The sequence below is a fragment of the Kribbella sancticallisti genome (genome assembly GCF_039530625.1).
Lineage (GTDB): Bacteria > Actinomycetota > Actinomycetes > Propionibacteriales > Kribbellaceae > Kribbella > Kribbella sancticallisti.
Window position 1 is genome coordinate 1 of the sequence record NZ_BAAAOS010000014.1, and the last position, 47,274, is coordinate 47,274.

Consider the following 47,274-nt stretch of genomic DNA (forward strand, 5'->3'; position numbering starts at 1 on the left):
CCAACCCACCCCGTCCAACCCACCGCCCAACCCACCCCGTCCAACCCACCGCCCCCACCCCGACGCACCGACGCACCGACGCACCGACGCACCGCTACCCCCACCACACCTGCGAGCTTGCTCGCGTCCTCAGCCGCACACCCACGGACCACCCGCCCACAACCTCCCGGCGAAGAAACAACAAAGCGCGCGCCCCGCTCTGCGGGACGCGCGCTAGTGGTGAACGACTCCGGGGATCAGCCCTTCTTCGCGATTCCCGCCATCAGGATCCGCTGGTACGGCTGCAGTTCGTCGACGTCCGGAACATCTGCTTCCGGGTCCTCCGGGAACCACCGCGCCAGGAAGTCCAGCCCCGGCGGAATCAGCGGCAGACCGAGGAAGTGCTGCTCGATCCGCTCCGGGGTCCGGATCCAGCCGTTGCCCAGACTCTCCAGGCCGGCCTGCTCCATCCCCTTCTGCAGCGGCTCGCCGGTGTCGACGAAGTCGGTGATGAAGAGATAGCTGCCCGGGGCGAGCCTGTCCATGATGGTGCGGACCCACTCGTCCGGCTTCTCGTCGTCGTGGAAGTGCATGTGGATGCCGACGATCATCAGCGCGATCGGCCGGCTGAAGTCCAGGTGCGCCTGGATCTCCTTGTTCTCCAGGATGCCCTGCGGCTCGCGCAGATCCGCCGTGACCACGATGGTGCTGTTGTTCGTCGCCAGCAACGCGCGGCCGTGCGCGAGCACGATCGGGTCGTTGTCGACGTAGGCCACCTTGGCTTCAGGGTTGATCTCCTGCGCCGCCTGGTGGGTGTTCTTCTGGGTCGGCAGGCCGCTGCCGATGTCGAGGAACTGGTCGATCCCCGCAGCCCGGACCAGATACTGCACGCCCTTGACCAGGGCCTCCCGGTTCTCGATCGCGCAGCGACCGGCGTCCGGAACGTACTTCAGGTAGAGCGCCGCGCCCTCGCGGTCGGCGGCGAAATTGTCCTTGCCACCGAGCAGCGCGTCATAGACGCGGGCGATGGTCGGTTGGGAGGTGTCGAACTCCGGAGGAGCATCCGGGCCGTCGGGAGTCGCCATCGGCGCAGCCTTTGTGTTGTAGGGAATCGTTGCCGCCATCGTAGTGCATCTACATACCACTGGCAGCCTGGTTCGGCGCTTACGGGAGTGTCCGCGAACCGATTTAACAAAGGCCGCACGCTGCCTGATCTCTCAACTACGCAAGGCCTGTCCGGGTTACGCCCGTACGTCCTGACATAGCGGGTGGATTCCGGGTTGATCTTCCCCTCCTTGTCTTTACCTAACCCCTCAACAGACCGGCCCGAAGCGCCGCCTTCCAGGCACCTTGCGCATCCCGGCCAGGCGGTCGGCACGGGCAGTCGGGGCGGGCCCTCGCGCCGAGCGGTGCGGCCGCCGGCGCACCTGCGGCGTGCGGGCAGCGGACGCGGCCGATCGGCGCCGCGATCGGTCACCGGGAGCTACTCGCAGGCGGAAGAAAACGGGCGTTTGACGACGCTCCGTAATGAACCGGACACACGGGCTGCAAACGTGTACGATGCAAATGCAAGCCCAAATGCACGTGCATATGCCAAAGACGTACGGAAGGTGCAGCTGATGACTGCTGTCTACAACGGCATGCCCGGCGACGCGATGAGCGAGCTGACCTGGCGGAAGAGTCAGCGGAGTGGCCCGAACGGCAACTGCGTAGAGGTAGCGAAGCTTCCTGGCGGCGGCGTGGCGATGCGGAACTCGCGTCACACGGATGGACCGGCGCTGGTCTTCACCAAGGCCGAGATCGAGGCGTTCCTCGGGGGCGTCCACGACGGCGAGTTCGACGACCTCGCCTAGAGCAATCCGGAAGCAAGAGGCCCCTTCACCAGGCGAGTGGTGAAGGGGCCTCTTAACGTCCCGGCGCCCGCCGCCGCGGACGGCGAGGCACGCGGCGCACGCGGCACACGCGACTGAGGCACGCGGACACCACACGCGTGCGGGTACGACAAAGGCCGACCTTCGGGCATGAAGGCCGGCCTCGGTGGTGCTCGGCAGCTACTGCTCTTACCGGCGCAGCAGACCGCTCTATTACTACTGGACGGTGAGCGGCCAGAGTTGTTCGCTGGGAAGCTCTGAGGCTCCCGCGGTCGCCGTTCCGTCCACGGTGATTCGCAGACCGGTGAACTTGGGCGTCATCACCCGCTGGTAGCGCGAGGCCCGGTCAGGCTCCGCGACGTACTCTGCGATCAGGTGGTCGCCCAACCAGATCCGCACCATTTTTCGGCCTCCTGCTCGGTCGGTGGTCATCCCAGGCTCACGATCGGATCGCCGTCCAACAGGCGTTCGCCGCGAAGCCAGCCCTCGAAGGCCCAGCGCTGCTGCTCGGGGCAGCGCGCCACCAGTTCCTGGATCTCCCGCTCGGTCAACTCGTCGGGCGCGCGCTCCCCGGAGGGGCGGGCGGCGAACTCGAAGGACTCGGTGTCGTCGTTACTCATCGACTCGGGTTCCCCAACCAGTCGTGCCGGCGAAACCGCGCCGACGGGGGCCAGTGGACCGGCTGACTGAATCACGCGATGTCACTTTTTGCGAGATTCAGCTCACCTTCTGTGCATGAAGCAATCATGGCGGTCGCACGATACGAATGCAAGCGCCCGATGCACGTGCATCCGCACGTTTTTGAGTTGTGACCATCTGAAGGCTGTCTGAGCGGGTCCGAACCGCTCATCTGAGCACCAGAAGGCCGAATTCGGTTGACCGGGAAGCGATTTCCATCGAGTCGGTCGCCTTGGGCGGCCGGGATCGTCACCGGCAGCCCACTACACAGAGTAAGTTTTCCGGGAATCGATGCCAGTCCCGGGCCGGACCGGGACCACACCACGAAACATATGTAAGAACTTCGACAGATCACGCTTCGGGCGTGCGATGATTTGTCGGGGTGGGCAGACCCGCCATCGGGTTCGGACAGGCGTCGGAGGTGAGTGTGACGGAGTCGGGCGCTCAGGGCGGGCCGACAGCGCTGCGGATCATTCTCGGCGCGCACCTGCGGCGGATGCGTGAGGCGGCCGGGATCACCCGGTCGGACGCGGGCTGGGAGATCCGCTCGTCGGAGTCCAAGGTCAGCCGGATGGAGTTGGGCCGGGTCGGCTTCAAGGAACGCGACGTCCGCGACCTGCTGACCCTCTACGGTCTCGACGACGGTGAAGAGCGCGAGCGGCTGATGGCTCTCGCGCGCGACGCGAACAACCCCGGCTGGTGGCACCGCTTCGGCGACGTGCTGCCCAGCTGGTTCCACTCCTACCTCGGCCTCGAAGCCGCCGCGCAGCTGATCCGTACCTATGAGCTGCAGTTCGTCCCCGGCCTGCTGCAGACGCAGGAGTACGTCCGGGCCGTCGTCCAGCTGGGCCGCGGCCTGATCCCGGCCGAGGAGGTCGAGCGCCGGGTCTCCCTGCGGGTCAACCGCCAGGAGATCCTGAGCCGGCCGACGAACCCGGTCCGGTTGTGGGCGGTCGTCGACGAGTCCGTACTGCGCCGCCCGATCGGCGGGGTGAAGGCGATGCGGTTGCAGCTCGAGGCGTTGATCGAGGCGACCCACATGCCAAACGTCACGCTGCAGGTGATGCCGTTCAAGTCGGGTGGTCACGCGGCCACCGGCGGCGCGTACAGCATCCTGCGGTTCCCCGAGCAGGATCTGCCGGACATCGTCTACATCGAGCACCTGACCAGCGCGCTCTACCTGGACAAGCTCGAGGACCTCGACCAGTACACGGCCACGATGGAAGCGCTGTGCGTCGCGGCTCCCCCGCCGAGCAAGACGCGGGACATCCTCACCGACATCCTGCACGACTTCAACTGACCACCCGCACCACCCGCACCACCCCCACTACCTGTACTGCGCAAGTACAGGTGGTCAGGCGTTCGCGGTGACCCAGTCCAGGAACGGCACGCAGGCCCGCCAGTCCCGGCGGACCTGATCGACCAGGTCGGCCGAGTGGATGATCGGCTCGAACCCGTACGACTTCCCCAGCGTCATCGACTTGTGCCGGAGCAACTCGATCCGCGGATGGCCGACGTCGTACCCGCGCGGTGTCGTCTTGAGCTTGTCGCCGCCCAGCGTCCACCCGTCGGCGACGAGTTTGCCGAGCAACTTCTCCAACTGCCGCCCTCGCCGATCCTCGTCGATCGCGGTCCGGACCCGAGCGAGCCGGTCGGCCGCCGCCTCGTAGAAGCCCGCCCCGACCCGGACCCCGGGAGCCGAGATCTGGACATACCACCCGGTCGAGGGCCCGCAGGGAATGAAGGCGCCTTGATGCGTCTTGTACGGCGTCTTGTCCTTGGCGAATCGCACATCGCGGTACGGCCGGAAGATCTTGGCCGGCCCGAACTCCTCTTCCAGTTCGGCCAGCAACGCCGTCATCGGCGCCTTCACCGACTCTTCGTAGACGTGTTTGTTCGCCGTCCAGAAGGTCTTGGTGTTGTCCATCTCGAGATCGTCGTAGAAATCCAGCGCGGCCGTCGGGAACCCGGTGAAACCCATGCCCTTAGTGTGAAGGACATGCGCACAGTCGTTATCGGCGGTACCGGACATATCGGCAGCTACCTGGTCCCGGCCCTCGTGCTGGCCGGCCATGAGGTGGTCGTTCTCAGCCGCGGCAAGCGAGAGCCCTATCGGGCCAGCCGGGCATGGGGGCAGGTCGAAGTACAGTCGGTGGACCGGGATGCGGAGGACGCGGCCGGCACCTTCGGGCAGCGGGTCCGGGAACTCCGGGCGGACGTGGTGATCGACCTGATCTGCTTCACCGAGGACAGCGCGCGCCAGTTGGGTGAGGCGCTGCGCGGTGAGGTCCGGCACCTGCTGCACTGCGGCACGATCTGGGTGCACGGTCCGAGTGCGACCGTCCCGACCCGGGAGGACGCACCGCGCACACCGTTCGGGGAGTACGGCATCGCCAAGGCCGCGATCGAGCGCTACCTGCTGAACCGGGATGGGCTGCCGGCGACGATCGTCCATCCGGGGCACATCACCGGACCGGGCTGGGTACCGGTCAATCCGGCCGGGCACCTGAACCCCGGCACCTTCGAAGCTCTTGCTCGGGGCAACGAACTCGCGCTGCCGAACCTCGGCCTGGAAACGGTCCAGCACGTGCACGCCGCCGACGTCGCCGGTGTCTTCCTGGCCGCGATGGCGAACCGGTCCGTCGCGGTCGGCGAGAGTTTCCACGCCGTCGCCGATGGAGCGATGACGCTGCGCGGGTACGCCGAGGGCGTGGCCCGGTGGTTCGGCCGGGAGCCCAGGCTGAGCTTCCTCCCCTGGGACCAGTGGCGGGAGACCGTCTCCGAGACCGAGGCGGCGGTGACCTGGGACCACATCGCGCACAGCCCGCACTGCTCGATGGAGAAGGCGGCCAGGTTGCTCGGCTTCCGTCCTGGGTACTCCGCTCTCGAGGCGACCCTGGAAGCGGTCGCCTGGCTGGTGGACAACGGAAGAATCGAGGTCGAGGAGACGCGGCATGGTTGATCTCCTCGTACCGGAACTGGCGCAGTTGCAGCGGCGGCGGAGCGAGAAGTGGTCGGGGTACGAGCCGGGCGTGATCGGTGCGACGGTCGCCGAGATGGACTTCGTGCTGGCCGAACCGATAGCGAAGGTGCTGCACGACGCGATCAGCAGAAGCGATCTCGGCTATGCCCACGAGGTGCCGGCGCGGCTCAAGCAGGCGTTTACCGGCTTCGCCGAGAGACGGCTCGGGTGGCGGGTGGATCCGGAGCAACTGACGCTCATCCCGGAGGTGCTGATCGGCCTGATCGAGCTGTGCCGGGTGCTGGCACCGGGTGGTTCCGTCGCCTTCGCCACCGCGGGCTACCCGCCGTACCTGAAACAACTCCCGCCCGCCGGGTTCACGACCGTCCTGATTCCCCTGCGCGAGGACGGCTGGTTCGACCTCGATCGCCTGGCCGGCGAGCTGAGGGCAGGGCTGAAGGTGCTCGTGCTCGCCAATCCGCACAACCCGACCGGCCGGGTGCTGCCGCGGGAAGAGCTCGAGCAGATCGCGGACCTGTGCGCGGAGTACGGCGCCTGGGTGCTCGCCGACGAGATCCACGCACCGCTGGTGCTCCCCGGAGCCAAGCACGTGCCCTGGTTCGAGGTCTCCGACGCCGCTCGGGAGTGCGGGATCTCGTTGACCTCGGCGTCGAAGGCGTTCAACCTGGCCGGGCTGAAGGCCGCGCTGATGGTGACGGCCTCCGACCGCGCCCAGGACGTCGTCCGCCGCCTGCCCTTCACCGCCGAGCAAGTGGGGCTACTCGGCGTGATCGCCGCCGAAGCGGCGTTCGCGGAGGGTGACGCCTGGCTCGATGCGCTGATCCGGCAACTGGACGCGAACCGCTCGCTGCTGATCGACCTGCTCGCCACCGAACTTCCCCAGGTCGGGTGGAAACCGCCGCAGGCGACGTACCTCGCGTGGCTCGATCTGAGTCGGCTCGGCCTCGGCGACGAGCCCGAGAAAGCCCTTCTACACAAGGCGAAAGTGGCCCTGGGGTCCGGCCGCGACTACGATCCGGACAGCACCGGCTTCGTCCGTCTCAACTTCGGCACCAGCGCCGGACTCGTCACCGAGCTGGTCACCAGGATCGCCGGTGCCGCCGGCAACCTTAATGATTGCTGACAGCAACCGTGCCCGGAGCCCGTTCGCGGCCGGCGAGGGGCCGGTACCTACGCATCGGTCAACCACTGCGTTTTTCACGGTCGAGACATGACGTCACCCACTACGCCGCGGCACCCCTCGAAGACCACGATGTGGCCGGTAACGGTCCCGACGAATCGCAAGGAGATGGTCACGATGGCACTGCTCGACCTGCAGGGGCTCGAAATTCCGACCGGCGGCGGCGGACACAACGGCGGCGGCAGCACGCTGACCGTGCTCGGCTGCGGCTCGGCCCGTCCAAGCAACATCAGCCTGCTGCTCTGCCACTGAGGTACTCAGACCTCAGTGATTGGCCGGATCTGGCGGCGGCTGCGGCTGCCGTCAGATCCAGCCGGCCTCCTCCGCCTTGCGGATCGCCTCGATCCGGCTCCGCGACTCGGTCTTGGCCAGGATGTGCGACAGGTAGTTGCGCACCGTCCCCGCGCTCAGACACAACTTGTGCGCGATCTCCTGCGCTGTGGCGCCGGTGGCGACCAACCGCAGCACCTCCCGCTCCCGATCGGTGAGCGGATTCTGCTCGGCCCGCAGCGCGGCCATCGCCAACTCCAGGTCGAGCACCGGCCGGCCGTGCGCGATCTCCCGGACCGCCACCACCAACTCGTCCGGGGACGCGTCGGTCGCGATCAACCCGACCCGCGGCGCCAGCCGGACCAGCGCGACACTGGTGGCGACCGACTCCTGCCGGTCCACCAGGACCAGCACCCCCGGTCGTTGCCGGCAGACCTGTTCGACCCCGACCTCAGCCGGCATCCTCGACTCGAGCACGAGCACGTCCGGGCGCTCGAGGGCGACCGCGGTCAGCAGTTGGTCCGCGTCGTCGACCTCGGCCACCACGCGGAGATCACTCTCTTTGGACAACACCGCGGCCAAGGCGCCCCTCAGCATTTTGCCGCGGTGTCCAAGCAATACCCGGATCACCACCGAACTCCCCCCTACGACACCTTCCGGCGGCTCGCCGGGGATCGGAAGTCCCGCGGCGACCCTGAAAGCCGTCATCGCCAGTCTGGGCACGATCTGCCGAATTGTCACGACCTCAAGGGGTTGCAGTTACCCGGCGAATACGCTTGGCAGGCAGGGGATGCGGGAAGACCCTGTGATCCGCGCCGCTCAGCCGGGCAGCTGACCGAAGAATGCTCGAATATCGGCGACGAGCAGTTCCGGTAATTCCATCGCGGCGAAATGCCCGCCGCGCGGATAGTGCGTCCAGCGCACGATGTTGTTCGTCCGTTCGGCGATATGCCGCAGCGGGATGAAGTTCTCCGCGGCGAAATCCGCGAGGGCGGTCGGGGTGCCGGACGGCTCGATCGGATCGCCCCAGTAGTCGGCGTGCGCGCGCTCGTAGTAGATCCGCGCGGCCGACCCCGCGGTACCGGTGAGCCAGTACAGCATCACGTTCGTCAGCAGTTGGTCGCGGTCGACGGGCGCGTCCGACCACTCCTCGAACTTCTCCGCGATCCAGGCCAGTTGCCCGACCGGGGAGTCCGTGAGCGCGTAGGCGAGGTCTGCGGCCGGGTGGACTGCAGGTCGGCATACCCCTGCCTATCCTTCGCCCACGCCTGGAACCGGTGCCACGAGGCCAGCGTGCGCTCGCGTTCGTCAGGCGCCAACTCCGCCAATTCGTCCTCGGTCGGCTCCGTCGTCGCTCCCGCGCCCGGGATCAGGTTCAGGTGTACTCCGACCACGCGGTCCGGGTGGATCCGCCCGAGCTCCCGCGAGATGTACGCACCCCAGTCACCACCCTGTACGCCGTACCGGTCGTAGCCAAGGCGCTCCATCAGTACGCCGAAGGCCCGGGCGACTCGTTTGCCATCCCAGCCGGTCTCCCTCGTCGGCCCGGACAGCCCGAACCCGGGAATGCTCGGGATCACGAGATCGAAGGCGTCGGCCGGATCGCCACCGTGCGCCCGGGGAGCGGTCAACGGGCCCGCCACCTGCTGGAACTCCACGATCGAGCCCGGCCAGCCGTGCGTGATGAGCAGCGGAGTCGCGTCGGGCTCCGGCGACCGCAGGTGCGCGAAGTGCACGGTCGCACCGTCGATGATGGTGGTGTACTGCGCCCACTCGTTGAGCCGGGCCTCGGCCTTCCGCCAGTCGTACCCGTCGCGCCAGTACCGGACCAGCTCCCGCAGGTAGTCCAGCGGAACCCCGTAGGCCCACCCGACGCCCGGCAGCTCGTCCGGCCACCGCACCCGGTCGAGCCGTGCGTGCAGGTCGTCCAGGTCTGCCTGGCGGACGTCGAGGTGGAACGGTTGGATGCTCGTGGCGACACCGTCCCAGCTGGACCGGTTCAGGCGTGGACCCGGTCGTGGACGACCTTCACCGCGACCGCGGCGGCCAGGCACAGCGCACCGGCCACCATCACGAGGATGACCAGGGTGCTGGAGTTGCTCAGCCGGCCATCGCAGGCCATCGGCGTGATGCCGCCGGCCGGCTGGAAGACCGAACCACAATCCATCCCCGCGGCCGCCACCGACCGGAAGCCGAGAAGGACACCGCCGAGCAGCAGAGCCACCCCGGCGATGCTCAGAATCTTGTTCGCCGCCGTCATCGTGGCACCGACGCCGGCTTCCGCGGGCATGCCGACGGCACGACCCGACTGCCCCGTTGCACTTCGCTCACTCCTGACTTCGACTGACACCTCTCCGAAGGTACGGTTCCCGGCCCGTCGGGCCACATCCGCAGAGCCGTCAGCAGCGAATCTTCACACAGTCCTTACTCAGGACATACTCGCACGTGACGATCGTCTCAGAGCGCGCGACAGCCGGTGACACTGGCATCACCGTGCCAGGAACTGGACGACTGTCCAGAACCCGGAACGCGCTCTCCGGATACCGGAGAGCGCGTCGTCCAAGGAGGTCAGAAGGTCCCTGTCGTCGTCCCTCCAGACCCGGTCGAGGGGGTGGTGAACTGGACGTTCGGATTCGGTCCCCACTGATCGGCCGTCGCCGGGTAGTTCGCCTCTTGCCGCTTGACGCACTTCCACTCAACGGCTGTGCTCGGCGGCAGGTTACTGATCGTCCCGGTCCAGGTCGGGTAGCTGGTCGGCGAGAGCTTCACCGCGCTCGCCACGGACCACCCGCCCAGCTGCGGCGCGCTGCCCACGACGTACACGGACTGGCCGGCCGTGGTGGTGCCGTTGGTGCAGCTGAACGTCTTCGACACGACCGCCTGGCCGAGGGTGAAGACGAACGACTTGGCCGTGGATGTCGCGAGCGCGGCCGACTTGGCAACGACCAGGTTGCCGCCCGCGTTGTACCAGCCGCTCGCCGCCGCGTCGAAGGCCGCCTTGTTCGCGTACTGCGTGAGTGCGGTCCCGTTGAGCGTGACGGCCGAGGCCTGGGTGTCCGCCACCAGCTCGACCACGTTCTGGCGGCTCGACGGCGCACCGGTGTAGGTCCCCGACGAGGCCGCGATGCCGACCGTGGCGGTGCTGCCGGATCGGGACTGGGTCAGGTTCGTGGTCCGCTTGGCGCCGGTCTGGTACCCGACGGTCGACCCGTCGTCCTCGGCCAGCGTGAACGACGACGCGGTGGTGTCCGAGTAGACCCGGGCCACCAACTCGTTGCGCGACGTACCGTCGGCTCGTTTGCCGACCACGTTCATCGTCTGGTCGTCGACGAACATCTTCGGGATGATCGCGCCGCCGCGGGCGTAGGCGGGCAGCTGGAACTTGCCGTTGCGCCACAGCGGCACGTCGGTCAGGGTCTGGCCGGTGCTGACCGTCTTGGTGTTCGTGTAGTAGTCGTACCAGGTCCCGGCCGGCAGGTAGACGTCCCGCTTGCGCTGGTTCGCCCCGGCCGCGACGCCGACCAGCAGGTCCTTGCCGATCAGCTTCTCGTGGCCGACCTCCCGAACGTTCGGGTCGTTCTGGTACTGGTAGACCAGCGGCGGGATCAGCGGTTCGCCGGTGGTGTGGGCGCGGTGCGCGAGCGAGTAGTAGTACGGCGTGAGCTCGTACCGCTGCCGCAGGTTCGCCAGGTTGCTCGGCACGTCGCCGATCGAGTCCGGCGAGGTCTCCGCGCAGTTGCAGAGGTTCTCGGTGTGCGGGCGGATCGGTACGTCGAACCAGGACGAGTTCGCGAACCACTGGGTGTAGAGCTCGTTCAGGTCGGTGTTGAGCATCTCCCGCCGGAAGCCGCCGATGTCGGAGCCGAAGTAGTCGATGCCGGACATCGACATGTGCAGCTGGACGTTCTGCTGCGACGCGAGCGCCGTGAGCTTCGACCCGATGTCGCCGGACCACATCGCCGTACCGGTGCGCTGGATGCCACCGGCGGCCGACCGGGCGAGCATGAACGGTCGTTGCTGCACCGCGTTGTCCGTGTAGCCCTTGGCGATCCCGCGGGCCCACTCGAGGTTGTAGAGGTTGTGGTAGTCGGAGTGCGCGTGCTTGCCGGGGAGGAGCCCCGCGGTCCAGTCGTTGGCGTCGTACATCTCGGGCTCGCCGAGGTCGAGCCAGTGACCCATCACTCCGTCGTTGACCAGGGGCTGGCGCTGGCCGTTGTGCCACTGCGCGCTCGCGGCCGGCTGGGTCCAGTCGATCATGCCGCCGCGACCCCACCAGTCGTTCCCCGTCAGGTACGCCGGGCTGCAGCTCGAGCAGCCGGCCCGGATCAGGTAGCCACTCGCCGCCATGCTCGAGTGCTCGGGCAGGTTCTTCCCGATGTACGACTCCTCGATCGTCATCACCCCGACGCCGTTGGTGTTCTTGTACGCCGCCAGCTTGGTCGCCGGACTCGGGAAGTTGACCGGGTCCCACTCCAGCGTGCCCATCCGGGTGTTGTCCGAGCCCGCGGTGACGCCGCCGAACCAGTTCACGTCGAGCATCACGCCGTCGGTCGGGAACTTGTTCGCCCGCAGCCCGTTCAGCGTGCTGTCGATCTCGGACCAGTTGTCGTAGCCGTACTCCGACATCCACAGGCCGAACGCCTTCTTCGGCGGCACCGGCGGCCGGCCGGTCAGCTCCAGGTAGTCCTTGCGCAGATCGGGCAGGTCCGGTCCCGACATCACGTACCAGCGCAACTGGTCGCCGAAGGTGTCCATCGTCCAGGGATCGCCGGTCAGGTTCCACTGCTGCTTGTAGACCTGGTCGACGAACATCCCGTAGTTCGTGGTGTTCGCGCCGACCGCGAACAGCACCGGGATCTGCGCGTTGCCGACCGGGCCGTTGTCCGTGTCGTAGAGCATCGCGTTGCCGTAGCTGCCACCCGTGCGCTGCCGTCCCACCCAGTCGCCGTCGGCGCTGCCGCCCATGAAGAACTGTTCGCCGAGTCCGTAGGCGTTCTGCATGGAGGACTTGGTGAAGCTGAGGCCCTTCCAGGCCTGGCTGAGGTTGCGCGGGCAGGTCGTGTTGAGCAGCAACTGCGGGACGCGGGTGGTGTCGTAGATCGTGGCGCAGAGGTTGGACGTGTTGACGTCCACCTTGAGGCCGGGGGTCGTCAGTACGCCGCCGCTCTGGTTGAGGCTGGTCGGGCCCGGGTAGTTGGTCTTGGCGATCTGGGTGGTGGTGAAGATCGGCGAGCCCGTGCCCGGCCCGGCCCCCGCTCCCATTTCGAAGTGGACCAGGTCGTCGTCCAGGAACTCAACCACCAGATAGTTGCCTCCGGCAGTGAACTGAACTCGTTGCACCACCGCTTGAGCCGTCTGCGCAGGCAGGGCCACCAGCAACGGCAGCACCATCACCAGCGCCATCAGCCGCACGAGGGCCGCCCTACTCCTCCCAACCCCCGAGCGAAGCGAGGTGGTGTTCATACCCCTCCCAACCCCCGAGCGAAGCGAGGGGATGTTCTTTCCCTTGTTCATGGGCGGGCCACCGTGATGTTGTCGAGGTTGATCCCGCCGGTGCCGTAGACCACTTTCACCACACGTTTACCGGCGGTGAGGTTGGTCGTGAGAGTCGCGGTCCCCCAGGTGTCCCAGTTGCCCGTGCTCGGCAGATTGACCGAGCCGACGTTCACCCCGTCCACTTGGATGGTCCTGGTCGCGGCAGTCGCCGCGCCGTTGGAGTAGCGGAGCTTGATGACGTGGCTGCCGGTGACACCGGCGTTCGTGTCGACCTGGACGGAGTCCCCTGCCGTCTCGAACCCGTCGACGAAGCCGGTGCCGGTGTACCCCGGGTGGTTGGTGTTGGTCGTCGTACCGGTGTTGCTGCCGAACTCGGCCTCATAAGCGGCCTTGTCGACACCATTCAGTACTACGCTCCGCGCCGTCGCGCTGGACGCGGTCTTGACCAGCGTGAGCTGCTGGACCGGATCCCAGTACCATCCCTCGGCGGCTGCCTGCAGAGCGGCGAGCGTGGCGTGCGCCGTCATGGCCGAGCCGCTCTTCGTCACCGAGGTCGGCTTGCTCGACGCCACCTGGAGCGTGCTCTTGGTGGCCAGCGGCGGAACGCTGACGGTCACCTGGTGGGCGGCGAAGTTCTCGGTGGACGTGACCGTCCGGGTCTGGTTCGCCGAGTCCTCGAAATACCCGTAGCTCGTCGTCCCGGATGGGTAGATGCGGAACGCCAGGTTCGTGTAGGTGTCGACGCTGTTGCCGATGTTTCCGCCCAGCTCGTAGTTCGCGTTGAGGTTGAGCGGGACGATCGCGCCGGCCTTGGCGTAGACGGGGATGGTGCTGGTGTCGGCGTTGTAGACCTTCGTACCGGCGCCCTGCGCACGACCGCCGTTCCAGAAGTCGTACCACTCGCCCGCGGGCAGGTAGACGTTCTTGCTGGTCGCACCCTGCGTGGTGATCGGTGCCACCAGCAACTGCCGGCCGAACATGTACTGCTGGTCCTGAGCCGCCGCTGTCGCGTCACCCGGGTAGGCGACGCTCATCGCCTGCATCATCGGAAGACCCGTGGTGGAGGCGTTCTTGGCCTCCGTGTAGAGGTACGGGATCAGGTTCATCCGGGTGTTGGCGAACTTACGGAACTTCGGAATCACCGTGGCGTCACCGCTGCGAGCCTGGACGTTCCACGGGGTCCGCGCCTCGGAGACGCCGGGGTTCGACTTCTCCGAGTGGTACTGCATGATCGGCGAGAAGGTGGCCTGCGCCGCCGAGCGGAGGTAGAGCTCGCTGCTCGGGAAGGTGCCGGTGAACCCGGCCATGTCCCAGGACCAGAACGGGATGCCTGACTGGCCGGCGCTCTGACCTGCGCGAACCGCCTGCTGGAAGGCGTCGAAGGTGGACGCCTGGTCGCCGGCCCAGAAGATCGAGTTGGCCTGGGCGCCCGCGGTACCGCCGCGGCTGAACAGCACGCCCTGGGTGCCGGTCTTCGTCTCGACGAAGTCCTTGTAGGCCCGGGTGTACTCGTTCGGGTAGGCGTTGTGCAGTTCGTCGCCCTTGCGGCCGCTGCCGCTGGTCACGTTGCGGCCGAAGACCGCCTCGCTGCCGTCGGTCTTGAAGCCGTCGATGCCGACGTCGTCGAACAGGTAGGAACGCTTGCTCATCCACCAGTTGGTGGCCGCCGTCTTGGTGAAGTCGGGCACGGTGCTGTTGCCGAACCACTGGCCGGACGGGATCCGGTAGGGGCCGCCGGCACCATCGCCGAGGACATAGCCCTGGGCAACGGCATAGTCGCGGTCGTTGACGTGCTGCTGCGGAGCTGTCGGTGGATTGGAGTCGAAGTCCTGTTTCAGCACCGGGATCTGCCAGAGGATCATCTTGATGTTCTGGTTGTGCGCCGCGGTGACCATCGCCTTCGGATTGCTCCAGGCCGTGCCCGCGGGGAAGGTCAGGTCGCTGTACGCGAGCGCCTGGCTGCCCGGCTTCGGCGTGTACGTCGCGCCGTGCCACAGGTAGAAGGTCGCCTCGTCCGCCCACTGCTCGAGCACCATCGCGCTGTGCGGGATGTTGTTCGACGTCACGTTGGCCAGTTCGGCGTTCACCTCGGTCTGGGTGTTCCACTCGTTCGCGGACATCCACAGCCCGAAGGACCACTTCGGCGGCAGCTTCGGCCTGGCGGTGATCGCCGTGTACTGGTCGAGGATCTCGGCCCTGGTCCCGGTGAAGAAGTGGTAGTCGACCGTCGAGTTGAGCGCGCCGCTGGTGTCCACGGTGAACCCGGCCATGTCACTGAGGTGCGTGCCGAAGTTGAACACGGAGTACCGGGTGCTGGGGACGTAGATGCCGTAGCCGGCGGAGTTCGTGAAGAACGGGACGCTGAGGTAGGTCCGAGCCGTCGGGCCCTGATCCTGGTACTGGTTGTAGACGTAGTTGTGGACGTCCTTGCCGCGCTGGTTCAACGCGTCGTACCGCTCGCCGAGTCCTTCGAAGCGCTCGGCCGCCGGTGAGAGCCAGTGGTCCTCGACCTTGGTGACCGTCGTACTGCCGTCGCTGGCCCAGCCGGTGTTGCGGAAGGTGGCAGGGTCGTACTGGCGCGCGATCAGGGTGGTGCCGTCGCCCTTGTAAACGGCGACGCGGTACGGGGTCTTCTGGATCTTCACGACCACCTTCGGGGTGGCGAGCTGCAGAGTGGTCGGGCTGTCGGTCACCGTGTACGCCGAGGAGCCACTGATGTTGAGGCCGCTGCCGGTGGGAGCGACCTGGACGTGGAACCGGTCGGTCGCGGGGAAGGCGAACCGCACCTTCGGGGTGAAGCTGCCCGCGGTGTCCCCGGTGGTGACATCGACGCTGGTGCCGTTGTTGACGAAGCCGGAGACGTTGCCCGTACCGGAGAAGCTGGTGACCGCGAAGGAGAACGGGCCGGTCGTCTTCTGGTTGGCGCCGTCGACGTCCGCGTTGACCGTGTACGTGATCTTGTCACCGCGCGCGAAGGTGCCGAGGGCAACCTTCCAGTAGGTGTTGTTGCCGCTGTTGTAGTCGAAAGCGGCACCGACCGGTGTCTGGTTCACGCCGTTCTTGGTCCAGGTGATCCAGACCGTCTGACCGGGTGAGATCGGCCAGGTGGTCGCCTTGACCTGGACGGCCTGACCGGCCATCGGATCGCGGGGTGCCCGCTCGGTCGGGGCGGTGTTGTAGAGCTCGTCGGCGCCGTACGGGGCGTGGAAGACGCCGGTCAGCGTGCCGGCGTAGGCGGGCGTGGGGGTGAACTGGAAGAGGACCGCTGCGAACACCAGGATCGCGGCGATCAGCCTCCTTCGCGGCATCAGGGCGTGTTGCATCGACAGCCTCACTTCTCCGGCTGAACGCCGGCACGGGAAGAAACGACAGAGCTGGGTGGTCAGACGGAGCGGGTGTTCAGGCGGCGGGTGGTCAGGCGGCGGGTGGTCAGGCGGAGCGGACTGATCAGGCGGAGCGGGTGGTGAGTGACGGGCGGTTGGCTTCGTCCGGGCGGAGATTGGGCTGGAACAGCTCGGCCAGGAACAGGCCTGCGGCGCCTTGCGCCCAGGCTTCGTCGTCCCAGTCGTCCACGACGACCTCCAGATCCTGCTGGAGTCCGTCGAACACGGCCCGGCGGAGGGCGTCGTCGAAGCCGGGCAGCAGCAGTTCGCCCGCCCGCGTCCCCTCCCCGGCGAGAACGATCAGCTTCGGGTTCAACAGGTTGACCAGATTGCCGACGGCCGTCCCCAGCGTCCGGCCGACTTGATCGAAGACGGCCCGGGCGGCCTCGTCGCCGCCGCGGGCCAGGTCCATCGCTTGCTCGATGGAGGACGTGCTCGTGTTCTCCAGGATGGCGGGTTCGCCGATGAACGTTTCCAGGCAGCCCCGACCGCCACACGCACACGGCGGGCCGTCGGCGGCGACCTTGGTGTGGCCGAACTCGCCCGCGCCACCACCGGCACCGCGGTACAGGCGGCCGTCGAGCACCATGCCGAGTCCGACACCGCGCCCGATGCTGACCACCGCGACGTCGGACACCCCGCGGCCCGCGCCGAACCACTGCTCGTTGGCCACCAGTGTGTTGACGTCGTTGTCCACCACGACCGGCAACCCGGTGCGCTTCTCCAGCAGTCCGGCGAGGTCGACGTCGTGCCAGTCGGAGTACGTGGAGTGCCGGACGACCCCGCTGGCCCGGTCGATCACGCCGGCCAGGCCGACGCCCACGCCGTACACCGGACCGGCCTTGGCCGACAGCTTCCTGACCACCGCGGCCACCGTCCGTACGACGGTGGCGACGTCGTCCTCGGTGACCGTCACCGTCGCCCGCTCCACGATCCCCGCGTTGAGGTCCGTGAGCACGGCGATGACACGGGTCTCGGTCAGCTTGATCCCGATCACGTAGCCGGCGTCGGGCTTCAGCCCGAGCAGCACGGGCCTCCTGCCGCCCCCGGAGGACGCGGTCTCCCGCTCCTCGACGACGCCGGTGCGGATCAGTTCGCTCACGATCTCCGACACGGTCGGCAGGCTCAGCCCGGTCCGCTTGGCCAGCTCCGTCCGGGACACCAGCCCGCCGCGGAGCTCCCCGAGCACCAGCGACGAATTGATCTCCCGGATCAGTTCCTTGCTACCGACTCTGACCGGCTGCACTACCCACCGCCCTTACTAAGGTCACCGAAGGAAGTGACCGGAAGCTAACCCCGCCGTCCGGCGCACGTCAACAGTTCGGCCTCTTGACAGGTCGGCGCCGCGGGCTTAGTTTCTGACTAAATTTAGTGCTGAAGTAAGTGAGGAAACGCGTGGTCAACGCCCAAGGTCCGATTCCCCGGGGCGATCTGGTCCCCTCGGGGGTGGTCGGGTTGCTCGGGACGCAGGGGCCCACGTCGCGGGCGGAGATCGCCCGGGCGCTCGGGTTGAGCCCGGCGACCGTCACCCAGGTGACCAAGGACCTGATCGCGCGGGGGCTGGTCGAGGAGTTGGAGTCGGTGCCGTCCAAGGGCGGACGGCCGGCCCGGTTGCTCGGACTGGTGACCGATGCGGGGGTCGCGCTGGGAGCCAAGGTCACCGCGGACCACGTCGCCGTGGTGACGGTCGAACTGGACGGGACCGTGCGCTCGTCGACCGAGCACGGGTACGACCCGACCGCCGGCGACGCGATCCCCCGACTCGGGCAGATCCTCGCCAAGGAGATCGCCGAACTCGACGACCGCCTGCTCGGGGTGGGCGTCGGCGTACCGGGGGCGGTGGACTCGCAGGCGTCCGGGGTCGTCGACGCACCCACGCTCGGCTGGCAGTCCGCGCAGGTCGGGCCGAGTCTGCGCGCTGCCCTCGGAACACCCGTTCTGGTCGACAACGACGTCAACACCCTGGCCGCGGCCGAGCGGCTCTACGGGATCGGCCGGGCCCACTCGGCGTACCTGGTCGTCACGATCGGGCGCGGGATCGGCTGCGGCATCGTCGTCGACGGCGGCATCTACCGCGGTGCCAACGGCGGTGCCGGGGAGATCGGGCACATTCCGGTCTGGGCCGCCGACGACACCGACCTGCCGCCCTGCACCTGCGGTTCGACCGGCTGCCTGGAGGCGTACATCGGGGCCGCGGGCATCGTCCGCACCGCCCGCGCCCGGAAGGTGATCGGGCCGCGCGGCACGTTGCCCACCTTGTTGCGCGCGGCAACCACTGGCGACAGTACGGCACGGATGATCTTCGCTGAGGCCGGCGGGATGCTCGGACGGGCACTGGCCGGCGTGATCCACACCGTCGACCCCGAGGTGGTCGTACTGATGGGTGAGGGAGTTGACGGATGGGAGTTCTGGCAGACCGGCTTCGAGCCGTCGTTCCGGCGATCGTTGCTGCCGGCCCGCCGAGAGGTGCCGGTCGTGGTGGAGCCGTGGACGGAGGACCAGTGGGCCCGCGGGGCCGCGTCGCTGGTGCTGACGTCCCCGTTCGACTCAGCCGGCAACGGCGGCGAACAAAGCCGCCTGGTCCGCGCCCGAATGGGCACCCGATGAACAAGGTGGAGGTCGAGCCGGTGAAGACCGCCGAGGCGACGGCGGACGCTGCCCAGGACCGCCCAGCCCAGCACCGGACGGTGCGAGCGGGCTCGGTCCGCCGACGTCCGCGCAGCTGGAAGAACTTCGGGTGGGTGCTGTTCTTCCTGCTGCCCAGTGCGATTCCGCTGTTCATCTTCACGCTGGTGCCGATGGTCTCTTCGCTCTGGGTCAGTCTGCACAAGTGGAACCTGATCTCTCCGATGGAGTGGGTCGGGTTCAGCAACTACACCAACCTGCTCAGCGACGAGATGACCCGCCGCGTCTTCCTGCACACCCTGATCTACGTGGCCGGCTACCTCCCGCTCGTGTACGTCGGCGGGCTGGCCCTGGCGCTCGCGCTAAACCAGAAGCTGAGGGGCCGCTCCTTCCTACGCGCGACGTACTTCCTCCCCGTGGTGACGAGCTGGGTCGTCGTCGCCCTGGTCTGGAAATGGCTGCTCAACCCCACGAACGGCCTGGTCAACCAGATGCTCGGCGCGATCGGCCTGCCCGAGCCGGGTTGGTGGACCGACCCGCAGTGGGCGCTGCCGGCGGTGATCCTGTCGTCGGCCTGGAAGGACCTCGGCTTCGTGATGGTGATCCTGCTCGCCGGCCTCCAGGCCATCCCCGCGGACCTCTACGAGGCGGCGAAGGTGGACGGCTCGAGCGCCTGGCAGCGGTTCTGGCGGGTCACGCTGCCGCTGTTGTCCCCGTCGACCTTCTTCGTGGTGGTGATCTCCCTGATCAACGGTTTCCAGGTCTTCGACCAGGTCTACGTGATGACGGCCGGCGGACCGGCCGGGTCGAGCCAGGTGGTCGTCGGGCAGATCTACGACCTGACCTTCCGCTACGGGCGCGCCGGTGAGGCGTCCGCTCTCTCGTGGATCCTGTTCGCGGTCATCCTGGTGATCACCGTCGTCCAGATCCGCGGCCAGCGCCGGTGGGTGCACTATGCGTGACACCCGCTCGCTCCCCGCCAAGATCGCCCTGTACGCCGCCGTCCTGGTCGGCGCCGCGATCATGCTGTTCCCGTTCCTCTGGACGGTGATCACCTCGATCACCCCGGAGGGATCGCTGGCCGACGGCCCGAAACTGGTCGTCGACGATCCCACCCTGGACGCCTACCGGACGCTGCTCGACGCGATCCCGATGTGGCGGATCATGCTGAACTCCCTCGGCATCGCGATCGCGTCCACGCTGCTGCAACTGATCACCGGCTCGATGGCGGCGTACGGGTTCGCCCGGTTGCACTTCCCGCTGAAGAACGTCGTGTTCGGGTTCTACCTGGCCACCTTGATGGTGCCGCTGCAGGTGCTCGTCGTGCCGCTGTTCATCGAGATGAAGACGCTGAACCTGCAGGACACGTACTTCGCCCTGCTGGCCCCGACGATCGCGTCGGCGTTCGGGGTGTTCCTGCTCCGGCAGGCGGTCACCGCCGTACCGCTGGAACTGGACGAGGCGGCCACCATCGACGGCGCGGGTCATCTGCGCATCTTCACCACCATCGTGCTGCCACTGATCCGGCCCGCGCTCGCGACCGTCGCGGTGTTCGCCTTCATGGGCAGCTGGAACAGCTTCCTCTGGCCGCTGGTGGTGATCAGGTCGCCGGAGTTCATGACGCTCCCGCTCGGCCTGTCCACCCTGCAGGGCCAGTTCACCACCCAGTGGGACGTCGTGATGGCGGGCTCCGTCGTCTCGATCGTGCCGATCGCCATCGTGTACCTGCTCGCGCAGCGCCACATCATCGCCGGTGTCGCACACACCGGTATCAAGTGAGGGCCAGCATCCAATGAAAGAGGGCATCATGCGTCTACTCAAGTTCGGGGCGATCGGCCTGACCGCCGCGCTCGGCCTGACCGCCTGCGGGCAGGGATCGGCAACCAAGGAGGCAGCGGCGCCGGAGGGCAAGTCCGTCGTCCGCTACATGAACTTCTCCTCCAACGACGGCCACGAGAAGGACCTGACGGCGATCGTCAACGCCTTCCAGACCGCCAACCCGAACATCACCGTCCAGGTCGAGACGGTGCCGTACGCGGACTACTTCACCAAGCTGCAGACCTCGGTGGCCGGCGGCACCGCGGCCGACGCGTTCGAGCTGAACTACGAGAACTTCGTCACCTACGCCAAGAACGGCTCGCTGGCCGAACTGAAGGACGTGGACGGCTCGGTCTACAAGAAGTCCCTGTACGAGGCCTTCAACTCCGACGGCAAGCAGTACGGCGTACCGGAGTCGTTCTCCAACGTCGTGCTGTTCTACAACAAGGCGCTCTTCAAGAAGGCCGGGGTGGCCGAGCCGACCGCGGAGTGGACCTGGAAGGACGAGCAGGCCGCGGCGGCGAAGCTGACCGACAAGGGCGCCAAGGTCTGGGGTGACTACCAGCCGGTGTCGTACAACGAGTTCTACAAGGTGCTCGCGCAGAACGGCGGCGAGTTCCTCAACGCCGACCGGACCGAGGCGACCTTCAACTCGCCGCAGGGTGTCGAGGCGGCCAAGTTCCTGATCGACAAGGTCGGCAAGTCGATGCCGACCGAGGCCGACGGCGCCGGTACCCCGGACTTCGACTCGAAGCTGTTCAAGTCCGGCAAGCTGGCGATGTGGCACACCGGAATCTGGATGTTCTCCGCGATGGCCGACGCGCCGTTCGAGTGGGACGTCGTGGTCGAGCCGGGCAACACCAAGAAGGCGTCCGCGATGTTCGTCAACGGCCTGGTCGTCTCGGCCGCGTCCAAGAACGCCGAGGCCGCGCAGAAGTGGATCACCTTCCTGGCCTCGTCCGACGACACCACCAAGACCCGGCTGGCGACCTCGTGGGAGCTCCCGCCGGTGGCCGACGAGGCGAAGCTGGCGCCGTACCTGGACCAGAAGAAGCCGGCCAACCGCAAGGCCGTGTTCACCGCGCTCGAGGAGACCGTGCTGCCGCCGGTGATCGAGCGTCAGCAGGAGATGCAGGACCTGGTCACCCAGGAACTCACCTCCGCCGCGGCCGGGCGCAAGCCGGTCGAGAAGGCGCTTGCCGATGCCCAGACCAAGGTCAACGGCCTGCTGAAAAAGTGAAGGACCCGATGATCTCCACCGCCGCCCCAGATCTGCAGGAACTCACCCGGTTGCGTGCGCTGGCAGCCCACAGCCACGCCGTCATCACCGCGCACCAGGATGCCGGTGGCGCGTATCCCGCGGCGCCGACGTTCTCGGCGTACAAGGGTTACGCGTGGCTGCGGGACGGCTCGTTCACGGCCGAAGGCATCTCCCGGTACGGCGATGTCACCTCGGCCGGGCGGTTCCACGACTGGGTGGACGGCGTACTGCGTCGTCGCCGCGCGCAGGTGGACGACCTGCGGGCGGCGCTCGCCCGGGGTGAGGTGCCGTCGAACGAGGCGATGCTGCCGACCAGGTTCACCTTCGACGGTGAGGACGGGTCGGATCCGTGGTGGGACTTCCAGACCGACGGGTACGGCATGTGGCTGTGGTCCGTCGTCACTCACGCGGCGCGGCACGGTTTGGATCTGGAGCGGTGGCGGGCGGGGATCGACGTGGCGGTCGACTACCTGGTCGCCTTCTGGGATCGGCCTTGCTACGACTGGTGGGAGGAGCATGTCGAGCACCGGCACGTCTCCACGCTCGGCGCGATCCACGGCGGGTTGGTTGCCGTCGGCACCTGTGAGGCACTGCGCTCGGCGCCGTGGTCCGCGGCGGCGTTGAAGGTTGCCGCGGACATCCGCTCGCTGGTGAACACCGAGGGGATCGTCGACGGGCACCTGGTCAAGTGGCTCGGGAGTTCCGCCGTCGACGGGTCGTTGCCGGCCTGCGTCGTTCCGTTCGGTCTGGTTGCCCCGGACGACGACCTGGCCGCGATGACGAGGGCGGCGGTGGCGAAGGACCTCGACTTCGACGGCGGCGTGCACCGGTTCACCGCGGACGTGTTCTACGGCGGTGGACAGTGGATCCTGCTTTCCGCCCTGCTCGGCTGGAACCTGGCCGTGGCCGGGGACACCGCCGGGGCGCTTCGGCACCTGCGGTGGATCGCCGAACAAGCCGACGACCACGGCGATCTGCCCGAACAGGTCCCCCACCACCTGCTGCACCCCGGCTCCCGCGACGAGTGGATCGCCCGCTGGGGAACCGTGGCCAGCCCGCTGCTCTGGTCCCACGGCATGTACCTGATCCTCGCCGACGAACTCGGCATCACCGACAAGGACGCCTGATGCTCACGCACCGCCCGTACGGGATCGAACACCCCTACGCCGCCTCCCCCGACCAGCGGGTCCCGGCTTTGCCGCTGACCGGCGAATCTGTTCGTCTAGGGGTGGTGGTGACCGGCGAGGTCGACCGGGTGGTGTGTGAGTGGGGCTCCCTCGAACTCGCGATGGAGCCGACCAGCGCCGCAGCCGCCGACGCCGCCGCGCTCGCAGGCGGCGAAGGCCACCTCAGCGAAGCCCAAGCCAAGTCCCTCGGTGCCGATGGCGCCTGGTCGCTGAAGACGCCACCTGTCACCGAGCCAGTGAAGTACCGCTTCCATGCACAGGGCGCCGGAGGCTCGGAGACAACTGAATGGTTTGAGGTTTCGCCTGCGTCCTGGGTGTCCACCGGTGGTGAAGTGCGGGGTGGTGAGGGGCGGGTCAACGAGGTCGAGTGGCTTGTTTCTGCTGAGCGGGTGCATCGGGCGCGGTTCTCGTTTGGGTTGGGGGCTGGGGATCACCTGGTGGGGTTCGGGGAGCGGTATGACTCGCTGGATCAGCGGGGGCGGGCGCTTGATGCGGTGGTGTTCGAGCAGTACAAGTCGCAAGGGGTGCACGGTCGGACGTATCTGCCGATGCCGTTCGCGCATGTGGTGGACGAGTCGGGCCGCGGCTGGGGATTCCACGTGCGGACGTCGCGGCGTACCTGGTACTCGTCGGATGAGAGCACGCTGACGGTGGAAGTTGCTCTGGGCGACGAGCCGGTGGTTGACCTGGGCATCTACGAGGGGTCGGCGACCGAAGTACTCAAGGAGTTTCTGGACGAGGTCGGGCGGGCCGAGGAGCTCCCCGCGTGGGTGTTCCGGTTGTGGGCCTCGGGCAACGAGTGGAACACGCAGGAACTGGTGATGGCGCGGATGGACGCGCACCGCGACCTGGCGATTCCGGTCGGCGCGGTGGTGATCGAGGCGTGGAGCGACGAAGAGGGAATCACCATCTGGCGGGACGCGCGGTACGAGGTGACCGCCGACGGCAGCGCGCACCGGGCGAGCGACTTCGAGTATCGCCCGGACGGCGCGTGGCCGGATCCGAAGGCGATGATCGACGAACTGCACGCCCGCGGCATCAAGGTGATCCTGTGGCAGATCCCGTTGCAGAAGACGGAGTTCGACACCGGCCAGGTCGCGGCCGACGCCGAGGCGATGGTGCGGGACGGGCACGCAGTACTGGAGGCCGACGGTACGGCGTACCACAACCGTGGCTGGTGGTTCCCGAAGGCGCTGATGCCCGACCTGTCGGTGCAGCGGACCCGCGACTGGTGGACCGAGAAGCGGCGCTACCTGGTCGAGGACCTGGACGTGGACGGCTTCAAGACCGACGGCGGCGAGCACGCCTGGGGACACGACCTCGTCTACGCCGACGGCAAACTCGGTGACGAGGGCAACAACCTGTACCCGGTCCACTACGCCCGCACGTTCGGCGACCTGCTCCGATCGGCCGGCAAAGCGCCGGTCACCTTCTCGCGATCAGGGTTCACCGGATCGCAGGCACACGGCATCTACTGGGCCGGCGACGAGGACTCGACCTGGGAGGCCTTCCGCTCCTCGGTGACCGCGGGCCTGACGGCCGCCTCGTGCGGAATCGTCTACTGGGGTTGGGATCTGGCCGGCTTCTCCGGTCCCGTCCCCGACGCCGAACTCTACCTCCGCGCCGCCGCCGCGTCGGTGTTCATGCCGATCATGCAGTACCACTCGGAGTTCAACCACCACCAACTCCCCCTCCGCGACCGCACCCCGTGGCACGTCGCCGAGACGACCGGCGACGACCGCGTCATCCCCCTGTTCCGCACGTACGCCGACCTCCGCGAACGCCTGGTCCCCTACCTGACCTCCCAGGCGGCCAAGACCATCACCACCGACCGCCCCCTGATGCGCCCGCTGTTCTTCGACCACCCGACCGACCCCGAGATCTGGAACCACCCCCACCAGTACTTCCTCGGCGACGCCCTCCTCGTCAACCCAGTGCTCGAACCCGGCGCCACCACCTGGACGACGTACCTCCCCGACGGCGACTGGATCGACATCTGGACCGGCAAGCCAGTCCCACCCGGCCTCACCACCCGCGAGGTCCCCCTGGAAATCGTCCCGGTCTACTGCCGCACCGCCAACTGGCCGGAGATCGCCGACCTCTTCGCCTGATCACTGCACGCATATGCGACCTGGTCACATATGCCGATTAAGACCGTCATCGACGGTTATGAGCTACAGCTCGTCACCGGCGACTCGCTAAGGGGCGCCCGATCGGATACCGTTGACGTATGAAGAGTTCTGCAGATGTGCAAACACCTGCCGCGATCGACTCCTGCAATGTGCGGCTGGTTGATCCTGAGCGGGTGGAGGCCGTCAATGCCAGGATGCCTTCGGAGCAGGATGTCGTCGATACGGCCGATGTGTTCGGGCTGCTCGGGGATCCGCGGCGGCTGAAGTTGCTGGTCGCGCTGCTGGACGGCGAACTGTGCGTCTGCGATCTCGCCGCGGTGACGGGGATGAGCGAGTCCGCGACGTCCCATGCGCTGCGACTTCTTCGCGCTCATCGGGTCGTCTCGGTGCGCCGTGACGGGCGGATGGCGTACTACCGGCTGGATGACGCGCATGTGCGGATGCTTGTCGATCTTGCCGTCACTCACACCGAACACACCGATGCCATTCACCCGGAGCGCACCAAGTGACCGCCGGCAACGGCCGCGCACCGGGCCAGAAAGCGGCTCACAGCCGCAAACCCAGCCAGGCAGTCGGTCACAGCCAGGCGCTCGACCAGGCAGCTGGCCATGGGCACGGACACGGTCACGCGGTGAGTGCTGATTCCGACCGGAAGTTGCTGAGTGGCGCGCTCGTGTTGATCCTGGCGTTCATGGCGGCCGAGGTGGTCGTCGGGTTCGCGGCCGGTTCGCTGGCGCTGATCACCGACGCGGCGCACATGCTCACCGACGCGGCCGCGATCGCCCTCGCGCTGGTGGCGATCCGGCTGTCCGCGCGGCCACCGGCGGGCGGCTTCACCTACGGGCTGAAGCGGGTCGAGATCCTGTCGGCGCAGGCCAACGGGATCACCTTGCTGCTGCTGGCGGCGTTCTTCGTCTACGAGGCGATCAGCCGGCTGATCCACCCGCCCGAGGTCGAGGGCGTGCTGGTGCTGATCACCGGTGTCGTCGGCATCGGGGTGAATCTGATCGCGACCTGGCTGATCAGCCGGGCGAACCGGTCGAGCCTGAACGTCGAGGGCGCCTACCAGCACATCCTGAACGACCTGTTCGCCTTCATCGCGACCGCCGTCGCCGGTCTGGTCGTGCTGCTCACCGGCTTCGCCCGGGCCGACTCGATCGCCGCGATGATCGTCGCCGCCCTGATGCTGAAGGCGGGCATCGGCCTGGTCCGCGACTCGGGCCGGATCTTCCTCGAGGCAGCACCCGCGGGGCTCGATCCGGCCTCGGTCGGCGCCGAGTTGTGCGCAGTACCGGGGGTGGTCGAGGTGCACGACCTGCACGTCTGGGAGATCACGTCGGGTGAGCCTGCCGCGTCAGCGCACATCCTGGTTCGCGAGGGGCTGGACTGCCACCAGATCCGGAGCGAGATCGAAGCCCTGCTGGCCGATAGGCATCACCTGACGCATTCGACGCTCCAGGTCGACCACGCGTCGGCCGACGTGGAGGCCGCGCACTGCAGCGACGCGCACGGCGAGGTCCACCGACCGGTCGAGGTCAAAGCCGCTGGATCAGAATCTGACCAGGCCATACCGAGCCATTAGCCGGTACTGCGAACTGCTCCGCGCGGGTGAAGCCCTGCTTCTCGTAGTACCGGATCAGGGCGCCGTCGCCACCGCCGAAGCAGTCGACGCGGAGCAGGCCGACGCCGAGCCCGCGAGCCAGCGAGCGCGCGTGGTCCAGCAGGTCGGTGCCGATGCCGCTCCCCTTGGCCGCGCGGTCCGTCACCAGCAACCGGACGTACAACTCCGGCTCGGTGGCGGGTGGAACGTAGGGCATCGCCGCCCCGACCGCCAGCGCGCCGACCACCCGACCGTCCGATTCCGCGACCCACAGACCGTCGTCGGCGAAAGCGGTGATCTGCTCGACCCGTCGCGGGTTGGTGGAGTGCGGCTCGGTCCCCCACTGGTCCCTCCGGCCCTGCGCCACCAACCACTCGGTCGCGCCGTCCAGCAGCCGTAGTACCGCGTCCACATCGCCCCGTGCCCCGCGCCGAATTTCCACCTCAGAAAAATAGCGCGGGCCTGTCGAAGACCCGATGGTGGCTTCTACGTACCGGGTGAAGGCACTCTGGACACCAGGAGGACACCATGAGCACCAAGCTGGACAAGAAGTTCACCGCACCGCTGCTGCAGAGCCCGGCCAAGGGCGGCTGGACCTATGTACAGATGCCGGGCTCCGCCGAGTACTTCGGCACCCGCGGCCTGGTCAAGGTCCGCGGCACGATGGACGGTCACCCCTTCGAAAGCTCCTTCATGGCGCTCGGCGACGGCACCCACAAACTCCCCGTCAAAGCCGGCCTCCGCACCCTGATCGGCAAGGACCCCGGCGAAGAGATCACCGTCCATCTCCACGAACGCCTCTAACTTGGCCAGACGAAGGCGGGGTCGCGGAGATAGTCGTCCCGCCTGCCTTCGAGGGCCATCCGGACCATGTCGTGGGCTCCGGTGCCGATGATCTTGCGGAGCGGCGGGTTCGGGTCGTCGAGCAGGGCGAGAAGGGCCTCCGCGGCGACTCTCGGGGACTCCTCGGTCGAAGGTTCGGCGCCGGCTGCTTCCACCATCTCCTTGGTGGGATAGCCCGACATGCCGAGGATCGACGTACGGGTCCCGTCGTAGGCGGGATCGGCGGTGGTGAACTGCATGCTGGCGCCGGCCCAGTCGGTCGCGAAACCGCCCAACTGCAGCAGATGGACGCCGATGCCGAGCGGCGCGACCTCCTCGGCGAGTGCGGCGCTCAGTCCTTCGAGCGCCCACTTGGTGGCGTTGTAGGCGCCGAACAGCGGCAGATGCCCGACCGCGCCCACGCTGGAGACCTGCACGATCTTGCCGGACCCGCGAGCCCGCAGGTGCGGCAGTACCGCCTGAGTGACCCAGACCGCGCCGAACAGGTTCACGTCGAACTGCGCCCGGATCTCCTCCTCCGACAACTCCTCGATCGCCCCGACCAGGCCGTAGCCGGCGTTGTTCACGACGACATCCGGAGTACCGACCGTCGCCACGACCTCGTCGACGACCCGCTCCACCTCACCCCGTACTGCGACGTCGAGCCGGCGCGGCAGGAGCCGATCACCGTGCTTCTTGACCAGGTCGTCCAGTACCCCGTCGCGGCGCACGGTCGCGACCACCCGGTCGCCCTGCTCCAGCGCGACCTCGGTGAAGGCCCGGCCGAGCCCCCGGCCCGCTCCGGTGATGAACCACAGTCGTTCGGTCATGGCGGCGACCCCTTCGGTCCTTGATTGTCAACGAGACGAACCGTATCGTCTCGTTTGTGAAGAGTCCAGACAGCAACCGCCGCAGCGACCGGGCCCGAACGGCGATCCTGGCCGCCGCCACCGCGTCCGTCGCGGAGATCGGCTATGCCAAAACCACGATCGAGGGCATTGCCGGGCGGGCCGGAGTCGGCAAGCAGACGATCTACCGCTGGTGGTCGTCCAAGGGTGCGGTCGTCCTGGACGCCTTGCTGGCGGAGCAGGCCGAGATCGAACTGCCCGACACCGGCGACTTCACCGCCGACCTCAGAACGGTGCTGCGGGCAACGGTCGACGAATTCGCCGACCCGGGGATCTCCGCCACGCTGCGAGCGCTGATGATCGACATGCAGAACGATCCCGCCCTCAGCGAGAGGGTGATGGAGCGCATGCTCGGACCACAACTCGACGCGACCAAACGCCGCCTGGAATCCGCTCAGGAAGCCGGGCAGATCTCCGCCGATCTCGACCTCGACGTCGCGGTGGAGATGTTCTTCGGGCCGATCTACCACCGCTGGATCCTGCAGACGATGCCTCTCGACCGCGCCTACGCCGACAGCCTGACCACACTCGCCGTTCGGGCCCTGGGCTAGGAATTGGTCTTGCGGCTGCGATAGGCGGCCGACGCCATCCGGTCGTTGCAGAGTTCGCAGCAGTAGCGGCGTCGGTTCGCCTTCGTCCGATCGACATAGACGCAGCGACAGGGATCGCCCGCGCATGTCCGACCTGATCGTCCACCGAGCCGGCCGCGAACACCCGATACAACCGATCCCGTACTGCGCGCACCCGCTCGAGGTCGTCGCCGACCAGCCCGAGCGCCGTCCAGGTGGCGTACCAGAGCTTGCTCGCGCAGCCGGGCGTGGATCCGCGGCGGACGGCGGTGATCGGCTCAGCTGGGTCAGCGACCAGCTGGGACTTCGGTAGGAAAGCCGAACACCGGAAGCAGGCCCGGGTCACCGAAAACGGTGATCCGGGCGATCCCGTCCTCCGCGAGCGTCAGCACCGCGATCCCGTACGCCTCGTGCACCCCCTCCCCCGTACGCCGGTACGCCGCCGCCGCGGGTTGCCCGTTCGCCCGGGTCGGGAACATCCGCCATTCCCCGGGCGACCCGAGCGCGTAGTCGGTGAGGCACGGCAGGCAGGTCCGGAGCCCCGCGAACCACGTCCGCGACGGCGTGAGCTCGAGCACCAGATCACCGCGGAGCACCTTCTCCAGCGCGGCCGCGTCCGAGTTCTCGAAGGCGGCGAGGTAGGCGTCGAGGAGTTCCTGGGCGCGCGCGTCCGAGGGCTCGGTGATCTTGTCGCGATCCGACTCCAGCTCGGCGAGTTTCGCTCTGGCCCGTTGCAGGCTGCTCTTCACCGCCGGCACGCTGAGCTGCAGCATCTCGGCCACTTCGCTCGCGGAGAAGGCGAGCACCTCACGCAGTACCAGGACGGCTCGTTGTTGCGGCGGCAGGTGCTGCAGGCTGACGATCAGCGCCAGCCGCAGGTTGTCGCGCTCGGCCACGATGTCGGCGGGGTCGGCCGGGATCGGCTGGATCCACCGGGTGCCCGGGGCGGCGAACTCGAGCGGAGCGTGCGGATCCTCACCGGGAGCACCGAGGCCCGACGGCAGGTACCGTCGATCGCGATGCTGGAGCGCGGACAGGCAGGCATTGGTGGCGATCCGGTAGAGCCAGGTCCGCACCGAGGCCCGGCCCTCGAACGTCCCCCACCCCCGCCAGGCGCGCAGATAGACCTCCTGGACGAGATCCTCGGCGTCGTCCACCGACCCCACCATCCGGTAGCAGTGCGCGAGCAACTCCCGCCGGAACCCCTCGGTCGCCGCTGCGAAATCCTCCGACATCGCCACCCGCACAGTCTGCCTCCGTCCGTGGACATTCTTCGTCGTGAAGGCAGACCGTGCGGCGGTCCGAAAGGAATCGGTCAGGCCAGCGACACCAGGTCCAGGTAGTCGTCGGTCCACAGATCCTCGGTGGCGTCCGGCAGCACCAGCACCCGGTCGGGGCGGAGTGCCTCGATGGCGCCCTCGTCGTGGGTGACCATGACGATCGCGCCCGGGTAGCCGCCGACCGCGCCGAGCACCTCGTCCCGCGAGGCCGGGTCGAGGTTGTTCGTCGGTTCGTCGAGAAGCAGCACGTTCGCGCCTGAGTGAACCAGCCCGGCCAGCGCCAGCCGGGTCTTCTCGCCGCCCGACAGCACAGACGCAGGCTTGTCCGCGTCGTCCCCACTGAACAGGAACGACCCCAGCACGTTCCGTACCTCGCCGTCCGTCAGCCCGGGCGCGACGGACGCCAGGTTCTGCCGGACCGTACCGGCCAGGTCCAGCGTGTCGTGCTCCTGCGCGAAGTACCCGAGCCGCAGCCCGTGACCGGCGACCACCCGTCCCGAGTCCGGCTGCTCGCGCCCTGCCAACAGACGAAGCAGCGTGGTCTTCCCGGCGCCGTTCAGCCCGAGGATGACCACCCGGCTCCCCCGGTCGATAGCCAGGTCGACGCCCTTGAGCACCTGCAGCCCGCCGTACGCCTTGGTCAGGGCGATCGCGCTGAGCGGAGTACGGCCTGACGGCGCGGGCTCGGGCAGCCTGATGCGAGCGACCCGGGCGGATCGGCGTACGGGCTCGAGGTCGGAGAGCAGCTTGTCCGCCCGGCGCGCCATGTTGCGTGCGGCAACAGCCGTGGTGGCGCCGGCGCGCATCTTGTCCGCCTGTGCGTGCAGCACCGCGGCCTTCCGCTCGGCCGTACTGCGTTCCCGCGCGCGCCGCCGCTCGTCGGTCTCCAACTGGTCCAGATACTTCTTCCAGCCGGTGTTGTGAACGTCGATCGTGGTGCGCTGCGGGTCCAGGTGGAACACCCGGTTGACCGTGGCCGCGAGCAGGTCCCGGTCGTGACTGATCACCACGAGCCCGCCTGGGTAGCCGAGCAGGAACGACCGCAGCCAGACGACGGAATCGGCGTCGAGGTGGTTGGTCGGCTCGTCGAGCAGCAAGGTGTCGTGCTCGGCGAACAGGATCCGCGCCAACTCGACCCGGCGTCGCTGGCCGCCCGAGAGTTCCCCGACCGGCTGGTCGAGAGCTCGGGCCGGGAGTCCGACCCCGGCCGCCAGCCGAGCCGCCTCCGCTTCTGCCGCGTAGCCGCCGCCTGCCTGGAACTGCGTCTCGGCCCGCGCGTACGCGGCCATTGCGCGCTCCTGAGCCTCACCGACGGCACTGCTCATCGCCGCCTCAGCGTCCCGCAGCCGCCGTACTGCGACGTCCAGGCCGCGGGCGGACAGGATCCGGGCCGTCACGGTGACGGCTGGATCGGCAGCCCGCGGATCCTGCGGCAGGTAGCCGACCGACCCGGGGGCGGTGATCGTGCCGGTCGCCGGACGGTCCTCGCCCGCCAGTGCCTTCAGCAAGGTGGTCTTGCCCGCACCGTTCCGGCCGACGAGCCCGATGCGGTCGCCGGGGCTGATGTGGAAGGACAGGTCGGACAACAGCAGGTGGGCGCCGACGCGAATATCTACACCGCGAACGGTGATCATGATGGTTACTCTCCGTGGTAGCAAGTGGACGCACTTCTGGTGGGGAAGCGGGTCCGCAGCTAGACACAGAGGCAAGTAGCCATGGAACGAGAGTAGAGCGGGACCGAGCAGCCGTCAGCTGATTTTCGCCGGCAGCTCGATGATGAAGCGGGCGCCGCCTTCGGGGCGGTCCTTGACCCGGATGGTGCCGTGGTGCCACTCGACGTGTCGGGCGACGATCGCCAGGCCCAGGCCGATCCCACCCCGCCGCCCGTCGGCCTGGGTGTTGCCGCGGCCGAAGCGCTCGAAGATGCGTTCGCGGTCGGCCTCCGGAACCCCCGGCCCCGCGTCGTCGACGTACACGATCACGCCCTTGCCGCCGGCCCGCACGCTGACGCCCTTGCAGCCGTCGGCGTGCTCCTCGGCGTTCTCGACCAGGTTCGCGATCACCCGTTCGAGCCGCCGCTTGTCGGCCTCCATGGTCAGGTCGACCGCGTCCGGGGAGACATCGGTGATCTCCCGGCCGGCGGTCGCGTCGGCGGCGGCCCGGACCAGGTCCGCGATCCGCACCGTCTCCCGGGTGCCCTCGTCACCGCCGTCGTCGCGGGAGATCTCCAGCAGGTCGATCACCAGCCGGCGAAAGCGGTCCAGGTCGTCGCCGAGCAGTTCGACCGGCTCGCGGACGGCCGGCGGCAGTTCGCCGCGGTGGTTCTGGATCAACTGCATCGAGTTCATCATCGTCATCAGCGGAGTGCGCAACTCGTGACTGACGTCGCCGGCGAACCGCGCGTCCGCGACCACCCGCTTCTCCAGCGCCGCCGCCGTCTGGTTGAAGGAACGGGCCAGGCCGCCCAGATCAGGGTCGTCCTCCGACTCCAGCCGGGCGTTGAGCTGACCCCGGGCGACGGCCGCGGCGACCTGGGTCAGTTCGCCCAGCGGCCGCAGGGCGACCGTGCTCGCGAGCCGGCCGATCGCCAGACCGAGCAGGGCGGTCACGGCCGCCGCGAGAATCAGCGTGAGTTTCAGCATGCTCAGGGTCTTGTCGAGCCCGGTCAGCGGATGCCACTCGAAGAACGCCTCACCCGGCTGCGCCATCGGTACTCCGACCGCCAGCACCGGCCGGCCCGCGGTGACCACCCGGCGGTGCACTTGTTCACCACCCTGGACCGCCGCCACCATGTCCGCCGGAAGCTCGTCCGGACGACCGGTCGCGGAGTACCACTGGCCGTCGTAGAAGACCATCGAGGCGGCCGAGTCGGTGGAGGGCAGCGAGCTCACCAGTCGCGTCACCTTGTCCGCCGGCAGCGGCGCCTCGGTCGCGCACTCGGTGTCGGTGCGGCGGCGGATGGGCGGGCACGTGGGCGTCGGTCCGTACAGTGCGTAGTGCAGCGTCGCGGCGTTGTCCGACGTCTCCACGACGGCCGACGAGATCCGCTGCTCGGTGAGGTAGTTCGAGAGCACGTCGTAGACCACCAGGGCGAGCACGCCGGACAGGCACAGCGCCAGCAGGCCGTAGGCAAACATGACCCGATCGCGCAGGCCGATCCGTCGCGGCAAGGTCAGCTCACCAGTCGGTAGCCCAGACCGCGGGCGGTGACGAGGTGCTTGGGGCTGGCCGGGTCCCGCTCGATCTTCAGCCGTAGCCGGCGGATGTGGACGTCGACGATCCGGCTGTCCCCGAAGTACCCGTAGCCCCAGACCTTCGACAACAGGTGCTCGCGGCTGCAGACCCTGCCCTCCGCGCCGGCCAACTCGACCAGCAGCTTGAACTCGGTCCGGGTCAGCGGCAGCACCACGCCGTCGCGGACCACCTCCGAGGCCTTCACGTCGATCTCCAGGTCGCCGACGACGAACAGGTCCGTCGCCGGGGTGCTGGCCGGTTCCACCCGGCGGAGGAGCGCCCGGATCCGGGCCGACAGTTCCTTGGCGACCAGCGGCTTCGTCACGTAGTCGTCGGCACCCGCCTCCAGCCCGGCGACGACGTCATGGCTGTCGGTCCGCGCCGTCACCATGATCACCGGCACGTCGCTGGTCCGCCGGATCTCCCGGCAGACGGTGAACCCGTCGCGATCCGGCAGCATCAGGTCGAGCAGGATCACGTCCGGTGGTTGCCGGCGGAGCGCGTTCAGCGCGTCCAGGCCGTTCGCCGCCTCGGACACCTCGTAGCCCTCGTCCTCCAGGGCAAGCCGCAGTACCCGCCGGATGCGCGGTTCGTCATCGACCAACAGCAAGCTGTGCGCCACAGGGTCAAGTGTCGCTCGTGAGAGGGCGATCACCAGGTGACGTCCGTCATGAATTCGTCATCTGCCCGCGTGCGCTCGATGACAAGGCCTTGACGCTTGCGTGACCGGCCGCCCAGTCCGGGCCGGCAGTCCTAGCTTCGGCCGTATCACGTCTCCGAGGAGGACCAATGGCCAGTACCGGAAGACGGCTCGCGGCCGCGACCATCGTCGCCGCCCTGAGCCTCACGCTGGCAGCCTGCAATTCCGACCAGGGAACCACATCCGGCGGCACAGGCGGCAAGGAGGGGAGTACTCCGGTCGCCGGCGGCACCCTGAACATGCTGGGCGCGGGCGATGTCGACTACATGGATCCCAACATCAGCTACTACTCCGTGGGGTACCTGAACCTGCGGTTGTGGAGCCGGCAGTTGTTCACCTACCCGGCCGAGCCGGGTGGCAAGAACACCAGCCCGGTCGCCGACCTGGCCACCGACATCCCGACCGCGGCCAACGGCGGCATCAGCGCGGACGGCAAGACCTACACGATCAAGATCCGGCCCGGCGCCAAGTGGAACACCAGCCCGGCCCGGCAGGTCACCGCGGCCGACATGGTCCGCGGCGTCAAGCGGACGGCGAATCCGGTGCAGCCGTTCGGCGGCATCCCCGACTTCGCCTCCCTGATCGTCGGGTACCAAACCTTCGCCGACGGCTTCGCCAAGGTTCCGAAGACGGCGGCGGCGATCGCCGGCTACGTCGAGAAGACGCCGTTGCCCGGGGTGGTGACCAAGGACGACACCACCGTGGTCTTCAAGCTCACCCAGCCGGCCACGTACTTCGTCGACATGTTGACGCTGACCGCCTTCTCGCCCGCCCCGGTCGAGGTGCAGAAGTATCTCCCGGGCAGCACCGAACTGGGCAAGAACCAGATCTCCGACGGCCCGTACAAGGTCGACTCCTGGGTGCCGACGAAGTCGATCACCTACTCCCGCAACCCCGCCTGGGACGCCTCCACCGATCCGGTCCGCAAGGCCTACGTGGACAAGATCGTGGTGAACCAGACCGTCACCCAGGACTCGGTCCAGCAGCAGTTGCAGACCGGCACGCCGAGCGCGGACCTCGAATGGGACGTGGCGCCGCCGCCGTCGCAACTGCCGGCCCTGATCGCCAAGAAGGACCCGAACCTGAGCATCGGCGACACCGCGGGCTCCAACCCGTACGTCATCTACAACACCGCGTCGCCGAACAACAACAAGGCGCTGGCCAACCCGAAGGTCCGCCAGGCGATCAGCTACGCGATCAACCGGGACCACGTCCTGCAGGTGCTCGGCGGTCCGACCCTCAACCCGCCGCTCACCCACGTACTGCCGGACGTGATCGTCGGCTCCAAGCCGAACGACCCCTACCCGTACGACCCGGACAAGGCCAAGCAGTTGCTCGCCGAGGCCGGCTATCCGAACCTGACGCTCAAGTTCCTCTACCGGAACGCGGCCGAGGGCAGCAGCAAGACCTTCCAGACGATCCAGCAGGACCTGTCCAAGGCGGGCATCACCGTCACCGGCGTGCCGTCGCCGAACGCGGACTTCTACGTGAAGTACCTGCAGGTGCCGAGCGTCGCCCAGCGCGGGGTCTGGGACCTGTCGCTGGCCGGCTGGGGCGCCGACTGGTACGGCAATGCCGCGCTGTCCTTCTTCAACCCGCTGTTCTCCGGCAAGCCGTCGTTCCCGCCGATCGGCAGCAACTTCGGCCTCTACGACGACCAGCAGACCAACGACCTGATCAAGCAGGCGATCGCGGCTCCGACCACCGACGCGGCGGCCGACCTGTGGGCCAAGGCAGACGCCCGGGTGATGGAGCAGGCGGCCTTCTACCCGCTCACCAACAACAAGCAGGCGAACTACCACGCCGAGCAGGTGAAGAACGCGGTGTACGTCCCGTCCCTGCAGAACTTCGATCCGGCGAACGTCTGGCTCGCCAAGGACAAGCAGGGCTGATCCGATGGCTCTGTTGGAGGTTCGGGATCTGAGGGTCTCGTTCGACACCCCGGACGGTATCGTCCGCGCCGTCCGGGGCCTGTCGTTCGGCATCGAACGCGGCCAGACGCTCGCCGTGGTCGGTGAGTCCGGCTCGGGCAAGAGCGTCGCCACCCAGACCATCACCGGTCTGACCCGCGGCGCGCGGGTCTCCGGTACGGCGTACTTCGACGGCACCGACCTGATCAGCGCGGACCAAGCGACGCTGCGGCGGCTCCGCGGCGCCGAGATCGCGATGATCTTCCAGGACCCGCTGTCCAGCCTGCACCCGCACTACCGGATCGGCTGGCAGATCGTCGAGATGATCCAGGCGCACGACCGGAGCATCTCCAAGCAGGCGGCCCGCCGCCGGGCCGCCGACCTGCTCACCCTGGTCGGCATCCCGCGGGCCTCGGAGCGGATCGACGACTACCCGCACCAGTTCTCCGGCGGGATGCGGCAGCGGGTGATGATCGCGATGGCGATGGCCCTCGACCCGGCGCTGCTGATCGCCGACGAACCGACCACCGCGCTGGACGTCACCGTGCAGGCCCAGGTGCTGAGCGTGATGCGCCGGCTGCAGGAGGAGTTCGGCACCGCGATCATCCTGATCACCCACGACCTCGGCGTGGTCGCGGAGATGTCGGACGAGGTGATCGTCATGTACGCCGGTGCGGTGATGGAGCGGGCGCCGCGCCGGGACATCTTCTATCGCAACCATCACCCTTATACCCAAGGCCTGCTGGCCTCGCTGCCGGCGCAGAGCGGGAAGCGGCTGACCCCGATCGCGGGGAGTCCGCCGAGCCTGATCAGCCTCCCGGCCGGCTGCCCGTTCGCCGCTCGGTGTCCGCACGTTTTCGACCGGTGCCGGGTGGAGACCCCGCCGCTGGCCGACGTACAGGGGGATCCTCGGCACCAGTCGGCCTGCTGGCTGGACCACGACGTGAGCGAGGCGGTGGCGTCATGACCGAAGAGCCGTTGGTGCGGGTGCAAGACGTCCGCAAGGAGTTCCCGACCCAGCGCAAGGAGGTGGTGCGCGCGGTCGACGGCGTCTCGCTCGAGGTGAAGCGCGGCGAGACGCTCGGGCTGGTCGGCGAGACCGGCTGCGGCAAGTCCACGCTGGCCCGCTGCATCGCCCGCCTGTACGACGTGACGTCGGGCTCGGTGTGGTTCGACGGGAAGGACCTGACCGGGCTGTCCCGCCGGGCGATGCGGCCGCTGCGCCGCGAGATCCAGATGATCTTCCAGGACCCGTACGGCTCGCTGAATCCCCGCCGCCGGGTCGGCTCGATCATCGGGGACCCGTTCGCCATCCACGGCATCTCGGCGGGGGCCGAGCGGAAGCGGAAGGTCCAGGACCTGATGGCGCTGGTCGGGCTGAATCCCGAGCACTACAACCGGTTCCCGGCCGAGTTCTCCGGCGGCCAGCGGCAGCGGATCGGGGTGGCCCGGGCGCTGGCGCTGCGACCGAAACTGGTGATCTGCGACGAGCCGGTGTCCGCGCTGGACGTGTCGATCCAGGCGCAGATCATCAACCTGCTGGCCGATCTGCAGCAGGAGTTCGACCTGACCTACGTGTTCATCTCCCACGACCTCTCGGTGGTCCGGCACGTCAGCGACCGGATCGCGGTGATGTACCTGGGCAAGCTCGTCGAGGTCTCCCCGACCGACGAGTTGTTCGGGCAGACCCGGCATCCGTACACCCGGGCGCTGCTGTCCGCGTTGCCCGTCGCGGATCCGGACACCGCCGACAGCCGCGAGCAGATCATCCTCACCGGTGACATTCCCTCGGCCACGAACCCGCCGGCCGGGTGCAGGTTCCACACCCGCTGCCCGAAGTCACAAGCTTCGTGCGCCGAGGCGGAGCCCGGGCTGGATCCCGCGTACCAGGACGACCCGGCGCACCGGACCGCCTGCTTCTTCCCGTTGCGGGTCGGCGAGGACCTGTCGGCCGCAGTACCGGAGTTGAGGGCGTCGTGACCGCCACGCTGGCGGCGATCGAGGCACCGGCCGAGGCGATCGAGGGGCGCAGCCCGCTGGTGCTGGCGATCGGCCGGCTGCGCCGGGACAAGGTGGCGATGATCTCGCTCGCGGTGATCGTGCTGATCGTGGCGATGGCGATCTTCGCGCCGGTGTTCGCCGCGGTCACCGGCCATCCGCCGAACGAGCAGTACCGCGACATCGGGCTGACGCCGGACGGGCTGCCGCGCGGACCGAACGGGACGTTCTGGCTCGGCACCGACGACCTCGGCCGGGACGTCCTGGTCCGGATCGCCTACGGGGCCAGGATCTCGCTGCTGGTCGGGGTGATCGCCACCGCCATCACCGTTGCCATCGGCATCGCTCTGGGGCTGGCCGCCGGGTTCCTCGGCGGCATCGTGGACACCGTCCTGGCCCGGCTGATCGACGTCGTGCTGTCGGTGCCGTTCCTGCTGGTGGCGATCGCTCTGGTCTCGGTGACCGGGCCGAGCCTGACCGTGACGGTGTTCGTGATCGGCTTCTTCAGTTGGGCGTCGGTGGCCCGGATCGTGCGCGGCCAGGTGCTGTCACTGCGGGAGCGGGAGTTCGTCGAGGCCGCGCGCTCGCTCGGCGCCGGCGACACCCGGATCATGTTCGTCGACGTGCTGCCGAACGTGCTGGCACCGGTGATCGTGTACACCACCCTGCTGATCCCGGTGGTGATCGTCACCCAGGCGACCCTCTCGTTCCTCGGGCTCGGCCTGCCGCCACCCACCGCCGACTGGGGCGGCATGATCAGCGCGTCGCAGAACTACTACACGACCGCCTGGTGGTTCATCTTCTTCCCCGGGATCGCCCTGCTCGTCACGACGCTCGCCTTCAACCTGTTCGGCGACAGCGTCCGCGACGCGTTCGATCCGCGGGCCGATCGGCAGCGCTGAGGAGGTGTGGAGATGGTTCTGTTCCTGATCCGCCGGGTCGGTCACGGCCTGCTGGTGCTGTGGCTGATCTCGCTGGCCGTCTTCGGGTTGTTCTTCGTTGCGCCTAGCAACGTCGCGCAGTCGCTGGCCGGCCGGCAGGCGACACCGGAGACGATCGCGGCGATCAAGCAGCGGCTCGGCCTCGATCTGCCGGTGTGGAAGCAGTACCTGAACTTCGTCGAGAACGCGCTGCACGGCAACCTGGGCTACGACTACTACCACCAGGTGCCGGTCACCAACATCATCGGCCAGGCGCTGCCGATCACGGTCTCGCTGGCACTCGGGGCGGCCGTGCTCTGGCTGCTGCTCGGCGTGTTCAACGGGGTGATCTCGGCCGTGCACCCGCGCTCACTCGCCGATCGCGGCCTGACCCTGTTCTCGTTGTTCTTCTACTCGTTCCCGTCGTTCCTGCTCGGCCTGCTGCTCCTGTACTTCCTGTACTTCCAGCTCACCCTCGCCGGATACAAGTGGTTCCCGGCCGGCGGCTACAGCGGCATCACCCAGGGCCTGGGGGCTTGGGTGCAGCATCTGGTGCTGCCGTGGATCGCGCTCGCGCTGCTGCTCGCGGCGACGTACACGCGGCTGACGCGTGGGGCGATGCTCGATGTGCTGGGTGAGGACTACATCCGGACGGCGCGCTCGAAGGGGATCCGGGAGAGCCGGGTGATCGTGCGGCACGGTCTGCGCAGCGCGCTGACGCCGGTGGTCACCCAGTTCGGCATCGATCTCGGGCAGTTGATCGGCGGGGTGGTCGTGATCGAGACAGTGTTCAGCCTGCCGGGGCTGGGCCAGACCGCGATCGTGGCGATCAACCAGCAGGATCTCCCGGTGATCATCGGCATCGTCCTGTTCGCCTCCGCGGCCGTCGTGGTCTCCAACATCCTGGTCGACATCGTGTACGCCGTACTGGATCCACGAGTGCGGCTGCACTAGGCCCGCGGTCGCCTGATCCGGGTGGGCGGCCGCTTCGATCTGGGCAGTCCTTGCCGATGAGCCGACCGCGCGTTCCGCCGTACAAAAGGGTTACCGGCCTCCGTCTCGGGGGGCCGGGAACCTTTTCAGGAAACTGCCGAGATCTACTCGCCGGATGTCCACACCCGCCTACGTGCGATCAAGCACCAGGTAGACCCCCGCGCAGTGATCCGCAGCAACCACCCCCTCACCTGACAACACAAGCGGCCGCCCGCCGCCGACCGGCTCAGGCTGGTTGGCGGTGGGCGGTTTGCTGGATGTTCAGGGTTTTGCCGATGGTGGCTGCTTCGCGGCGGGTGCGGGCGTTGAGGCGGGAGAGGACGGCGGAGACGTGGTGGTCGACTGTGCGCACCGAGACGACCAGTTTCTCGGCGATCTCGGCGTTGGTGTGTCCCTCGACCAGGAGAAGCAGTACGTCGAGTTGGCGGTCGGTGAGGCCTGCGGGGTTGTTTCGCGAGCTGGCCTGGACGCCGCGGGGGATGCGGCTCACCCCCAGCTTCTTGAGCCGGCGCCGTACGAGGGAGGCAGCCGGTGACGCACCCAGGTGGAGGAGCATCTGTAGACCTTCCAGCATTGACTCCCGCTGCCCCGACTCCGCCAGTCCGAGAGCCAGTTCGTACGGCGTGTCCTCCCACGGGTCGCCGTGCTCCAGCTTCGGGCACGGGGGTGCATCGCCGGTGGACCAGGCGGCGGTGGCACCGGCCAGAGCCAGGTAGCGGGAGAGTTCGCGATAGGCCGGAGCCCGCAACGACTCCTCGGTGAACTCGTCGCAGATCGCGTCCACGATCTCCGGCCGATCGTTCAGCCACGCCCACTCGACGTACCCCGTCGCCGCATAGGCATGACCGAGCACGGACCGCTGCTGCCGAGCCCGGTCCCACGCTTCGGCAAGGAGGGCTTCGGCTCCGGCCTCGCCCTTGCGCGCCAGGACCCGGCCGAGACTCGACATGCTGAGCACCGAGAGCATGCCCGGCTCGTCCACGGTCTCGATCAGCCGGCGCAGGTGCTCCTCCGCCGCGGAGAGCTCGCCCCGGCGCATCATGAGCAGCGCCCGGTGCGTCTCGAGGTTGTAGATGTGCGAGCCGAAGCCGCGCTCCCGGGTGAACTCCAGCCCTGCCGCCACGGTCTCCTCGAGCTCGTCCCAGCGGCGTGCGCGGTACAGCATCTCGTGAGGTTCGTGTAACCCCGCGCGACGGCCTCGTAGTCGCCCGTGCTCAGGGCTGCGCCGATGCTGGCCTGGAGATTCTCCAGACCGCCCGGCTGGTCGAGATCGCACAGCGCGAGGCCGATGTAGTTCAGGCAGAGCGCGGCAAGGTCGGTACGCCCGGCCTCGATCGCCAGGCTGTGCGCGTGCTTCAGCGCCGGAATCGCCTCACGCGGCGATCCGGTCAGGACCAGCAACATGCCGCGGCACCCGACCGCCGCGGGCAGCACCTCATCGTTGCCTTGAGCCACTTCCAGGGCACGGTCGACCGCGGTCAGAGCGGCGTCCGTCTCGCCGGCCAAGTAGCAGTGTCTCGACTGCTGGATCAACGCCTCGGTCAGGAGCACCGGATCACCGAGCTGCTCGAACAGGTCGACGGCGTCCCGGCACCGCTCCACCGCTTCGGGGAACCGGTGCGCGATGTGGAGCTCCCACGCGTAACCGGCGAGCACCTGCGCGCGATCGGCCAGGGGCAGCTGGTCGGCGTAGGGGAAGACGGCTTCGTAGTGCGCCAGCGCCTGCCGGTGCGAGCCGGCCTTGGTCGCTTTGGCGGCAGCCACCGGCGCGTACTCGAGGATGGTCGGCACGTCACCCGCGCCGACAGCGTGATGCACGAGCGAGTAGAGCTCCCGGCCGACGTCGCAGCCGAGGATCAGCCGCACGATCGCCGCGTTCAGAGCCCGCCGCCGGATGGCCGGCAACGCCTGCTCGATCGCCCGGCGTGCCAACTCATGGCGGAACCGGACACCGTTAGCGTCGGTCTCCAGTACCCCGCGCTGCTCGGCCCGGGTGAGCGCGTCCAACCGGCCGTCCACCAGCGCTGCGATGTGGTCCATGTCGACCGGCATCGGCACGACCGACAATTGCTCGACCACGCTGACGCTCTCCGGATCCAGCGTGTGCAGCCGAGCCAGGGTCGCGTCGACCACCGTCACCGGTACTGCGTCCGCAGGCCCGGCGAGCGCCTCGGTCAGATAGAACGGGTTCCCGCCGGTCAGCCGGTACAACTCCTCGGCGTCCCGCCCCGAGCCGCCAGTGATCGACCTGACCGCCTCGACCGACAGCGGCTCCAGCCCGATCCGGACCACCGGTACGTCGGTCAACGCGCCAAGCAGCGCCCTGAGCGGATGCCGCGGATCGATCTCGTCGGCGCGATACGTCAGCACGAGGACAGCACGCACCTTCTGCAGGCGACGCGCCAAATACCGCAGCAGATCCAGGGTCGAGTCATCGGCCCAATGCACGTCCTCGACCACCAGGAGGGTCGGTTCGGGCCCGTCGAACTCACTGACGATCGCCTCGAACAGCGCGTCGGACTCCTCCTTCGCCAGCGCGACGTCCAGTGGTCCACCAGTCCCCCTGACCGCGTCCCGCAGCGGCTGCAACGGAGGCGGCGCCAGCATGTCGTCGCACGCACCCCGCAACACCCGGACCCCGGAACCTACCCGCCCCAATACTTCCCGGACGACGCTGGTCTTCCCCACCCCGGCCTCGCCGGTCACCAGCACCAACGAGCTCGCCCCTCGCTCAGCCGCCCGCACAGCACCGAGCAGTTCCTCCACTGCCCGGTCCCGCTCCCACAGCCGCCCCCGACCGTTCCGCACCACAGACCCCCTCTAGTCCAGACCAACACCCCACCCTCCCGGACCACGCTGTGGGAACCGCTAGGGGTCGCCAGTACTACGCCTCAACCACCTCCCCCGGATCGCGCCTACGGGCGGAGGAGGGCGGTGGTCTGCGGGGAGGGGGTCGTGTTGAGGTCCTCGGCCAGGAGGCTGCTCAGCAGCTTGTACTGGCGTACGGCCTGGGCGCGGTTGCCATGCGAAAGGTGCAACTGGATCAACGCCCGATGGGCCGGCTCCAGCAGAGGGTCATGGGCGATCGCCCGCTCGTAGAGGGCAATCGCCTCGGCGTCGCGACCAGTCGCCGCGTACTCCGAAGCCAGGGTGAACAAGGAGTCCTCGAAGAGTTGCCGGAGGGACTGGCGGCGGGTTTCGATCCAGGGCGATCCACCCAGATCGGTCAGGTAGTCGCCACCGTAGAGATCGATGGCGCGCTGCAGGTCGCCGGAAGTGACGGCCGACTCCAGATCGGTAACGTCGTAGCTGTGGTCGAGAGACCGGTTGAACTCGTATCTGCCCTTGCGGAACGTGATCCAGTCCGAGCGGCCGAGCGTTCGGCGGAGTTGGTGGAGGCAGCTGTGGAAGCTGTTGCGCAGCGACGTGGCCGAGGCGTCAGGCCAGAGCTCGGCGCCGATCTGGTCTTTCCGCACCGGACCGGAATCGAGCAGGTAGTAGAACAGCTCGCGCGGCTTCGCATAGCCCCAGTCGGCCGCGTCGAGGACAGTCTCGTTGCGACGGACCTCCGAAACCCCCAGTGCCAGGATCCCCAGCGGCTCGATCCGCGACTCCACGATCGTCACCGGCGCCGGCGACTTCCGCTCGATGCCCAGCAACGCGTCGAGGCCGAGCATCTCCCCCTCGGCCCAGTACCTCCGAAACTCCTCAGCAGGTACCGCGGTGCGGGCGGCCTCGAGAACTGAGGACACGTCGGCCGCCTCGACCGCGGGAACCGGTGTGCGGAGTTTCTCCCGGATCGAAGCGGCATGAGCGAGCAGCCGAACAGCCCGCGGTACGTCGGTGCGCGCGTGCGCGGTTGCCGCGAGCGCTTCCAGCAGGCTCGCCACTCGCCAGCGGTTGCCGGAGTCGGCATGCAGGCGGAGGCTCTCGTCGAGCAAACGGTCCGACTCGTCCAGTTCCCCATCGCGCCGAGCCTCGGCTCCCAGCAAGTGCAGCGACCACGCCAGTGTCGCGGTCTGACGGTTCGCCTCGCCTCGCCGGCGGGCCTCGGTCAGCAAGGTGCGCGCCACGAGCCGCTCGCCCCGGTAGTGCGCGACGGCGCCCAGCAGCATCGTCACCCAGCCGAGCCCTTCGCCATCACCATCGTGCTCGTACCGCGCCCGCGCCTCCCGGGCCAGGCTCCCCGCCTGGTCCAACTCGCCGGCCAGCAGCTCGCGCATACCTTGGAAATCAAGGGCTCGGGAGACCTTCGACTCGTCGCCGAGCTCCCGCCACAGCGCCAAACAGCGTTCACCCAGCCGTCTGGCCTCGGCATAGTCGCCCTGACGCATCGCGACGCCGCCGAGCCAGTTGAGCTCCATCGCCTCGCCGGTGCGATCCCCCGCCTCCCGGTACGCCGCAAACCCCTCACGCAGCCGGGTCTCGGCCAGCTCCGCGTCACCTTGCAGATGCGCCAATGTGCCAACAGCAACGAGGGCCTCCGCCCGCAACGCGTCGGGGAGCTCGCCGGGTAGCTGCAAGACCTCCTCTAGCCACGACCGCACTTCGCCGTACCGGCCGAGCAGGTAGCCGGCCCACCAGACCCCGACCGCGATCCGCGCCGCCGACTCGAGCTCGCCCGCATCGATGAACCACCGCAGGGCGCTCCGGATCGTCCGGCGTTCCTCGGTCAGTGTGTCGAGCCACTCCTGCTGCTCCTCGCCCCCGAGCTTCCTGGCAGCCCGCTCGACCAGCCGCAGCACGTACTGCGCCTGGCGCCGCGCGGGGCCGGGGTCCTCGCCAAGCTGGTGCGCCGCGTACTGCCGGACGATCTGCAGCAGCCGATACCGCACCTCGTCGCCCTGCTGGACCATCACCAGCGACCGGTTCACCAAGCGCGACAAGGCCTGCAGCACGTCCGCGTCGCCCAGCTCGGCGACCGCCTCCACCCCATCGATCGTGAAGCTCGCCGGGAACACCGCGAGCTGAGCCAGCAGCGCACGCTCGGGATCGTCCAGCAGTCGCCAACTCCAGTCGAGAGCACCACGCAGCGTCCGGTGCCGCGGCATCGCCTCGCGATCGCCGCCGGTGAGGACCCGCAGGCTGTCATCCAGCCGATCCGCGATCTGCGCGGGTGAGAGCGCCGGCACCCAGGCCGCGGCCAGTTCGATCGCGAGCGGCACCCCGTCGAGCCGCTCGCAGATCGACGCGATGTCAGCCGCGTTCGCCGCCGTCTGCTCGAACCCGTACGACGCCGCCTGGGCTCGCTCCACGAACAGCCGGACGGCGGCCTCGCCCAGCGGCGGGACCCGGAAGACGGACTCGCCCGGATTGCCCAACGCCTCCTGGCTGGTCGCCAGCACGGTCAACGACGGGCACGATCGCAGCAACCGCCGGACCAGCCGCGCGGCCGGACCGAGCAGGTGCTCGCAGTTGTCGATCACCAGCAGCAGCCGCGCGTCGGCGATCTTGCCGGCCACCGCCTCTTCAGTTGCCTCAGGCAACGCGAACGCCTCGGCAACAGCCGGCAGCACCGCCTCCGGCTCGGTCAGCTCGGCCAGACCGACCCACCAGACCCCACCCGGGTACGACGGGCGCAACCGCTCGGCCAGCGTCAACGCCAGCCTCGTCTTTCCCCCGCCGCCGGGCCCGGTCAACGTCAGCAGCCGCCGGCCGCCGAGGAGCCCGGCAAGCTCCGCCAACTCGGCCTCACGCCCCACGAAACTCGACAGCCGGACGGGGAGATGTCCCTCCGCCATCCGTTCAGACTAGTGCCCCGTGGGCAGAGGGAGCCTGCAATTAGGCAGTGGTTACCGATGCCCGGGCCTGTCATCGTCACTCAGAGTTGCTGCACCTTCTCAGAGAAAAGGATGCAGTCAGATGCCCAGAATTCTTCCTCGGCTCCTGGCCGGTGGCGCACTCATCGCGACCCTTGGTCTGACCACCGCGAACGCGTCGGCCCCGGCGAGCCCACAGGCCGGCTCGGTCAGCGACACCGCCGCGATGCAGCGCGCGCCCGGCACCACCTTCCTGCGGACCGAGCTGTACTTCGGCTCGCAGAAACCCAAGGGCCAGGTCACCGCGAGCCAGTTCGACTGGTTCGTCGACAAGGTGGTCACGCCGCGGTTCCCCGACGGGCTGACCCAACTCACCGGCAAGGGCCAGTTCCTCGGCTCGACCGGTCCGATCGAGGAGAAGTCGTTCGTCCTCGTCCTGCTCTACCCGGTCAACGACAAGGCGGCCAACCAGGAGATCGAGGAGATCCGGACCTCCTACAAGCTGCTGTTCCAGCAGGAGTCGGTGCTGCGGGCGGACAGCCGCGACCTGGTGTCGTTCTGATGCCGATGACCCGTCGCCGAGTACTACTCACCGCCATTGCCGCCGGAGCAGCCGGCGCGATTCAGCCCGGCGCGGCCCAGGCCGACAGCACCGACGGCGCAGCGGCCGGGATTCCCGAGACGCTCGCGTCCTTCTCCGGACCCGACCGTCTGATCGGCACACCGGACTTCCCGATCGGCCACGTCGGCATCAGCTGGACCGGCGCGCGCCTCGGCGGCTCGGTCCGCTTCCGGCATCCCCGCACCGGCTGGAGTCCCTGGCAGCCGTTGAAACCAGGCGACCCCTCAGGCAGCGGACGCCGTACCGCGTTGCTGCCCGCGGGTGGCGCCACGGCGTACCAGGTGGTTCCGCCGCCCGCGACGAATGACATCGAGACGGTCGCGATCAACACCACGGACGGCCCGATCGTCGCGCAGCCGGCCGCGAGCGAGCAGGTGAAGGGATTCCGGTTCGTCAGCCGGACCGGCTGGGGAGCGGACGAGAGCCTGCGCTTCGCCCCGGACGGCAGCGAGATCTTCCCGCAGGCGTACTTCGGGGTGCAGACCCTGACCGTGCACCACACCGTCACCGCGAACGTCGATCCGGATCCGGCCGCCACGGTGCGGGCGATCTACTTCTTCCACGCGGTCAGCGAGGACTTCGGCGACATCGGCTACCACCTGTTGATCGACCAGCAGGGCACGGTCTACGAGGGCCGGTACTCCGGGCCCGATCCGATCCCGGTGTTCCACGGCAGGGTCGGGGACGCACCCCGGATGTGCAACGCCGCGCACGTCGGCGGGTTCAACGCGGGGAACGTGGGGGTCTCATTGCTGGGCGACTTCACCACCACCCAGCCCACGCCGGCGGCCCGGACGAGCCTCGTCCGGGTACTCGCCGCGCTTGCTGGGTCCACCGGCGTCGACCCCCTCGGTCAGGTGAACTACGTGAACCCGATCAGCGGTGCCACCCGCACCGTGCCCGCGATCGCGGGCCACCGCAACTGGTCGGCCACGGCCTGCCCGGGCGACACGTTCTACCCGCGCCTGCCCGGCGTACGGGAGGACGTGAAGAGGTTGCTGGAGGCAACCGATTAGCCATCCCGAACAGGCGGACCGGCTAGTACTACAGCCGGAGTTCGTGATGTTCGGTTGAGTCGGTGATTTGGCGGTCTGGG

Annotated in this window: 43 protein-coding genes and 1 pseudogene; 23 read left to right on the forward strand and 21 right to left on the reverse strand. The window is 68.3% G+C overall.

Features of this window, described 5'->3' with window-relative positions:
• Nucleotides 1–236: 236 nt before the first annotated feature.
• A complete protein-coding gene (locus tag ABD255_RS07385; protein ID WP_344211189.1) occupies nucleotides 237–1,064 on the reverse strand; it encodes an SAM-dependent methyltransferase in 828 nt (275 codons plus the stop codon).
• A gap of 534 nt (nucleotides 1,065–1,598) precedes the next feature.
• Between ABD255_RS07385 and ABD255_RS07390 the strand changes: the two genes are divergently transcribed.
• Nucleotides 1,599–1,832 (forward strand): DUF397 domain-containing protein, encoded by a 234-nt coding sequence (locus ABD255_RS07390; RefSeq protein ID WP_344211191.1) that lies wholly within the window; start codon nucleotides 1,599–1,601, stop codon nucleotides 1,830–1,832.
• A gap of 234 nt (nucleotides 1,833–2,066) precedes the next feature.
• Here the strand turns inward: ABD255_RS07390 and ABD255_RS07395 are convergent, their stop codons facing one another.
• Both ABD255_RS07395 and ABD255_RS07400 read right to left on the reverse strand, forming a co-directional pair.
• The gene (locus ABD255_RS07395; RefSeq protein ID WP_344211193.1) at nucleotides 2,067–2,252 is read right to left on the reverse strand and encodes a hypothetical protein; all 186 of its coding nucleotides are present in this window, start codon (nucleotides 2,250–2,252) and stop codon (nucleotides 2,067–2,069) included.
• 26 nt (nucleotides 2,253–2,278) lie between these two features.
• Entirely contained in the window at nucleotides 2,279–2,470 is a 192-nt protein-coding gene (locus ABD255_RS07400; RefSeq protein WP_344211195.1) for a hypothetical protein, read from the reverse strand.
• A gap of 485 nt (nucleotides 2,471–2,955) precedes the next feature.
• Here ABD255_RS07400 and ABD255_RS07405 point away from each other — a divergent pair, with 485 nt between their 5' ends.
• Nucleotides 2,956–3,828 carry a helix-turn-helix domain-containing protein gene (locus ABD255_RS07405; RefSeq protein ID WP_344211265.1) on the forward strand — a complete coding sequence of 291 codons (873 nt, stop codon included), beginning with the start codon at nucleotides 2,956–2,958 and terminating at the stop codon, nucleotides 3,826–3,828.
• 54 nt (nucleotides 3,829–3,882) lie between these two features.
• On the opposite strand, the gene ABD255_RS07410 is transcribed toward ABD255_RS07405, so the two are convergent.
• Complete coding sequence (locus ABD255_RS07410) at nucleotides 3,883–4,509, reverse strand: DUF2461 domain-containing protein (protein WP_344211197.1); 627 nt, start codon at nucleotides 4,507–4,509, stop codon at nucleotides 3,883–3,885.
• An 18-nt stretch (nucleotides 4,510–4,527) separates the two neighbouring features.
• Here ABD255_RS07410 and ABD255_RS07415 point away from each other — a divergent pair, with 18 nt between their 5' ends.
• The 3 genes from ABD255_RS07415 (at nucleotide 4,528) to ABD255_RS07425 (ending at nucleotide 6,943) form a co-directional block, all read left to right on the forward strand.
• Nucleotides 4,528–5,490, forward strand: coding sequence for an NAD-dependent epimerase/dehydratase family protein (locus ABD255_RS07415; RefSeq protein WP_344211199.1), 963 nt, complete (start codon nucleotides 4,528–4,530; stop codon nucleotides 5,488–5,490).
• On the forward strand, nucleotides 5,483–6,634 hold the full coding sequence (locus ABD255_RS07420) for a MalY/PatB family protein (protein ID WP_344211201.1): 1,152 nt from the start codon (nucleotides 5,483–5,485) through the stop codon (nucleotides 6,632–6,634). Before ABD255_RS07415 ends, ABD255_RS07420 begins: the two co-directional genes overlap by 8 nt.
• A gap of 87 nt (nucleotides 6,635–6,721) precedes the next feature.
• Complete coding sequence (locus ABD255_RS07425; RefSeq protein WP_344211203.1) at nucleotides 6,722–6,943, forward strand: SapB/AmfS family lanthipeptide; 222 nt, start codon at nucleotides 6,722–6,724, stop codon at nucleotides 6,941–6,943.
• Between the two features lie 51 nt (nucleotides 6,944–6,994).
• On the opposite strand, the gene ABD255_RS07430 is transcribed toward ABD255_RS07425, so the two are convergent.
• The 7 genes from ABD255_RS07430 to ABD255_RS07460 all read right to left on the reverse strand — a co-directional run bounded on the left by ABD255_RS07430 (nucleotide 6,995) and on the right by ABD255_RS07460 (nucleotide 17,086).
• Nucleotides 6,995–7,669, reverse strand: coding sequence for a response regulator transcription factor (locus tag ABD255_RS07430; protein WP_344211205.1), 675 nt, complete (start codon nucleotides 7,667–7,669; stop codon nucleotides 6,995–6,997).
• 111 nt (nucleotides 7,670–7,780) lie between these two features.
• Nucleotides 7,781–8,065, reverse strand: a complete 285-nt coding sequence (locus ABD255_RS07435; protein WP_344211207.1) for an alpha/beta fold hydrolase family protein — start codon at nucleotides 8,063–8,065, stop codon at nucleotides 7,781–7,783.
• 5 nt (nucleotides 8,066–8,070) lie between these two features.
• The gene (locus tag ABD255_RS07440; RefSeq protein WP_344211209.1) at nucleotides 8,071–9,015 is read right to left on the reverse strand and encodes an epoxide hydrolase family protein; all 945 of its coding nucleotides are present in this window, start codon (nucleotides 9,013–9,015) and stop codon (nucleotides 8,071–8,073) included.
• Nucleotides 8,961–9,251, reverse strand: coding sequence for a hypothetical protein (locus tag ABD255_RS07445; protein ID WP_344211211.1), 291 nt, complete (start codon nucleotides 9,249–9,251; stop codon nucleotides 8,961–8,963). Before ABD255_RS07445 ends, ABD255_RS07440 begins: the two co-directional genes overlap by 55 nt.
• A 278-nt stretch (nucleotides 9,252–9,529) precedes the next feature.
• Complete coding sequence (locus ABD255_RS07450; protein WP_344211267.1) at nucleotides 9,530–12,364, reverse strand: TIM-barrel domain-containing protein; 2,835 nt, start codon at nucleotides 12,362–12,364, stop codon at nucleotides 9,530–9,532.
• Between the two features lie 107 nt (nucleotides 12,365–12,471).
• Nucleotides 12,472–15,780, reverse strand: a complete 3,309-nt coding sequence (locus ABD255_RS07455; protein ID WP_344211213.1) for a TIM-barrel domain-containing protein — start codon at nucleotides 15,778–15,780, stop codon at nucleotides 12,472–12,474.
• A 124-nt stretch (nucleotides 15,781–15,904) separates the two neighbouring features.
• Entirely contained in the window at nucleotides 15,905–17,086 is a 1,182-nt protein-coding gene (locus ABD255_RS07460; RefSeq protein WP_344211214.1) for an ROK family protein, read from the reverse strand.
• Nucleotides 17,087–17,223: 137 nt separating this feature from the next.
• Here ABD255_RS07460 and ABD255_RS07465 point away from each other — a divergent pair, with 137 nt between their 5' ends.
• The 8 genes from ABD255_RS07465 (at nucleotide 17,224) to ABD255_RS07500 (ending at nucleotide 26,445) form a co-directional block, all read left to right on the forward strand.
• Nucleotides 17,224–18,447: an ROK family protein gene (locus tag ABD255_RS07465; protein ID WP_344211215.1), complete on the forward strand. Its 1,224-nt coding sequence runs from the start codon at nucleotides 17,224–17,226 to the stop codon at nucleotides 18,445–18,447.
• Nucleotides 18,444–19,427 carry a carbohydrate ABC transporter permease gene (locus ABD255_RS07470; RefSeq protein ID WP_344211217.1) on the forward strand — a complete coding sequence of 328 codons (984 nt, stop codon included), beginning with the start codon at nucleotides 18,444–18,446 and terminating at the stop codon, nucleotides 19,425–19,427. The genes ABD255_RS07465 and ABD255_RS07470 overlap by 4 nt, the downstream gene beginning before the upstream one ends.
• Nucleotides 19,420–20,244, forward strand: a complete 825-nt coding sequence (locus tag ABD255_RS07475) for a carbohydrate ABC transporter permease (protein ID WP_344211219.1) — start codon at nucleotides 19,420–19,422, stop codon at nucleotides 20,242–20,244. Before ABD255_RS07470 ends, ABD255_RS07475 begins: the two co-directional genes overlap by 8 nt.
• Nucleotides 20,245–20,272: 28 nt before the next feature.
• A complete protein-coding gene (locus ABD255_RS07480) occupies nucleotides 20,273–21,523 on the forward strand; it encodes an ABC transporter substrate-binding protein (protein WP_344211221.1) in 1,251 nt (416 codons plus the stop codon).
• Nucleotides 21,520–22,671 carry a glycoside hydrolase family 15 protein gene (locus tag ABD255_RS07485; RefSeq protein WP_344211223.1) on the forward strand — a complete coding sequence of 384 codons (1,152 nt, stop codon included), beginning with the start codon at nucleotides 21,520–21,522 and terminating at the stop codon, nucleotides 22,669–22,671. The genes ABD255_RS07480 and ABD255_RS07485 overlap by 4 nt, the downstream gene beginning before the upstream one ends.
• Nucleotides 22,671–24,842, forward strand: coding sequence for a glycoside hydrolase family 31 protein (locus tag ABD255_RS07490; RefSeq protein WP_344211225.1), 2,172 nt, complete (start codon nucleotides 22,671–22,673; stop codon nucleotides 24,840–24,842). Before ABD255_RS07485 ends, ABD255_RS07490 begins: the two co-directional genes overlap by 1 nt.
• A 119-nt stretch (nucleotides 24,843–24,961) precedes the next feature.
• Complete coding sequence (locus ABD255_RS07495; protein WP_344211227.1) at nucleotides 24,962–25,372, forward strand: ArsR/SmtB family transcription factor; 411 nt, start codon at nucleotides 24,962–24,964, stop codon at nucleotides 25,370–25,372.
• Between the two features lie 122 nt (nucleotides 25,373–25,494).
• Nucleotides 25,495–26,445, forward strand: a complete 951-nt coding sequence (locus ABD255_RS07500; protein ID WP_344211229.1) for a cation diffusion facilitator family transporter — start codon at nucleotides 25,495–25,497, stop codon at nucleotides 26,443–26,445.
• On the opposite strand, the gene ABD255_RS07505 is transcribed toward ABD255_RS07500, so the two are convergent.
• Entirely contained in the window at nucleotides 26,399–26,905 is a 507-nt protein-coding gene (locus ABD255_RS07505) for a GNAT family N-acetyltransferase (RefSeq protein WP_344211231.1), read from the reverse strand. The two genes, ABD255_RS07500 and ABD255_RS07505, sit on opposite strands and share 47 nt — an antisense overlap.
• A gap of 86 nt (nucleotides 26,906–26,991) precedes the next feature.
• Between ABD255_RS07505 and ABD255_RS07510 the strand changes: the two genes are divergently transcribed.
• Entirely contained in the window at nucleotides 26,992–27,267 is a 276-nt protein-coding gene (locus ABD255_RS07510; protein ID WP_344211233.1) for a DUF1905 domain-containing protein, read from the forward strand.
• Here the strand turns inward: ABD255_RS07510 and ABD255_RS07515 are convergent.
• Nucleotides 27,264–28,115, reverse strand: a complete 852-nt coding sequence (locus tag ABD255_RS07515; protein WP_344211235.1) for an SDR family NAD(P)-dependent oxidoreductase — start codon at nucleotides 28,113–28,115, stop codon at nucleotides 27,264–27,266. The genes ABD255_RS07510 and ABD255_RS07515 overlap by 4 nt on opposite strands.
• 56 nt (nucleotides 28,116–28,171) lie before the next feature.
• On the opposite strand from ABD255_RS07515, the gene ABD255_RS07520 reads away from it, so the two are divergent.
• Entirely contained in the window at nucleotides 28,172–28,744 is a 573-nt protein-coding gene (locus ABD255_RS07520; RefSeq protein ID WP_344211237.1) for a TetR/AcrR family transcriptional regulator, read from the forward strand.
• Here ABD255_RS07520 and ABD255_RS43645 read toward each other — a convergent pair.
• Nucleotides 28,741–28,818, reverse strand: a pseudogene (locus ABD255_RS43645) (hypothetical protein); the annotation flags it as partial. The gene ABD255_RS07520 and the pseudogene ABD255_RS43645 sit on opposite strands and share 4 nt — an antisense overlap.
• 50 nt (nucleotides 28,819–28,868) lie before the next feature.
• On the opposite strand from ABD255_RS43645, the gene ABD255_RS07525 reads away from it, so the two are divergent.
• Entirely contained in the window at nucleotides 28,869–29,075 is a 207-nt protein-coding gene (locus ABD255_RS07525) for a hypothetical protein (RefSeq protein WP_344211239.1), read from the forward strand.
• Here the strand turns inward: ABD255_RS07525 and ABD255_RS07530 are convergent.
• From ABD255_RS07530 to ABD255_RS07545, 4 genes are all read right to left on the reverse strand, one after another.
• A complete protein-coding gene (locus ABD255_RS07530) occupies nucleotides 29,050–29,997 on the reverse strand; it encodes an RNA polymerase subunit sigma-70 (RefSeq protein WP_344211269.1) in 948 nt (315 codons plus the stop codon). The genes ABD255_RS07525 and ABD255_RS07530 overlap by 26 nt on opposite strands.
• A gap of 80 nt (nucleotides 29,998–30,077) precedes the next feature.
• On the reverse strand, nucleotides 30,078–31,676 hold the full coding sequence (locus ABD255_RS07535; protein ID WP_344211241.1) for an ABC-F family ATP-binding cassette domain-containing protein: 1,599 nt from the start codon (nucleotides 31,674–31,676) through the stop codon (nucleotides 30,078–30,080).
• Between the two features lie 114 nt (nucleotides 31,677–31,790).
• Complete coding sequence (locus tag ABD255_RS07540) at nucleotides 31,791–33,179, reverse strand: ATP-binding protein (RefSeq protein WP_344211243.1); 1,389 nt, start codon at nucleotides 33,177–33,179, stop codon at nucleotides 31,791–31,793.
• A gap of 35 nt (nucleotides 33,180–33,214) precedes the next feature.
• Nucleotides 33,215–33,898, reverse strand: coding sequence for a response regulator (locus ABD255_RS07545; RefSeq protein ID WP_344211245.1), 684 nt, complete (start codon nucleotides 33,896–33,898; stop codon nucleotides 33,215–33,217).
• A gap of 167 nt (nucleotides 33,899–34,065) precedes the next feature.
• On the opposite strand from ABD255_RS07545, the gene ABD255_RS07550 reads away from it, so the two are divergent.
• Genes ABD255_RS07550 through ABD255_RS07570 form a run of 5 tightly spaced genes read left to right on the forward strand, consistent with a single transcriptional unit; the run spans nucleotide 34,066 to nucleotide 39,758 of the window.
• The gene (locus ABD255_RS07550) at nucleotides 34,066–35,868 is read left to right on the forward strand and encodes an ABC transporter substrate-binding protein (RefSeq protein ID WP_344211247.1); all 1,803 of its coding nucleotides are present in this window, start codon (nucleotides 34,066–34,068) and stop codon (nucleotides 35,866–35,868) included.
• 4 nt (nucleotides 35,869–35,872) lie between these two features.
• A complete protein-coding gene (locus ABD255_RS07555) occupies nucleotides 35,873–36,853 on the forward strand; it encodes an ABC transporter ATP-binding protein (protein WP_344211249.1) in 981 nt (326 codons plus the stop codon).
• On the forward strand, nucleotides 36,850–37,866 hold the full coding sequence (locus ABD255_RS07560; RefSeq protein ID WP_344211251.1) for an ABC transporter ATP-binding protein: 1,017 nt from the start codon (nucleotides 36,850–36,852) through the stop codon (nucleotides 37,864–37,866). Before ABD255_RS07555 ends, ABD255_RS07560 begins: the two co-directional genes overlap by 4 nt.
• Nucleotides 37,863–38,786, forward strand: coding sequence for an ABC transporter permease (locus tag ABD255_RS07565; protein WP_344211253.1), 924 nt, complete (start codon nucleotides 37,863–37,865; stop codon nucleotides 38,784–38,786). The genes ABD255_RS07560 and ABD255_RS07565 overlap by 4 nt, the downstream gene beginning before the upstream one ends.
• 12 nt (nucleotides 38,787–38,798) lie before the next feature.
• Nucleotides 38,799–39,758: an ABC transporter permease gene (locus tag ABD255_RS07570; protein ID WP_344211255.1), complete on the forward strand. Its 960-nt coding sequence runs from the start codon at nucleotides 38,799–38,801 to the stop codon at nucleotides 39,756–39,758.
• Between the two features lie 265 nt (nucleotides 39,759–40,023).
• Here ABD255_RS07570 and ABD255_RS07575 read toward each other — a convergent pair whose 3' ends face one another.
• The 3 genes from ABD255_RS07575 to ABD255_RS07585 form a co-directional block, all read right to left on the reverse strand.
• Nucleotides 40,024–40,839: a helix-turn-helix transcriptional regulator gene (locus ABD255_RS07575; protein WP_344211271.1), complete on the reverse strand. Its 816-nt coding sequence runs from the start codon at nucleotides 40,837–40,839 to the stop codon at nucleotides 40,024–40,026.
• Nucleotides 40,836–42,605: an ATP-binding protein gene (locus ABD255_RS07580; protein ID WP_344211257.1), complete on the reverse strand. Its 1,770-nt coding sequence runs from the start codon at nucleotides 42,603–42,605 to the stop codon at nucleotides 40,836–40,838. The genes ABD255_RS07575 and ABD255_RS07580 overlap by 4 nt, the downstream gene beginning before the upstream one ends.
• Nucleotides 42,606–42,712: 107 nt before the next feature.
• Nucleotides 42,713–45,538 (reverse strand): tetratricopeptide repeat protein, encoded by a 2,826-nt coding sequence (locus tag ABD255_RS07585; RefSeq protein WP_344211259.1) that lies wholly within the window; start codon nucleotides 45,536–45,538, stop codon nucleotides 42,713–42,715.
• A 121-nt stretch (nucleotides 45,539–45,659) separates the two neighbouring features.
• On the opposite strand from ABD255_RS07585, the gene ABD255_RS07590 reads away from it, so the two are divergent.
• Complete coding sequence (locus tag ABD255_RS07590) at nucleotides 45,660–46,118, forward strand: DUF3574 domain-containing protein (RefSeq protein WP_344211261.1); 459 nt, start codon at nucleotides 45,660–45,662, stop codon at nucleotides 46,116–46,118.
• A complete protein-coding gene (locus tag ABD255_RS07595; protein WP_344211263.1) occupies nucleotides 46,118–47,194 on the forward strand; it encodes a peptidoglycan recognition protein family protein in 1,077 nt (358 codons plus the stop codon). Before ABD255_RS07590 ends, ABD255_RS07595 begins: the two co-directional genes overlap by 1 nt.
• Nucleotides 47,195–47,274: the final 80 nt, after the last annotated feature.

Coding starts and splice junctions, on each gene's coding strand:
- ABD255_RS07570 (WP_344211255.1), top strand. CDS start 38,799: ATGGTTCTGTTCCTGATCCGCCGGGTCGGTCACGGCCTGCTGGTGCTG.
- ABD255_RS07525 (WP_344211239.1), top strand. CDS start 28,869: ATGTCCGACCTGATCGTCCACCGAGCCGGCCGCGAACACCCGATACAA.
- ABD255_RS07555 (WP_344211249.1), top strand. CDS start 35,873: ATGGCTCTGTTGGAGGTTCGGGATCTGAGGGTCTCGTTCGACACCCCG.
- ABD255_RS07415 (WP_344211199.1), top strand. CDS start 4,528: ATGCGCACAGTCGTTATCGGCGGTACCGGACATATCGGCAGCTACCTG.
- ABD255_RS07540 (WP_344211243.1), bottom strand. CDS start 33,179: ATGTTTGCCTACGGCCTGCTGGCGCTGTGCCTGTCCGGCGTGCTCGCC.
- ABD255_RS07595 (WP_344211263.1), top strand. CDS start 46,118: ATGCCGATGACCCGTCGCCGAGTACTACTCACCGCCATTGCCGCCGGA.
- ABD255_RS07420 (WP_344211201.1), top strand. CDS start 5,483: ATGGTTGATCTCCTCGTACCGGAACTGGCGCAGTTGCAGCGGCGGCGG.
- ABD255_RS07385 (WP_344211189.1), bottom strand. CDS start 1,064: ATGGCGACTCCCGACGGCCCGGATGCTCCTCCGGAGTTCGACACCTCC.
- ABD255_RS07535 (WP_344211241.1), bottom strand. CDS start 31,676: ATGATCACCGTTCGCGGTGTAGATATTCGCGTCGGCGCCCACCTGCTG.
- ABD255_RS07510 (WP_344211233.1), top strand. CDS start 26,992: ATGAGCACCAAGCTGGACAAGAAGTTCACCGCACCGCTGCTGCAGAGC.
- ABD255_RS07410 (WP_344211197.1), bottom strand. CDS start 4,509: ATGGGTTTCACCGGGTTCCCGACGGCCGCGCTGGATTTCTACGACGAT.
- ABD255_RS07490 (WP_344211225.1), top strand. CDS start 22,671: ATGCTCACGCACCGCCCGTACGGGATCGAACACCCCTACGCCGCCTCC.
- ABD255_RS07390 (WP_344211191.1), top strand. CDS start 1,599: ATGACTGCTGTCTACAACGGCATGCCCGGCGACGCGATGAGCGAGCTG.
- ABD255_RS07530 (WP_344211269.1), bottom strand. CDS start 29,997: ATGTCGGAGGATTTCGCAGCGGCGACCGAGGGGTTCCGGCGGGAGTTG.
- ABD255_RS07430 (WP_344211205.1), bottom strand. CDS start 7,669: ATGACGGCTTTCAGGGTCGCCGCGGGACTTCCGATCCCCGGCGAGCCG.
- ABD255_RS07575 (WP_344211271.1), bottom strand. CDS start 40,839: ATGATGCGCCGGGGCGAGCTCTCCGCGGCGGAGGAGCACCTGCGCCGG.
- ABD255_RS07475 (WP_344211219.1), top strand. CDS start 19,420: ATGCGTGACACCCGCTCGCTCCCCGCCAAGATCGCCCTGTACGCCGCC.
- ABD255_RS07455 (WP_344211213.1), bottom strand. CDS start 15,780: ATGCAACACGCCCTGATGCCGCGAAGGAGGCTGATCGCCGCGATCCTG.
- ABD255_RS07450 (WP_344211267.1), bottom strand. CDS start 12,364: ATGGCGCTGGTGATGGTGCTGCCGTTGCTGGTGGCCCTGCCTGCGCAG.
- ABD255_RS07590 (WP_344211261.1), top strand. CDS start 45,660: ATGCCCAGAATTCTTCCTCGGCTCCTGGCCGGTGGCGCACTCATCGCG.
- ABD255_RS07470 (WP_344211217.1), top strand. CDS start 18,444: ATGAACAAGGTGGAGGTCGAGCCGGTGAAGACCGCCGAGGCGACGGCG.
- ABD255_RS07445 (WP_344211211.1), bottom strand. CDS start 9,251: ATGCCCGCGGAAGCCGGCGTCGGTGCCACGATGACGGCGGCGAACAAG.
- ABD255_RS07425 (WP_344211203.1), top strand. CDS start 6,722: ATGACGTCACCCACTACGCCGCGGCACCCCTCGAAGACCACGATGTGG.
- ABD255_RS07550 (WP_344211247.1), top strand. CDS start 34,066: ATGGCCAGTACCGGAAGACGGCTCGCGGCCGCGACCATCGTCGCCGCC.
- ABD255_RS07515 (WP_344211235.1), bottom strand. CDS start 28,115: ATGACCGAACGACTGTGGTTCATCACCGGAGCGGGCCGGGGGCTCGGC.
- ABD255_RS07495 (WP_344211227.1), top strand. CDS start 24,962: ATGAAGAGTTCTGCAGATGTGCAAACACCTGCCGCGATCGACTCCTGC.
- ABD255_RS07585 (WP_344211259.1), bottom strand. CDS start 45,538: ATGGCGGAGGGACATCTCCCCGTCCGGCTGTCGAGTTTCGTGGGGCGT.
- ABD255_RS07400 (WP_344211195.1), bottom strand. CDS start 2,470: ATGAGTAACGACGACACCGAGTCCTTCGAGTTCGCCGCCCGCCCCTCC.
- ABD255_RS07560 (WP_344211251.1), top strand. CDS start 36,850: ATGACCGAAGAGCCGTTGGTGCGGGTGCAAGACGTCCGCAAGGAGTTC.
- ABD255_RS07480 (WP_344211221.1), top strand. CDS start 20,273: ATGCGTCTACTCAAGTTCGGGGCGATCGGCCTGACCGCCGCGCTCGGC.
- ABD255_RS07395 (WP_344211193.1), bottom strand. CDS start 2,252: ATGGTGCGGATCTGGTTGGGCGACCACCTGATCGCAGAGTACGTCGCG.